The organism is Leptothrix sp. (in: b-proteobacteria), from assembly GCF_965250675.1.
Lineage (GTDB): Bacteria > Pseudomonadota > Gammaproteobacteria > Burkholderiales > Burkholderiaceae_C > Sphaerotilus.
Window position 1 is genome coordinate 495,554 of record NZ_CBDFPH010000008.1, and the last position, 56,930, is coordinate 552,483.

Genomic DNA, 56,930 nt, shown 5'->3' on the forward strand with positions numbered 1-56,930 from the left:
CCGGGCGAATAACGCGCGCTGGCGATGCTGCGCACCACGCGGTCGCTGTCGGGGTTGAACTGCAGCGCGCCTTCGAGCGTCCATTTCGGCAGCGCCGAGGTCGAGGCCAGCAGCAGCACGTCCGAGAAGCGCTGCGTCAGCGGCTCACCATCGGGTGTGATGCGCTGGTCGCGCAGCAGGTAGCGCTGCGCGATGCCCAGGCGCGCCAGCTCGCGGCCGTCGCCCGCGTCGACGAAGCGGCTGCTCAGGCCGGCGGTGACCTGGTGCGTGTCGGACACGCGGTCGATGCCTGAGAACGCGTTCTCGGCAAACACCGTCGTGGCGTTGAAGTCCAGTGCGGCGCTGTCGAACTGCGGCAGTGCGCTCTGATCTCGCCATGGCGTGTGTACGTAGAGCAGGCGCGGCTCCAGCGTCTGCGTCAGCGCGTGGCCGAAGGCCTCGACCGGCCGCTCGAAGATCCAGGCGTTGTCGACGCTCAGCGTGGGGATCAGCCGCGTGGCGCTGCGCCGGCCGTCGGCCAGCGGCTGGTCGAGCTGATAGGTGGCGGCGTTGAAGCCCAGCCGCGGCGTGAGCTGCCAGCCGCCTTGGCCCAGCGGCCATGCCACGCTGCCGAGCGCATGCGCCCGCGTGCCGGTGATCTGCGTGCTGTCCTGGTGGTCGTAGCGGTTGAACTCGGTCTGCAGCGACCAGTTCAGCGCGCCATGCTGGCCGTTCCACAACGCGCCCACCTGCGGCGCCTGGCGATAAGGCGCATCGATGCGGTCGGTCAGTGCATCGCCCTGCAGCGTCTGCCAGGTCCGGGCGCGGGCGTAAATCAGCTGGTCGACGTCACCCCACTCGCCCAGCGACAGGTTGCGGCGTTGGCGCAGCTGCGCTTGCGACCCCAGCAGGCGCGGCGTCACCGAATCGGCGCCGCGCAGGCCGTCGATCCAGTAGTCGTCGTCCGAGACGCGCAGCAGCTTCCAGTCGTAATCGAGCATCAAGCCCGCCTGGCCGGACTGCTGCACCTTCAACGCCCAGCGCGAGATGCCGCGCGTGTTGTCGTGCGGCAGCCAGGCCAGCTGCACCTCGCCCTTGGACTGGTCGAGCAGGTAGCGGTACTCGCCCTCGAAGCCTGCGCCGCGCTTGGTCGACACCGTGGGCGTCAGGGTCGCGTCCTGGTCGGGCGCGATGTTCCAGTAATAGGGCACGGCCAGGTCGAGGCCGCTGGTGCTGGCGATCTCGATGCGCGGCGGCAGCCAGCCGGACTTGCGCGCCTCGGTGACCGGAAAGCTCAGCAGCGGCGCGGCCAGGATCGGCACGCCGTAGAAGCGCACCACGGCGTTCTCGGCCAGGCCCTCGTTGGCATCGAAGTCCAGCCGCACGCGGCGGGTGGTCAGCACCCACGGCGGCGTGGTGTCGTCGCTCAGCTCGCAGCTGCTGTAGCTGGCGCCCAGCACCGACAGCCGGTTCTGGCCCAGGAAATCGACCCGCTGCGCCCGTCCGCCCGCCTGGGTGCGGGCGAATCGGAAGCGCGGCTCGGTGACATAGCCTTCGGCGCTCTGGGTGTTCAGGTCGAGTTCATCGCCGCGGTAGCTGTCGCTGCCGCGCTGCAGTTCGATGTGGCCGGCCGCGCGCACGCGGTCGTCGCCAAAGCGGTATTCGACCCGGTCGGCGTTCAAGGTCAGCAGCCCGCGCTGCAGCCGTACCCGGCCTTGCGCCAGCAACGACACGCCGGCCTCGCCGCTCAGGCTGTCGGCTTCGAGCTGGAGTTGCGAGGCCTCGGTGGCGCTGAAAACCGGCAGCGGCGGCACGGCTTCCCAGCGGATGTGGCAGGCGCGCGGCGCGGCGGTCTGGGCTTGCAGCGGCGCCGACAGGACCAGCCCCAGTGTCGACATCAGGGTGGCCAGGGCGAGGCGGATCAGGCGGAATTCAGCAGGGACGACAGGCACAGAGGAGGGCAGGCACAGCCCGGCTCGCTAAAATCAAAGGATTATTTCACGCACCCACTGTCTGCCTTGGCTGAGCTCACCTCCATTACCTGGGCCGACGATGTCCGTCGTGTCGCATTCCACACCTGGCTCGCGCCGCTGACGGCCGCGCACGGCCTGCGGCCCGAGACGCTGCGACCGGCCAGCGCCGACGCCAGCTTCCGGCGCTATTTCCGCGTCGACAGTGCTATCGACGGCCGTCATGGCACGCTGATCGTCATGGACGCCCCGCCCGCGCAGGAAGACAGTCGGCCCTTCGTCCACATGGCCGGCGTGCTCAAGGCCGCGGGCTTGAACGCCCCCGAGGTGCTGGCCTGGGATGAGGCGCACGGCTTCATGCTGCTGGGCGATCTGGGCGAGACCACCTACCTGGCCGCGCTGCAATCGCTCGACCTGAGCCGCAGCGCCGACCAGCAGCGCGCCAACACGCTCTACCTGGACGCGCTCAACGCGCTGGTGCGGCTGCAGCAGATCGACGCGCCCACGGCGGCGGTGCCCACCTACGACCTGCCGTTCGTGCAGCGCGAGCTGGACATCTTCACCGACTGGTACGTGGTGCGCCACCGCCAGCACACGCTGACCGACAAGCAGCAGGTGGGCCTGAAGCGCGCCTTCGAGCTGATCGCCCAGGTCTGGGCCGCGCAGCCGCAGGTGCTGGTGCACCGCGACTTCCACAGCCGCAACCTGATGGTCGGTGAGGCCGGTGCCAACCCCGGCGTGCTCGATTTCCAGGGCGCGATGTGGGGCCCGGTCAGCTACGACGCCGCCTCGCTGCTGCGCGACGCCTACATCGAGTGGGACGAAACCCAGCAGCTCGACTGGGCGGTGCGCTACTGGCAGGCCGCGCGCAAGGCCGGCGTGCCGGTGGGCGACGACTTCGGCAATTTCTGGCGTGATCTGGAATGGACCGGCCTGCAGCGCCACCTCAAGGTGCTGGGCATCTTCGCGCGCCTGAACCACCGCGACGGCAAGCCCGCCTACATGGCCGACCTGCCGCGCGTCTGGCGCCACGCCCACCACGTGGCGATGCGCTATTCGGTGCTGACGCCGCTGGCGCGCCTGCTCGAACAGCTGGGCGACATTCAGGCGCAAGAGGGCTACACCTTCTGAGGTGCGCACTTTGATGCGCAGCTTCTGGCGCGACCTGTCCCTGCCGGCCGTCGTTGCCGGCTTCGTCGCGGTGCTGGTGGGCTACACCAGTTCGGTCGTGATCGTGTTCCAGGCCGCACAGGCGCTGGGCGCCACGCCGGCGCAGCTGACGTCGTGGATGGTGGTGCTCGGCCTGGGCATGGCGGTGACCAGCGCGGGCCTGAGCCTGCGCTACCGCCGCCCGGTGCTGACCGCCTGGTCGACGCCCGGCGCGGCGCTGCTGGTCACCGCCGGGGCTGGTGTGTCCTACGCCGAGGGCCTCGGCGCCTTCGTCGTCTGCGGCGTCCTCATCGCGCTGGCGGGCGCCACGGGCGCCTTCGAGCGCGTCATGAACCGCATTCCCCAGGCCCTGGCTGCCGCGCTGCTGGCCGGCGTGCTGGCGCGCTTCGGCATGGACGCCTTCGGCGCGCTGCGCACCGACTTCACGCTGGTCGCGCCGATGTTGCTGATCTACCTGCTCGGCCGGCGCCTCTGGCCGCGCTACGCCGTGCCGGGCGTGCTGCTGTGCGGGCTGGCGATCGCCGCTGCGCAGGGCCAGCTGCAGTGGGCGCAGGTCGAATGGCGCTGGGCTGTGCCGGTCTGGACGATGCCCGAGTTCAGTCTGCGCGCCTTCATCGGCGTCGCGCTGCCGCTGTTCGTCGTCACCATGGCCTCGCAGAACCTGCCCGGCGTGGCGGCGCAGCGCGCAGCGGGTTACGACACCCCCGTGTCGCCGGTCATCACCGTCACCGGCCTGGCCACGCTGCTGCTGGCGCCGTTCGGCGGCTACAGCTTCAACCTGGCTGCCATCACCGCGGCCATCTGCATGAGCCGCGAGGCGCACGAAGACCCGGCGCGCCGCTACACCGCGCCGGTCATGGCCGGCGTGTTCTATCTGTTGATGGGGCTGGCCGGCGGCGCGGTGGTCGGGCTGATCGCCGCTTTCCCCAATGCGCTGGTGCTGGCCGTGGCCGGGCTGGCGCTGCTGGGCACCATCGGCGCGGGGCTGGCGGCGGCGCTGGCCGAGCCCCGGTGGCGCGAGCCGGCGCTGATCACTTTCCTGGTCACCTTGAGCGGCCTCAGCCTCGCCGGCATCGGCGCGGCCTTCTGGGGCGTGGTGGCCGGCACCCTGGCGGTGGCCGTGCAACACTGGCGCGCCCGCTGAAATCACTTCTGGACTGCGCCCATGGACCTGCTGTTTGTTGCCGACCCGATCGAAACCTTCAACATCAAGAAGGACTCCACCTTCGCGATGATGCGCGAGGCCGCCCGGCGCGGTCACCACCTGCACGTCTGCGAGCCACGTGACCTGGTCTGGAAGCGTGGCAGCCGCGTCGTGGCGCGCAACGCCCGCACGCTGGTGCTGACGGGCGACGCCGAGCGCTGGTACGACGTCGTCACCACCCATGAGCTGGCGCTGGCCGACGCCGGCGCGGTGCTGATGCGCAAGGACCCGCCCTTCGACGCCGAATACCTCTACTGCACCCACCTGCTGCAGCAGGCCGAGCGCGAAGGCGCGCGCGTCTTCAACCGCCCGCAGGCGCTGCGCGAGCATCCGGAAAAGCTCGCCATCCTCGAATTCCCGCAATTCATCACCCCGACGCTGGTGACGCGCGAGGCCAGCGCCATCAAGGCCTTCCATGCCGAGCAGCAGGATATCATCCTCAAGCCTTTGGATGGCATGGGCGGCATGGGCATCTTCCGCGTCGGGCCGGACGGGCTGAACCTGGGCTCGATCACCGAGACCCTCAACCAGGGCGGCGCCCAGACCGTGATGGTGCAGCGCTACCTGCCCGAGATCACGGCGGGCGACAAGCGCATTCTGGTGATCGACGGCGTGCCGGTGCCCTACGCGCTGGCGCGCATTCCGCAGGGCAGCGAGATCCGCGGCAACCTGGCGGCTGGCGGCAAGGGCGTGGCCCAGCCGCTGAGCGCGCGTGACCGCGAGATTGCCGAGGCGCTCGGCCCGATCCTGGCCGCACGTGGCCTGCTGCTGGTCGGGCTGGACGTGATCGGCGACTGCCTGACCGAAATCAACGTCACCAGCCCGACCTGCTTCCAGGAAATCACCGACCAGACCGGCTTCGACGTGGCCGCGCGCTACCTCGATGCGCTGGAAGCCGCGCTGGACTGAAGCCGGGTCGACTCCCGCCACTGCCGCATCGCCGCCGCCCAGCGTGGCCGCAACTCGGCCAGGTGCCGCGCCTTGATGCGGCCGTAGCCGCGCAGGTGCTCGGGCAGGGTGGCGATCTCGACCGCCTGCGCCAGCCGCGTGGCGTCCAGGTCGCGCAGCAGTTCTTCGATGTCGGCGCGGTACTCCGCGATCAGCGCGCGCTCGGTGCGGCGTTCCTCGGTGTGGCCGAAGGGGTCGAAGGCGGTGCCGCGCAGGCGCTTGCCGCGTGCCAGCAGCGGCATCAGCCGGTGCATCCACGGCCCGAAGGCCTGCTTGACGGCTTCGCCACGCTCGTTCTTACGGCCCAGCAGCGGCGGGGCGAGGTGGTGGACGATGCGGTAGTCGCCCTCGAACATCGCGCTGATCTGCGCGTCGAAGCCCGCCGCACTGTGCAGCCGCGCCACCTCGTACTCGTCCTTGTAGGCCATCAGCTTATAAAGATAGCGCGCCACCGCCTCGCTCAGCCGCGTGCTGTGCAGCGGCGCCTCGGCGGTGCGCACGCGCTCGACGAAGGCGCGGTAGGTCTCGGCGTAGGCGGCGTTCTGGTAAGCCGCCAGGTCTTCGACGCGGCGGCGCAGCAACTCGTCGAGCGAGGGGCGCTTGACGATCTGGATCACCTGCGCCGCTGCATACAGCGCCCGCACCGGCGCCAGGTCGTGCGCGCAGTGCCGGCCCCACTCGAAGGCGGCGCGGTTGTTGTCGACCTGCACGCCGTTGAGCTCGATCGCCCGGTGCAGCGCCGCGCGGCTCAGCGGCACGTGGCCGCGCTGCCAGGCATAGCCCAGCAGCAGCGGGTTGGTGTAGATCGAGTCGCCCAGCAGCTTGACCGCCACCTCATCGGCATCGAACGCACCCAGCATCGCCGCGCCCACGCTGTGGCGCAGTGCGCTTTCGCAGGCCGAGGCTGGAAACGCCCAGTCCGGGTTGTGCACCAGCGCGGCGGTCGGGGCGGGGTGGGTGTTGAGCGCGACAAAGCTGCGGCCTTCGGCCATCAGGCTCATCGTCTCGGTTTGCGCCGCGACGATGCCGTCGCAGGCAATCACCAAGTCGGCCTTGGCGGTGTCGACCTTGGTGGTGAAGATGGCGGCGGGCGTATCGGCGATCTGGATGTGGCTCCAGGTCGCGCCGCCCTTTTGCGCCAGCCCGGCGCTGTCCTGCGTCACCACGCCCTTGCCTTCCAGGTGCGCGGCCATGCCCAGCAGCTGGCCGATGGTGATGACGCCGGTGCCGCCCACGCCGGCCACCACGATGCCGAAAGCCGCCGTGCAGTCCGGCAGGTGCGGCTCGGGCAGTTCGCCCAGCGACTCGGGGGCGATGCGCGTGTCGGCCTTGGGCTTCTTCAGCTGCCCGCCTTCGACGGTGACGAAGCTCGGGCAGAAGCCGTTGACACAGGAATAGTCCTTGTTGCAGCTGCTCTGGTTGATGCGGCGCTTGCGGCCGAATTCGGTCTCGACCGGCTCGACCGACAGGCAGTTGCTCTGCGTGCTGCAGTCGCCGCAGCCTTCGCAGACGCGTTCGTTGATCACCACGCGCTTGGCCGGGTCGACCAGCGTGCCGCGCTTGCGGCGGCGGCGCTTCTCGGTGGCGCAGGTCTGGTCGTAGATCAGCACGGTGCAGCCGGGCGCCTCGCGCAGCGCGCGCTGTACGGCGTCCAGGTCGTCGCGGTGGCGCACGGTCACGCCCGGGGCGAGGCGGCTGCGCACGGCGGCGTCCTGGTACTTGTCCGGCTCGTCGGTGACGATGACGATCTGGCGCGCGCCTTCGGCTTCCAGCTCGCGCGTCATCTCGGGCACCTTGAGCACGCCGTCGACCGGCTGGCCGCCGGTCATGGCCACGGCGTCGTTGTAAAGGATCTTGTAGGTGATGTTGACGCCGGCCGCGATGGACTGTCGCACCGCCAGCAGGCCCGAGTGGTAGTAGGTGCCGTCGCCCAGGTTGGCGAACACGTGCGGCTCGCGCGTGAACGGCGCCTGTCCGACCCACGGCACGCCTTCGCCGCCCATCTGGGTGTAGGTGCTGGTGCTGCGGTCCATCCAGATCGTCATGAAATGGCAGCCGATGCCGGCCACCGCGCGCGAACCTTCCGGCACCCGCGTGCTGGTGTTGTGCGGGCAGCCGGAGCAGAACCAGGGCGTGCGCTCGCCGGTCCTGGCGTCGGCGACGGCAGTCTTCAGCGCCAGCATCTGGCGCTCCTTGGCGTCCAGCACCGCCAGGTGCCGGTCCATGCGCACCTGCACGTCTTCGGGCACGCCGAGCTTTTTCAGGCGCTTGGCGATGGCACGCGCGATCAGCGCGGGCGTCAGGTCGAGCTTGGCGCGCAGCAGCCAGTTCTCGCTCGGGTTGGGGCGGCTCCATTCGCCGCCGCTGTGGTCGCCCTCCGGCTCGTCGAACTTGCCGACCACGTCGGGCCGCACGTCGGCGCGCCAGTTGTAGAGCTCTTCCTTCAACTGGTACTCGATCACCTGGCGCTTTTCCTCGACCACCAGGATTTCCTGCAGGCCGCGGGCGAATTCGCGTGTGATGGTGGCTTCGAGCGGCCAGACCACGCCGACCTTGTGCAGCCGGATGCCCACGCGCCGGCAGGTGGCGTCGTCCAGCCCCAGGTCGGCCAGCGCCTGGCGCGTGTCGTTGTAGCTCTTGCCGCTGGCCATCAGGCCGAAGCGGGCGTCGGCGCTGTCGATCACGGTGTGGTTGAGCCGGTTGGCGCGCACATAGGCCAGCGCGGCGTACCACTTGTAGTCCATCAGCCGCGCTTCCTGCTCGACGCGGTCGTCGGGCCAGCGGATGTGCAGGCCGCCGGGCGGCATGGTGAAGTCCTCAGGCAGGACGATGCGGGCGCGGTCGGGGTCGATCTCGACCGACGCGGCGCTTTCCACCACTTCCTGGATGGTCTTCATCGCCGTCCAGACGCCCGCATAGCGGCTCATGGCGAGCGCGTGCAGGCCGAGGTCGAGGATCTCCTGCGCGCTGGCCGGAAAGAACACCGGCATGCCGCAGGCCTTGAAGATGTGGTCGCTCTGGTGCGGCGCGGTGCTGCTCTTGGCGACATGGTCGTCACCGGCAATCGCCAGCACGCCACCGTGGCGCGCAGTGCCGGCGATGTTGGCGTGCTTGAACACGTCGGCACAGCGGTCCACGCCCGGCCCCTTGCCGTACCAGAGGCCGAAGACGCCGTCGTGCTTGTTGTGCTGCGGGTAGAGGTCGAGCTGCTGCGTGCCCCACACGGCGGTGGCGGCCAGCTCTTCGTTCACGCCGGGCTGGAAGACGATGTTTTGCTGGGCCAGGTGCTTCTTGGCCTGCCACAGCGCCAGGTCGTAGCCGCCCAGCGGGCTGCCGCGGTAGCCGCTGATGAAGCCGGCGGTGTTGAGGCCCGAGCGCGCATCGCGCAGTTGCTGCAACATCGGCAGCCGCACCAGCGCCTGCACGCCGCTCATGAAGGCGCGGCCGTGGCCCAGGGTGTACTTGTCGTCCAGCGTGGCGGCCTGCAGCGCGCGGCGCACGGTATCGGTGAGAGGGGCGTTCATCGTGGCGGCTCCGGCGGGGACAATGACAAAAAGTGTAGGCAGCCGGCGCCTGCAAGTGTTTTCTTTCTTTGCCCAAAATCAGCCGTGCTCAGCAACGAATGAATTGATTTGCCGTGGTCAAAGAAACAGGATTGCCCAACAAGCCGAATTCAGGGAAAACCCGCGATTCGGACGCAAGCGAGGCGCCGGGCATCGGGCTCGACCGCTACGACATCGCCATCCTCGACGAGTTGCAGCGCGATGCGCGCCTGTCCAACGCCGAGCTGGCCGCGCGCATCGGCCTGTCGGCGGCACCCACCTGGCGGCGCGTCAAGCGGCTGGAAGAGCAGCGCTACATCACCGGCTACCGGGCCGAGATCGACCGCCACCGCATCGGCCTGGGCGTGCTCGCCTTCGTGCGCGTGGACGCCGAGCGCAACAACGCTGCCGAGGTGCAGGCACTCGAAGCCGCCATCCGCGCGCTGCCCGAGGTGGTGGCCTGCCACTACATCAGCGGCGCCGGCACCTTCGAGCTGCAGGTGGTGACCACCGACCTGGACGCCTACTCGCGCTGGACCCGCGACGTGCTGTTCGCGCTGCCCAACCTCAAGGACCTGCACACCAGCTTCTCGCTCGGCGAGGTCAAGGCCGGCTCGGCCTGGCCGCTGGGGCACCTGGGGACGCGCACGTGAGGAGCCGCTGGCTCACCCGTCAGGTCGAGCGCTGGACCGGCCTGCTGATCGGCCGCGAGCTGCCGCAGCGCATGCGCGCCTCGCAGAGCCTGTTCGCGCTGATGACCTATGTGCTGTTTGCGCTCGGCCAGCAGGTCGAGGTCCGCCTCGGGCTGGTCGACGCGGACCGCGCCCACCTGCTGGCCGCCGTGCTGCTGGGCGGCGCGGCGCTGTTCTACGGGCTGGTGCGCAGCGGCTGGAACCAGCGCTTGCGCGATCCTTCCATGACGTTCGTGCAGATTTTCTTCGCGCTCACCCTCAACACCTGGGCCTATGCCATCACCGGCCCGGCCCGGGGTGCGCTGTTGAGCGTGTCGGCGCTGATCCTGCTGTTTGCCACCTTCAAGCTCACGTCGCGCCAGTCGATCGGCCTGGCGCTCTACAGCTTCTTCAGTCTGGCGGCCGTGATGGCCTGGCGCAGCCAAACCGACCCGGCTGCGTACGACCCGCGTGTCGAAGCCGTGCACCTGATCTTTGCCGCCATCATCCTGAGCGGCACCGGTGCGCTGCTGACCCGCCTGGTGCGGTTGCGCCAGCGCCTGCTCCAGCAACGCCGGGAGCTGAGCGAGGCGCTGGAGCGCATCCGCCTGCTCGCCACCCGCGATGAACTCACCGGCCTGCCCAACCGACGCGCGCTGCTCGACGCGCTGGCGCTGGAAACCGCCCGCCAGGCACGCGCCGCGCCGCTGTCCGCCCCGCTGGCGCTGGTGCTGATCGATCTGGACCACTTCAAGCGCGTCAACGATCAGTTCGGCCACGCCGTGGGCGACGCCGTGCTGCGCGGCTTTGCCGAACGCGCCAGCGCCGGGCTGCGCGCCACCGACATGCTGGCCCGCTGGGGCGGCGAAGAGTTTCTGCTCATGCTGCCCGCCACCAGCGCCGAGCAGGCGCTGCTGTGCGTGGAGCGTCTGCGCGAACGCCTGCGCGCCGAGCCGCTGCTGCAGGCGCCGCTGATTCCGCAGCCGGCGCTGTACGTGACCTTCTCTGCCGGCGTCAGCGTGTGCGAGGGCACCGCCGACCTGCACCCGGCCATTGACCGTGCCGACCAGGCCATGTACCGCGCCAAGAGCGGCGGGCGGGACCGGGCGGAGCGAGGCTAGGCCGCGCCCTGCGGCGCCTTCATCGCCGTGTCACGCAGTTCAGCCAGCCTGCCGGGGTTGCAACACTTTCACCCCGCGTCCCATGAAGCCTGAACTGCCGCCCGAAGAACACCAGGAGCTGATCCGCCGCATCGAGCGCGATCTGATCGACGGCTACGACGAGGAGCTGGAGCTCGAACTCGAGGACCGCCATCTCGACGCCCTGGCGCCCGGTGCCGACGAGGCGGCCGACCGCAGCGCCCGCCAGCGCTACTTCCGCGAGCTGTTCCGCCTGCAGGGCGAACTCGTCAAGCTGCAGGACTGGGTGGCGCACAGCCGCCACAAGGTCGTCATCATCTTCGAGGGGCGCGATGCGGCCGGCAAGGGTGGCGTCATCAAGCGCATCACCCAGCGGCTGAACCCGCGCGTCTGCCGCACCGTGGCGCTGCCCGCGCCCAACGACCGCGAGCGCACGCAGTGGTATTTCCAGCGCTACGTCAGCCACCTGCCGGCCGCCGGCGAGATGGTGCTGTTCGACCGCAGCTGGTACAACCGCGCCGGCGTCGAGCGGGTGATGGGCTTCTGCAATGACGACGAGGTGGAGGAGTTCTTCCGCTCGGTGCCGGAGTTCGAGCGCATGCTGGTGCGCTCGGGCGTGCAGGTCATCAAGTACTGGTTCTCGATCACCGACGATGAGCAGCACCTGCGCTTCCTGGGCCGCATCCACGACCCGCTCAAGCAGTGGAAGCTCAGCCCGATGGACCTGGAGTCGCGCCGCCGCTGGGAGGACTACACCAAGGCCAAGGAAGCCATGATCGAGCGCACCCACATTCCCGAGGCGCCGTGGTGGGTGGTGCAGGCGGTCGACAAGAAGAGCGCGCGGCTCAACTGCATCCACCACCTGCTGTCACAGATGCCGTACGCGGAGGTGCCGCGCTCGGGCATCGAGCTGCCCGAGCGGGTGCGCCATGACGACTACTTCCGCCAGCCGGTGCCGGCCGAGATGGTTGTGCCCGAGGTGTATTGAGGCGCTGAGTACGGTCTCAGCGCGGCCTCAACGTGGCCACAGCGCCCACAGCCGCAGCGGCTGCTTGGTGCGGCCGGCGCGTTCCTCGATGCCGTCGCCCCAGCCCCAGAAGAAGTCGGCGCGCACCGCGCCGGTGATGGCGCTGCCGGTGTCCTGCGCCACCACCAGCCGTTGCAGTGGGCGGGCGGGTGGCGGGTTGAGGCTCCAGGGCTGCGGCTCGGTGCTGGCCAGCCAGACGGGGGTGCCGTAGGGAATGCTGTCGCGGTCGACGGCAATCGAGCGGCCGGGCGTGAGCGGCACGCCCTGCGCGCCGACGGCGCCGATGTTCGGGTCGGGCAGGGCTTCTTCGCGGAAGAAGACGTAGCGCGGGTTGACGTTGAGCATCTCGCGCACGCGGGCCGGGTTGGCGCGCGCCCAGCTGCGGATCGCCGGCCAGTTGGCCTGCTCCAGCGTGAACGCGCCCTGGTCGACCAGCCAGCGACCGACCGACTGGTACGGCTGGTCGTTGTGGCCGGCGTAGGCCAGCCGCACGGTGCGGCGCGCGCCGTTGGGGTCGGTGAACTGCAGCCGGCCAGAGCCCTGGATCTGCACCAGCAGCGCGTCGAGCGGGTCGGCCACCCAGGCGATCTCGCGGCCCTTGAGGGCGGCCTGTGCGGCGGGCAGCGTGTCGATCTGGGCGCGGCTGTACCAGGGCTTGCGCCCGCCGAGTTCGGGCGGGACCGCGTGCAGCGGCACGCTGAAGCGCTCGGTGCGCTGGCGGCTGGCTTCGATCAGCGGCTCGAAGTAGCCGGTGAGCAGGCCGTCGGCCCGGCCATCGGGTGATTCGACACGCCATGGTTGCAGGCGGGTGTGCAGAAAATTGCGCAGCTGCACCTCGTCGGCATGGCGGGCCAGGCCGCGTGCGGCGGCGCAGGTGGGCGCCCAGGTGGCGGCCATCTGCTGCGGTGTCAGGCTCAGTGCGGCGGACGGTGGGGTGGCGGGTGTGGCAAGCGAGGCTGGCGCGGCACCGTTGAGCAGCGCGCTGGCGGCCACCGTGCTGTGCCGGTCGCAGCTGCGCAGCAGGGCCGGCCAGGCCTGCTGCACGCTGTCTTCACCCCAGCCCGGCAGGTCTTCCCAGGCGGCACGCGCCCAGCGGCCGCGGTTGGTGAGGCGCAAGGCGTCGGCCGAGGGTGCGGGCGCGCTGACGGTGGGCGGTGGCTCGGCCGGCAGCGGCGCCATGCTGCTGCAGGCGACCAGGCTGCCTAGAATCGCCGCCGCTGCCGTGACCATCAAGGGCCGCAGCCCACGTGCGTCGCGCCCGACGAAATTTGAGGACTTGAACATGACGCTGATTTTGCTGGAAGCCCTGGGCGCTGGCGTGCTGCTGGTGGGCATCATCTGGTGGACGATGTTCTCGGGCCGCAAGAATGGCGAGCGCCGCAGCGACGACGAGTGACGCCGCCGCCCGCGTGGATCAGGCCGCCGGCGGTCGCAGAAAGCTCATCGGCGCTTCGCGCAGACGCTGGCGCAGCGCGGCGTAGAGCTGGTCGCGCTCCTTCACGCGCAGGCCCCGCGAGCGCAGCGCCACCTTGAACGCCAGGGCAAAGCTCACCAGCAGGTTGAGCGCGCCGGTGAACGGAATGGCCGCCACGCACCACCAGAAGGCCGGCTCGCGCAGCAGGCCGGTGCCGAGCGTGCCGAGCGCGGCGGCAATCTGGCCGGTGGACAAGGTGACGTGGCGCACCTCGATGGGCAGGCCGAAGAAGCCCGCCAGCGCCGGCACCAGCCCCAGCAGCAGGCCGAGCGAGATGTTGGCCGCCAGCCCCGAAATGTTGGCGCGGCACCAGCGCGACCAGCGCTGCGCCCGCCCGGCGCCCAGCAGGCGCACGATGCGCGGGTTCCAGGCGATGGCGCTGTCGAGCCGGTGGAACACGAACCAGTTCTCCCACCAGCCGGCGATCAGGCTCGACGCGAACAGCAGCACGCCGGTAAAGGCGGCAAAGGCCAGCGTCGGGCCGAGCAGGGTCAGGCTCTTGAGCACGTACAGCGCGTCGTGTTCGCTCACCACCGGTGCACCGGCCAGCCACCACGCCAGGCCCTGCATCGCCAGCACGCCGGGGATCACCACCGCCAGGTTGCCGACGATGCCGGCGATCTGCGAGCGGATCAGGTGCGCCACCTCATCGACAAAGCTCTGCAGCGCCGCATCGCTGACGGTCACGCCTTCGAGCTTGGCGGCCATGGCGGGCGCCGTCATGGCCGGCTGCTTGGTGGCCACGGTCCAGTGCAGCAGGTGGATCAGCACGAAGCTGCCGGCATAGTTGATGCCCGCCCAGAAGCCGCCCCAGAACGCCGACAGCCCCAGCCCCATGAGCAGGAATTTCATGAGCGTGGTGCCGACGATCACCAGCCCGCCGCCGCCGGCGCGCAGCAGCATGTCGCGGTACTCGGCGGCGGTGCGGGTGATGTAGTGCTCGCCGGTTTCGGCGCTGCGCTCGGCGACCTTGCGCGCCAGCATGGAGTAGTGGTGCGAGAACAGCGCCCCCAGGCCGCGGCGCTCCTGCGCGGCTTGCGCCAGTTGCGCCAGCAGCCAGGGCCAGGTGCGCGCCGGTTCGGGGCTGACCAGGCAGGTCAGCAGGGCGTCGATGCGCTCTGTGCGCTGGCGCAGCTGGTCGACCTGGAACACCACGTCGACCGAGATGCCGTACACGTCCAGATGCTCGCGCACGCTGGCCGCAGCCTGCCGGCAGGCATCCGCCAGCGCGCGCAGGTACTGCACCTGCTGCAGCAGCGCGGTCGGATCGGGCTGGGCGGCCAGCTCGGGCAGCGCGATGCTGGCGTTGACCAGCTGGTGGTAGGGCCGGCTTACCTGCGTGGCTGGGTCCATGCGCAGGCGCAGGCTCGGGCCCATGGCGGCGGCACGCACCTGGCTGGCCAGCAGCTGGATGGCGTCGAGCAGCGCCTCGCGCCAGCGCGCGGCCAGGTCGTCGTCGATCAGCAGCTGCGCCAGGCGCTGCCAGGTGCCGGTGTCGATGCGGTTGAGCCAGTCGGCGTCACCGGCGTCGCGCAGCACCATCTGGAAGAGCTGGCCGAGGTCTTCGGTGTCCGGCGTGCCGGGCAGGCAGGCCAGGCGCAGGCGTTCGCTTAGCTCGCTGGCAAAGCCGGCGCGCGGTGCGAAGCCGAAGTCGGCCAGCAGCGCGCTGGCGTCGCTCTCGCTCAGCACGCTGTGCAGCAGGCTGCGCACGCGGGCGGCGTGTTCGGGGTGGCGCTCCAGCACGTTGAGCATGTGGCGCAGCCGGCGCACCGGCCAGGGCGTGGCGCCGTTTTCCTCGTGCACCGGCGTGGCGCCGGCGCTGCCGCCGCGTTCCTGGCTGGCGCTGGTTTCGCTCACCGGGCTGCGCAGCCATTCGGCCAGGCGGATCAGCCACAGGTGGCGTTCGGGGCGGCCTGCCTGGGCCGAGGCGGCGTTGAGCAGGGCGGTCAGGTCCCAGCGGCTGTGGGACCACCAGCGGCGCAGCGCCGTGATCAATGCAGTGCTCTGGCTTGCGCCAGATCGAAGACGGGCACCGGGGCCTCGAACCAGCGGGCGTCATCGGTCATGCAGAAGTAGGTGCCCTGCATGCGGCCGTGCGGCGTGGCCAGGCGCGTCCAGCTGGTGTATTCGAACTTCTCGCCCGGCTGCAGCAACGGCTGGTGGCCGATGACGCCCAGGCCGCGCACCTCGTCGACGTGGCCGGCGGCGTCGGTGATGACCCAGTGCCGCCCCACCACCTGCGCGGGCGTACTGCCTGTGTTGCTGATGATGACGGTGTACGAGAAGGCGTAAAGCCCTTGGGCCTGGTCCGACTGTTCCGGCAGGTACTGGGTGCTGACCGAGCAGCTGAGGGTGGGGGCTGACATGGCGAAGATCATAGACCGTGCTGCCGCTGCAGTCAGGCGGCGGTCAGGCGGGGGCGGACGGTCTTTCTAGAATCCATGGCCATGAGCAGCCCTACCTACCGCATCGCCCCGTCCATCCTCTCGGCCGACTTCGCCCGCCTCGGCGACGAAGTGCGCAACGTGCTTGCCGCCGGCGCCGACTGGATCCACTTCGACGTGATGGACAACCACTACGTCCCCAACCTGACCTTCGGCCCGATGGTCTGCCAGGCGCTGAAGAAGCACAGCGTCAAGCCTGATGGCACCGCCTGTCCCATCGACGTGCACCTGATGGTCAGCCCGGTCGACGAGCTGGCGCTGTCGTTCGCCAAGGCCGGCGCCGACCTGATCAGCTTCCACCCCGAGGCCAGCGGCCACGTCGACCGCACGCTGCAGCTCATCAAGGGCGCGGGCTGCCAGGCCGGCCTGGTGTTCAACCCGGCCTCGTCGCTGGACGCGCTGGAGTACGTGATCGACCGGGTCGACCTGATCCTGATCATGAGCGTCAACCCGGGCTTCGGCGGCCAGAGCTTCATCGACAGCGCGCTGCGCAAGGTCGAGCGCGCCCGCAAGCTGATCGAGCAGACCGGCCGCGACATCCGCCTGGAGGTTGACGGCGGCGTCAAGATCGACAACATCCGCCGCGTGGCCGACGCGGGCGCCGACACCTTCGTGGCCGGCAGCGCGATCTTCAATACGCCCGACTACAAGTCGGTGATCGACGCCATGCGCGTCGAGCTGGCGCGCTGAAGCGGGTCTGACCTGTCACCCAGGCGCTCGCCGCGCCGGGCGTCCTCTGGCATAAGCGGGTTCTTCACCCGCTGCAGAGGACGCCATGGACTTCGAACCCTCCCCGCGCTGCCAGGACTTGCGCGCCCGGCTGCTGGCCTTCATGGCCGAGCACATCGAGCCCAACGAGGCACGCTACCTGGCCGAGAGCGCCGCGCACCGCGCCGCCGGCAACGCCTGGCAGCCCAGCGCGCTGATCGCTGAACTGAAACCGCTGGCGCAGGCGCGCGGGCTGTGGAACCTGTTCCTGCCGCAGTCGGCGCGGGCGCCGCAGGGCCTGTCCAACCTCGACTACGCCAGCCTGTGCGAAATCATGGGCCGCGTGGCCTGGGCACCCGAGGTCTTCAACTGCTCGGCGCCCGACACCGGCAACATGGAAGTGCTGGAGCGCTACGCCAGCGAGGCCCTCAAGCGCCGCTGGCTCGACCCGCTGCTGGCCGGCGAGATCCGCTCGGCGTTTGCGATGACCGAGCCGGACGTGGCCTCGTCCGACGCCACCAACATCGAGTCGAGCATCCGCCGCGACGGCGACCACTACGTGCTCAACGGTCGCAAGTGGTGGACCTCCGGCGCGCCCGACCCGCGCTGCGCGGTCTACATCTTCATGGGCAAGACCGACCCGGCGGCCGAGCGCCACGCCCAGCAGTCGATGATCGTGGTGCCCGCCGACACGCCCGGCATCACCGTGCTGCGCCACCTGTCGGTGTTTGGCTACGACGACGCGCCGCACGGCCACGGCGAGTTGCTGTTCGACAACGTGCGCGTACCGGCCGACCACCTGCTGCTGGGCGAGGGCCGCGGCTTCGAGATCGCGCAGGGCCGCCTCGGCCCGGGGCGCATCCACCACTGCATGCGCAGCATCGGCGCGGCCGAGCGGGCGCTGGAGTTGATGTGCCGGCGCCTGCTGGGCCGCGTCGCCTTCGGCAAGCCGCTGGCGGCGCAGGGCGTGTGGCACGAGCGCCTGGCCGAGTCGCGCCTCCTGATCGACCAGGCCCGGCTGCTCACGCTCAAGGCCGCGTGGATGATGGACACGGTCGGCAACAAGGGCGCCCGCGCCGAGATCGCGATGATCAAGGTCGTGGCCCCCAATGTGGCCTGCCAGGTGATCGACTGGGCGATCCAGGCGCATGGTGGCGCGGGTGTCAGCGAGGACTTTCCGCTGGCCGCCATGTACGCGATGCAGCGCACCCTGCGGCTGGCCGACGGCCCTGACGAGGTGCACCGCAGCGCCATCGCCAAGATCGAGCTGGCCAAGCACCGGCCCCGGTGAAGGCGGGTGGTTCAGGCTGCTTTCATCCGCATCGGGTCCAATCGGCGGCTCCGACCCTCTTTGCGCCCTGCCCATGCCCTCTGCCATGCTGTTTGCCGTGCCCACCGCTGCGTTTCTTTCAGACCCGCGCCGCCACGCCCTGGCGGCGGTCCTGTGCGTGGCGGCGCTGGCGGCGGGCTGCAATGTCGCGCCCGGGGGCGAGGAGCAGTTCGCCTGCAGCGGCCAGGAGCAGGTGAGCTCGCTGTTCGTGGGCGATGACGCCGCCACGGCGATCCAGAAAGCCCATCCGGCCCGGCTCGACATCAATCTGCGCTCGCAGAAGGTCTTCGCCAAAGGCTACGCGGCGCAATACAGCGAGGACGGTCCGGTGCTGAGCTTTGCCATCAAGGGCGAGGCGGCGTGGCTCAACGGCCAGCTCGACCGCCGAACCGGCGCGCTGACGCTGATCGAGGAGCGCACGCTCGGCATCGCCGGCCGCACGCAGCAGGTGCGCACCTCGGGCCAGTACGTCTGCAAGTAAGCCGGCCTTCATCGCCCTGACACATCGGCCCGACAGAGTGCGCGGCTGTTGTTCAGTTGCCGTGGAGTGAAGGTCATGAAGATGTCGAATGTGTTGAGCCGTGTGGCGTTGGCGGTGGGCGTGGTGGTGGCGATGGCGGGCTGCGCCTCGCAGCCGGTGTCGTCGTCGGGTGAGGGCCGGTTCACCTTCGGCCTGTGGGGCGACATGCCCTACCAGCGCAACAGCGACGGCCCCAGGATCCCGGCGCTGCTGGCCAGTCTCAACGCGTCGGACATCGCGTTCTCGATCTACGACGGCGACATCAAGGACGGCAGCTCGCGCTGCGACGACAAGGTGTTCAACGATGCCAAGGTGATGTTCAACACCCTGGAGCGCCCGACGGTCTACGTCCCCGGCGACAACGAGTGGACCGACTGCCACCGCACCAACAACGGCGGCTTCAACAACCTGGAGCGCCTGGCCTTTCTGCGCAAGTCCATGTTTGGCGTGCCGGGCACCTTCGGCAAGACGAGCATGGCCACCGAACAGCAGGGCAAGCCCGGCGAGGCTTACGCCGAGAACCAGCGCTTCCTGCATCAGGGCGTGCTGTTCGTGACGCTCAACATCCCCGGCAGCAACAACAACCTCGTGCTGTCCACGGCCGACTGCAGCAGCAAGAGCGCCCGCACGCCGGCCGATTGCGACGCCGACAACGCCGAATTCCTGGCCCGCGATGAAGCCAATGTGCGCTGGCTGAAGGAGAGCTTCGCGCAGGCTCGCGCCAAGAAGGCGCTGGGCGTGGTGGTGGTGTTCCAGGCCGATCCGGGCTTTGACCTGCCCGAGACCGAGCAGGTCGACGAAAGCCAGGCCCGTGGCGTCAGCGGCTACCGCAACTTCATGACCCAGCTGACCGCCGAGACCGAGCAGTTCGCCGGCCAGGTGCTGATGGTCCACGGCGACACGCACTACTTCAAGCTGGACATGCCGCTGCACAGCCCCGCCAGGCTGCTGCCCAACTTCACGCGTCTGCAGACCTTCGGCAGCCCGTCGGTGCATTGGGTGCGCGTGAGCGTGGACCCGACCAACCCGCGCGTGTTCTCGATCCAGCCGGTGATCGTGCGCTGAGGCGAGCCAGGCGCCCGTGGCGGGTGTGGTCGAATCTGCACCATGTTTCCTCCTGATCTGAACTTCGCCGATTTCCAGGCCGCCATCGTCGATCTGGACGGCACGATGGTCGACACCCAGGGCGACTTCGTCGTCGCGCTGGGCCTCACGCTGGCCGAACTGGGCCTGCCCACGGTGGACGCCGCCTTCGTGGCGCACACGGTGGGCAAGGGCAGCGAGCACCTGATCCGCACGACGCTGGCGCATGTCGGCGGCGACGCTGCGCTGTACGACGCCGCGTGGGACGCCTACCAGCGCCACTACCTGGCCATCAACGGCCGGCATTCGGCGGTGTACGAGGGCGTGGTCGAAGGCCTGCAGGGCTTGCGCTCGGCGGGGTTGCGGCTGGTCTGCCTGACCAACAAGCCCGGCGCCTTCGCCCGCCCGCTGCTGGCGGCCAAGGGGCTCGACGGCTACTTCGAGCACGTCTTCGGCGGTGACGCCTTTGCGCGCAAGAAGCCCGATCCGCTGCCGCTGCTCGAAGCCTGCCGTGCGCTGGGCAGCGTGCCTGCGCGCACGTTGATGATCGGCGACTCCAGCAACGACGCCCAGGCCGCACGCGCCGCCGGCTGCCCGGTGGTGCTGGTGAGCTACGGCTACAACCACGGCGAGCCGGTGCACGGCGTCGACGCGGACGGCGTGTTCGACCGGCTCGATCTGCTGCCGGCGGCCTTGGCGCCGCAGGGCCGCTGATACACTGGTTTGGCCATGTCCATCTCGCGCGAAAGCGAACATTCCAGCGGCTCTGCCCGCGCCCTCAGCCCCACCAGCCTCGTCAGGTCGCATGACCGGGGAGCCTGGCCCTGGCGTCGCTCCTGACGATGCCTGGACGCGGCCCCCGCCGCGTTTGATCTGCTGATGATGGCCACTGCGCCCACCTTCGGGGCGGCGGCCAAGACGGAATACCGGCCACTCCGGTGGCTTTTCCGGAATCGATCAACCAGGCCCGCGGCCCTCGCGTGCACCTGAGACAGCGCGAGTCGAGCCGGTGGGCCTCTGGAGCGCTCAACGTGATCACTGAACTCGAATTCCAAAGCCTGGCCCGCGAAGGCTACAACCGCATCCCGCTGGTCAGCGAGGCCTTCGCCGACCTGGAAACCCCGCTGTCGCTCTACCTGAAGCTCGCCGGCGGCAAGCCCTACAGCTTCCTGCTGGAGTCGGTGGTGGGGGGCGAGCGTTTCGGGCGCTATTCCTTCATCGGCCTGCCGGCGAAGACGCTGCTGCGCACCACGCTCGGCGTGACCGAGGTCGTGACCGACGGCCAGGTGGTCGAGCGCCATGAAGGCAACCCGCTCGATTTCATCGAGGCCTACCAGAAGCGCTTCAAGGTCGCGCTGCGTCCCGGCCTGCCGCGTTTCTGCGGCGGGCTGGCGGGTTACTTCGGCTACGACACGGTGCGCTACATCGAGAAAAAGCTCGCCGACACGCGCCTGCCCAATGGCATTGGCACGCCCGAGATCCAGCTGCTGCAGACCGAGGAGCTGGCGGTGATCGACAACCTGTCGGGCCGGCTCTACCTGATCGTCTACGCCGACCCCGGCCAGAGCGAGGCCTACTTCAAGGCCAAGAAGCGGCTGGCCGACCTGGCCGATCAGCTGCGCTACAGCGTCACGGCGCCGCAGGTCAAGCGCGGCGCCTCGTACGCAGTGGAGCGTGAGTACGCCAAGGCCGACTTCGAGGCCGCGGTGCTCAAGGCCAAGGAATACATCGCCGCCGGCGACTGCATGCAGATCGTCATCGGCCAGCGCCTGAAGAAGCGCTATACCGAGAACCCGCTGTCGCTCTACCGCGCGCTGCGCTCGCTCAACCCGAGCCCGTACATGTATTACTACGACATGGGCGGCTTCCAGATCGTCGGCGCCTCGCCGGAAATCCTGGTGCGGCAGGAGGCGCGCACGGTCGACGGCAAGTCCGAGAAGATCGTCACCATCCGCCCGATCGCCGGCACGCGCCCGCGTGGCGCCACGCCCGAGCTGGACGCGAGCCTGGAGGCCGAGCTGCTCGCCGACCCGAAGGAGCGCGCCGAGCACCTGATGCTGATCGACCTGGCGCGCAACGACATCGGCCGCATTGCCAAGACCGGCACGGTGAAGGTCACCGAGGCCTTCGGCATCGAGCGTTATTCGCACGTGATGCACATCGTCAGCAACGTCGAGGGCGTGCTGAAGGACGGCATGAGCAGCCTCGACGTGCTGCGCGCCAGCTTTCCCGCCGGCACGCTCAGCGGCGCTCCCAAGATCCACGCGATGGAGATCATCGACCAGCTCGAGATCAGCGAGCGCGGCATCTACGGCGGTGCGGTCGGCTACCTGAGCTTTGCCGGTGACATGGACGTGGCCATCGCCATCCGCACCGGCATCGTCAAGGACCAGACGCTCTACGTGCAGGCCGGCGCCGGCGTGGTGGCCGACTCGGTGCCCGAGATGGAATGGAAGGAGACCGAAGTGAAGATGCGCGCGGTGATCCGCGCGGCCGAGCTGGTCGAAGAAGGCTTCTGAGGAGAACGACATGCTGCTGATGATCGACAACTACGACTCCTTCACCTTCAACCTGGTGCAGTACTTTGCCGAACTGGGCGAGGACGTGCGCGTGCACCGCAACGACGAGATCACGCTGGCCGAGATCGAGGCCTTGAAGCCCGACCGCCTGGTGCTGTCGCCCGGGCCGTGCTCGCCGGCCGAGGCGGGCATCTGCATCGAGAGCATCCGCCACTTCGCCGGCCGGCTGCCGATCCTGGGCGTGTGCCTGGGGCACCAGAGCATCGGCGCCGCCCTGGGCGGCAACATCGTGCGGGCGCAAGTGCAGATGCACGGCAAGGCCGACACGATCACGACCGATCAACAAGGCGTCTTCGCCGGCCTGCCCGAGCAGTTCAGCGTGGTGCGCTACCACTCGCTGGCAATTGAGCGCGCCACGCTGCCGGCCGAGCTGGTCGTCACCGCCACCAGCGGCGACGGCGAAATCATGGGTGTGCGTCACCGGACGCTGGCGATCGAGGGTGTGCAGTTCCACCCCGAATCGATCCTGAGCGAGCACGGCCATGCCATGCTGAAGAACTTTCTGGAGATGCGCTGAACGCGCGCGGAGCAAGCCATGACCATCACCAACACTGAAGCGCTGACCCGGCTGGTCGACCACCGCGAGATCTTCCACGACGAGATGCTGGCGCTGATGCGCCGCATCATGAGCGGCGAGATGTCGCCGGTGATGATCGCGGCCTTCGCGGTCGGCCTGCGCGTCAAGAAGGAAACCATCGGCGAGATCACCGCCGCCGCGCAGGTGATGCGCGAGTTCGCCACGCCGGTGGCCATCGCCGACAAGTCGCATCTGGTCGACATCGTCGGCACCGGGGGCGACAACTCGCACACCTTCAACATCTCGACCACGTCGATGTTCGTGGCGGCTGCCGCCGGCGCGCGCGTGGCCAAGCACGGCGGGCGCAGCGTCTCCAGCACCTCGGGCAGCGCCGATGTGATGGAGGCGCTGGGCGCCCGCATCGACCTGTCGCCCGAGCAGGTGGCCGCCTGTCTGGCCGAGACCGGCATCGGCTTCATGTTCGCGCCCAACCACCACGCGTCGATGCGGCACGCCGCGCCGGTGCGCAAGGAACTGGGCGTGCGCACGATCTTCAACATCCTGGGGCCGCTGACCAATCCGGCTGGCGCGCCGAATCAGGTGCTGGGCGTGTTTCACCCCGATCTGGTCGGCATCATGGTGCGGGTGCTGCAGCGGCTGGGCTCGGAGCATGTGCTGGTGGTCCACGGCATGAACGGCATGGACGAGATCTCGCTGTCGGGCGAAACCATGATCGGCGAGCTGAAGAACGGTCAGGTGCATGAGTACATCGTCCACCCGGCCGATTTCGGCCTGCCGGTCTACGACTCGCGCGTGCTGCGCGTGGCCAACAAGGAAGAGTCGGTGGCCTGTATTCGCCGCGCGCTGGCCAACGAGGACGGCCCGGTGCGCGACATCGTGCTGCTGAACGCGGCCTCCGCGCTGTACGCAGCCGGTGTGGCCGGCTCGATTGCCGACGGCGTGGCAGCGGCGCGCGAGGCGGTGGCCTCGGGCCGCGCGCTGACCAAGCTGCAGCAGTTCGTGGCGACGACGCAGGCGCTCAAGAGCGCCACCTGAACCCGCAAGACGGAAACCGACATGAGTGACATCCTGAACAAGATCGTGGCCACCAAGCGCGAGGAAATCTCGGCGGCCAAGCTGCGGCGCTCGCTGGCATCGCTACGTGCCGACGCCGAAGCCCGCACCGACGTGCGCGGCTTCGAGGTCGCGCTGCGCGCCAAGGTGGCCGCAGGCCAGGCCGCGGTGATCGCCGAAATCAAGAAAGCCAGCCCGAGCAAGGGCGTGATCCGCGCCGACTTCCGCCCGGCCGAGATCGCGCAGAGCTACGAGCGCCACGGCGCCGCTGCCTTAAGCGTGCTGACCGATGCGCCTTACTTCCAGGGCGCGACCGAGTACCTGCTGCAAGCCCGCGCCGCCTGCGCGCTGCCGGTGCTGCGCAAGGATTTCATGGTCGACGAATACCAGGTGCACGAGGCCGGTGCGATGGGCGCCGACTGCATCCTGCTGATCGCTGCCTGCCTGAGCGACGCGCAGATGGCCGATCTGGAAGCGGTGGCGCTGGCGCACCGCATGGATGTGCTGGTCGAGGTGCACGACCGCGCCGAGTTGCACCGCGCGCTGCGCCTGAAGACGCCGCTGCTGGGCATCAACAACCGCAATCTGCGCACCTTCGAGGTCACGCTCGACACCACGCTGGGCCTGCTGGCCGAGGTGCCGGCCGATCGCCTGCTGGTGACCGAGTCGGGCATCCTGACTGCGGCCGACGTCCAGCGCATGCGCGCGGCGAACGTGCATGCTTTCCTGGTTGGCGAGACCTTCATGCGTGCGTCCGATCCAGGCGTGGCGCTGGCGGCGCTGTTTGGCGCCTGAGGTGGGTGACCTGTTTGGCGCGGCGGCGCTGCCCGCCAATGCCTTGCGCGGGTCGATGGTCGACCAGTGGGCGAGCGTGCCGCCGGACTGGCAGGCGGTGACAGAGCCGTTCCGGCACAGCGCGGCGGGCAGGGCGCTGGACCGTTTCATCGAGGCCCGGCTGGCGGCGGGCGCCATGGTCTATCCGGCGACGGTGTTCGAGGCACTGCGCCTGACACCGCTGTCGCAGGTGCGCGTGGTCATCCTCGGTCAGGACCCGTATCACGGCCCGGGGCAGGCGCACGGGCTGGCGTTTTCGGTGCTGCCGGGCCAGAAGATTCCGCCCAGCCTGCGAAATATCCATAAAGAATTGCAGCGCGATCTGCGCGGCGCCCCAGCGCGTGACGGCGATCTGCGCGGCTGGGCGCGCCAGGGCGTGTTGCTGCTCAACACCACCTTGACGGTCGAGGAGGGTCGCCCTGCCAGCCACGCCCGCCAAGGCTGGGAGGTGTTGACCGATGCGCTGATCGCCGCCGCGTCTGCCTTGCCACGGCGCGTGGTGTTTCTGCTGTGGGGCGCCCACGCGCAGACCAAGATGATGCTGATCGATGCCAACCGGCACGTGGTTCTGTGCGCCAACCACCCGTCGCCGCTGTCAGCCAATCGTCCGCCGGCGCCATTCATGGGATGCGGGCACTTTTCGGCAGCGAGCAAAGCACTGGCAGGGGTGCCATTGAACTGGTCTGGCACAGATCAATAAAAAGATTGGTTGGGGGCTTGCCAGGAGCAAATAAAGCCCCCTATAATTTGGGGCTGCACTGTGGAGGGGTGCCCGAGTGGCTAAAGGGGGCAGACTGTAAATCTGTTGGCTTACGCCTACGCTGGTTCGAATCCAGCCTCCTCCACCAGCAGTGTCCCGATGCAAGTCTTGCGTTGTGGTTGTGGATCAAGTCGGGCGCATTCCGGTGATGTGCTCGACTTGTCGGCTTGACAGGGCGGGAGTAGTTCAATGGTAGAACTTCAGCCTTCCAAGCTGATAGCACGGGTTCGATTCCCGTCTCCCGCTCCATGCGTTGATTTGGTGAGGTGAATTTGGTTGGTGCTGGTCGGCACCGGTTTGTGCGTCATGCGCTCAGACCTGTGTCGATGCCCATGTGGCTCAGTGGTAGAGCACTCCCTTGGTAAGGGAGAGGTCGCGCGTTCGATCCGCGCCATGGGCACCAACCTTTTATCTTCTAGCACGACCGTCCAATTGATCGCACGCAGGAGCGCTGAAAATGGCAAAAGAGAAATTTGAGCGGACCAAGCCGCACGTGAACGTCGGCACCATCGGTCACGTCGACCACGGCAAGACCACGCTGACGGCGGCCATCACCACCGTGCTGGCAGCCAAGTTCGGCGGCGCAGCCAAGGCGTATGACCAGATCGATGCGGCACCGGAAGAGAAGGCCCGCGGCATCACCATCAACACCGCGCACGTCGAGTACGAAACGGCCAACCGCCACTACGCACACGTCGACTGCCCCGGCCACGCCGACTACGTCAAGAACATGATCACCGGCGCCGCCCAGATGGACGGCGCGATCCTGGTGTGCTCGGCCGCTGACGGCCCGATGCCCCAGACGCGTGAACACATCCTGCTGGCTCGCCAGGTGGGCGTGCCTTACATCATCGTGTTCCTGAACAAGTGCGACATGGTGGACGACGCCGAGTTGCTGGAACTGGTCGAGATGGAAGTGCGCGAGCTGCTCTCCAAGTACGACTTCCCCGGCGACGACACCCCGATCGTTCAGGGTTCGGCCAAGCTGGCACTCGAAGGCGACAAGGGTCCGCTGGGCGAAGAAGCCATCATGAAGCTGGCTGACGCACTCGACACCTACATCCCGACGCCTGAGCGCGCCGTGGACGGCGCCTTCCTGATGCCTGTCGAAGACGTGTTCTCGATCTCGGGTCGTGGCACCGTCGTGACCGGTCGTATCGAGCGCGGCATCGTCAAGGTCGGCGAAGAAATCGAAATCGTCGGCATCACCACCACGCAGAAGACCACCTGCACGGGCGTCGAAATGTTCCGCAAGCTGCTCGACCAAGGTCAGGCAGGCGACAACGTCGGCATCCTGCTGCGCGGCACCAAGCGCGAAGACGTGCAGCGCGGCCAAGTGCTGTGCAAGCCGGGTTCGATCAAGCCGCACACGCACTTCACGGGCGAGATCTACGTGCTGTCGAAGGAAGAAGGCGGCCGTCACACGCCGTTCTTCAACAACTACCGCCCGCAGTTCTACTTCCGCACGACCGACGTGACCGGTGCCATCGAGCTGCCCGAAGGCAAGGAAATGGTCATGCCGGGTGACAACGTGTCGATCACCGTCAAGCTGATCGCCCCGATCGCCATGGAAGAAGGCCTGCGCTTCGCCATCCGTGAAGGTGGCCGTACCGTCGGCGCCGGTGTTGTTGCCAAGATCCTCGACTAAGTTTTCAAGGCCACAGGGGTATAGCTCAATTGGCAGAGCGTCGGTCTCCAAAACCGAAGGTTGTAGGTTCGATTCCTACTGCCCCTGCCAGGCACTCTTGCTGAAGCAGTGGTGTCGTTGGCTAGATAGGCAGCCCGCAGGACGCAGTTGTGCCCTGGCGGGCTTTGCTGCTGTTAGGCGGCTCGCATTTGCGCTTCCGCAATACAGGCCGGGTTCATCCGATGTCCACACAAGAAATCGAAACCATCTCCACCAGCGCCGACAAGGCCAAGCTGGGTGTTGCCATTGCCTTGCTGCTGGGTTCACTGGTGGCGTTCTACGCCTTGTCGTCTCAGGGTGTGTACGCACAGTGGGGTGTCCTGCTGGTGATGCTGGCCGGTGCGGCTGCCATGTTCTTCATGGCGGAAGCGGGGCGGTCGCTGATCGCCTACGGTCGCGAGTCGATTCGTGAGTTGCGCAAGGTGGTCTGGCCTGAGCGCAAGGAAGCCATGCAGATGACGGCTTACGTCTTTGCCTTCGTGGTGGTGATGGCGCTGTTTTTGTGGACGACCGACAAGACGCTGGAGTGGGTTTTCTATGACCTGGTCCTCGGCTGGAAGCGTTGAAATAATCAACAGGGGCTGACGATGAGCGAAGTTCAGGCCAATACGCCGGCGGCAGTTCCGCTGCGCTGGTACGTTGTCCATGCCTACTCGGGCATGGAAAAAGCGGTTGAGCGCAACTTGCGCGAGCGCGTCGAGCGCTCCGGCATGCAGGCCAAATTCGGCCGTGTTCTGGTTCCGACCGAAGAAGTGGTCGAAATGAAGAACGGCAAGAAGGCCGTGACCGAGCGTCGCTTCTTCCCCGGCTACGTGCTGGTCGAGATGCAGATGGACGACGAGTCCTGGCACCTGGTCAAGAACACCAGCAAGGTCACTGGCTTTGTGGGCGGCGCCAAGAACCGACCGACGCCCATCTCGGAAGACGAGGTCATGAAGATCGTCAACCAGATGCAGGAAGGCACTGAGAAGCCGCGTCCCAAGGTCGAGTGGGAAGTGGGCGAGGTCATCCGCGTCAAGGACGGTCCGTTCTCGGACTTCAACGGCTCGATCGAAGAAGTCAACTACGACAAGAACAAGGTGCGTGTGTCGGTGACTATTTTTGGTCGCGCCACGCCGGTCGAGCTGGATTTCCATCAGGTCGAGAAGGTCTGACGCTGCTTCACTGATTTTTGCTGCTGCGCATCGGCCCGACGCAGCGGTCTCGCAAGGAGGTTCAACACCTCCCAGGGTCCACCAACGAGGAGCCCGTGTTCCGGGCGTTTGAACTCGAGGAGCCATCATGGCAAAGAAAATCGTCGGCTACATCAAGCTGCAAGTTCCGGCAGGCAAGGCCAATCCCTCGCCCCCGATCGGTCCCGCTCTCGGTCAGCGCGGCCTCAACATCATGGAGTTCTGCAAGGCGTTCAACGCCCAGACCCAAGGTATTGAGCCGGGCCTGAAGCTGCCGGTGGTCATCACCGCCTATGCGGACAAGTCGTTCACCTTCATCCTCAAGAGCCCGCCGGCATCGGTGCTGCTCAAGAAGGCAGCCAAGATCGAGAAGGGCTCTGCACGCCCCCACGTCGAGAAGGTTGCCAAGCTGACGCGCGCGCAGCTGGAAGAGATCGCCAAGATCAAGATCAAGGACCTGACGGCGGCCAACATGGACGCAGCAGTCAAGACCATCGCGGGTTCGGCCCGTTCGATGGGCATCAACGTCGAAGGGGTGTGACATGGCCAAGCTCACGAAACGCCAGAAGGCTCTCGAAGGCAAGGTCGACAGCACCAAGCTGTACGGCATTGAAGACGCCATCGCGATCATCAAGGACTGCGCCAATGCGAAGTTCGACGAATCGATCGACGTGGCCGTGCAACTCGGCATCGATGCCAAGAAGTCGGACCAAGTCGTTCGTGGTGCTGTCGTGATGCCCAACGGCACCGGCAAGACCAAGCGCGTGGCCGTGTTCGCCCAAGGCGCCAAGGCTGATGAGGCGCGTGCTGCTGGCGCGGACGTGGTCGGTTTCGAAGACCTGGCTGCTGAAGTCAAGGCCGGCAACATGAACTTCGACGTGGTGATCGCCTCGCCGGACGCCATGCGCATCGTTGGTACCCTGGGTCAGATCCTGGGCCCGCGCGGCCTGATGCCTAACCCCAAGGTGGGCACCGTGACCCCTGACGTCGCTACGGCCGTGAAGAACGCCAAGGCAGGCCAGGTGCAGTTCCGCGTCGACAAGGCCGGCATCATCCACGGCACCATCGGTCGTCAGTCGTTCGACACCGACAAGCTCAAGGGCAACCTGCAAGCGCTGCTGGACACGCTCAACAAGGCCAAGCCGGCTTCGAGCAAGGGTGTCTACCTGCGCAAGGTCGCCGTGTCGTCGACCATGGGCGTCGGTGTCCGCGTTGAAATCGCCAGCATCACTGCCGGCATTTCGTCGCAGGCCTGATCGAAAGATCCCTGGAGGCGGCGCGAGTCTGGCGCGGCCTCTGAACAAGATTGGTGGGCTGACCGGGACGGGTTTTCGAACCCGTTCATGTCAGGTCATCCAAGACCGCTGGTGTGCTGCCGTTCTTGATGGTGGTGCGTAATCGTCGTGCAACGCAAGTTGCATGCAGCCAGCGCAGATGGCGTACCCGCCGCAAAGGTGTTTCTGTGGTGACACAGGGTTCCTGAACGGTAAGGTCGCTGCAACCCGGTGTGTCCCGGGGCAGTTACTGTCCTTGGACACGTATTGAAGGAGTGGACCTTGAGTCTCAATCGCAACGATAAAGCAGCGGTGGTGGCAGAGGTGGCGGCCCAAGTGGCGCGCTCCCAGACGCTCGCCCTGGCCGAGTATCGTGGGCTCACCGTCGCCAACCTCGACAAGCTGCGCCGTACCGCGCGCGAGCAAGGTGTGTATCTTCACGTGCTGAAGAACACCCTGGCCCGCCGTGCTGTGGCAGGTAGCCCGTTCGAAGTGGCGGCCGAGCACATGTCCGGTCCGCTGATCTATGGCTTCTCGGAAGATGCCATTGCCGCCGCCAAGGTGATCGTCGACTTCGCCAAGACCAACGACAAGTTGGTCCTGAAGGGCGGAGCCTACGGCGGCAAGCTGCTGGACGCCAATGGCGTCAAGTCGCTGGCCTCGATCCCGAGCAAGGAAGTCCTGCTTGCCCAACTGCTGGGTCTCATGCAGTCGCCGATCTCGCGCACCGCGCGTGTCCTGGCGGCGCTGGCCGAGCAACGTGGTGGCGCTTCCTCAGAAGCCCAAGCCGAGGCCGAAGCGCCTGCGGCAGCCTGAACTGAAACATTCAACCGTATCTAGGAATCCAAAATGGCATTCGACAAAGACGCTTTCCTGACCGCCCTGGACAGCATGACCGTCCTGGAACTCAATGACCTGGTCAAGGCCATTGAAGAGAAGTTCGGCGTGTCCGCCGCTGCAATGGCTGCTCCTGGCGCTGGCGCCGGCGCTGCTGCTGCCGTGGTCGAAGAGAAGACCGAATTCAACGTCGTGCTGCTCGAGGCCGGCGCTCAGAAGGTCTCGGTCATCAAGGCCGTGCGTGAACTGACGGGCCTGGGCCTGAAGGAAGCCAAGGACCTGGTCGACGGCGCTCCGAAGAACGTCAAGGAAGCCGTTGCCAAGGCTGACGCCGAAGCCGCTGTCAAGAAGCTGGTCGAGGCTGGCGCCAAGGCTGAAATCAAGTAATTCAAGCGTGCGCCTTGCGCGCACTTTGAAATGCTTGCAAGGCTGGTCCTCCGGGACCGGCCTTTTCCCGCTTCAGGGTTTATTCCCCTGAGGGCACTTGAAAACGTCCATGAGCTATCCTCGTGGGCTTTTCCAAGTGTTCTCTGAACCGACTGCAGAGAACCGGTTTGGTCGGGCCGAGGTGCAATGCCTCGGTTGTCCGCCAGCGGCTGGTAGTGGCCAGCCACCAAGCATCGGGTCGTCCTGATCGGGACGTAAACCCGTGAATGCCAGTCGCCGAACGAACTGCCGTCAGGGCCCGATGGCAGTGTTCGACACGGAGTGATTGATGGCGCAAGCAACCCCCTATAGCTACACCGAGCGCAAGCGTATTCGCAAGAGCTTCGGCAAGCGCGCGAGCGTGCTGAACGTTCCCTATCTGCTGACCATGCAGAAGGACAGCTACGTCGCATTCCTGCAAAAGGACGTTCCACCGAAGCAACGCAAGCCCGAAGGCTTGCAAGCGGCTTTCCTCTCAGCGTTTCCGATTGTTTCGCACAACGGCTTCGTGGAGATGAAGTTCACCGAATTCAACATCGCCAAACCCCCGTTTGACGTGCGCGAGTGCCAGCAACGCGGGTTGACCTTCGCCGCTGCGGTCCGTGCCAAGCTGCAGATGATCGTCTATGACCGCGAAGCCTCGACCTCGCAGTCGAAGGTGGTCAAGGAGATCAAGGAGCAGGAGGTCTACATGGGCGAAGTGCCCCTGATGACCGACTACGGCTCCTTCATCGTCAACGGGACCGAGCGCGTGATCGTCTCGCAGCTGCACCGCTCGCCGGGCGTGTTCTTCGAGCACGACAAGGGCAAGACGCACAGCTCGGGCAAGTTGCTGTTCTCGGCACGGATCATTCCGTACCGCGGCTCCTGGCTCGACTTCGAGTTCGACCCGAAGGACATCCTGTTCTTCCGCGTCGACCGTCGCCGCAAGATGCCCGTCACGATCCTGCTCAAGGCGATCGGCCTGAATCCCGAGAAGATCCTGGCGCACTTCTTCAAGTTCGACAACTTCCGCCTGATGGACTCCGGTGCCCAGATGGAGCTGGTGGCCGAGCGCCTGAAGGGCGAAGTCGCCCGCTTCGACGTCACCGACAAGAACGGTGTGGTCCTGGTCGAGAAGGACAAGCGCATCACCGCCAAGCACGTCCGTCAACTTGAAGCCACCGAGACGCAGTTCATCAGCGTGCCGGAAGACTTCCTGCTGGCGCGCGTCGTGGCGCGCAACATGGTCGACCCGGACACCGGCGAGATCGTGGCCAAGGCCAACGAGGAACTGACCGAAGCGCTGCTCAAGAAGCTGCGCTCGGCCGGCATCCGTGACCTGCCCTGCCTGTACACCAACGAACTGAACCAGGGCGCCTACATCAGCCAGACCCTGGCGTCGGACGAGACCGCCGACCAGCTGGCCGCGCGCGTGGCCATCTATCGCATGATGCGCCCCGGCGAGCCGCCGACCGAAGATGCGGTCGAGGCCCTGTTCCATCGCCTGTTCTACAGCGCCGACACGTACGACCTGTCGCGCGTGGGCCGCATGAAGTTCAACGCCCGCGTGGGCCGCGATTCTTCCGAAGGCGCGATGACGCTCAGCAATGAGGACGTCCTCAACGTCGTCAAGATCCTGGTGGACCTGCGCAACGGCAACGGCGAAGTCGATGACATCGACCACCTGGGCAACCGTCGCGTGCGTTGCGTGGGCGAGTTGGCCGAGAACCAGTACCGCTCGGGCCTGGCCCGGATCGAGAAGGCCGTGAAGGAACGTCTCGGCCAGGCCGAGACCGAGTCGCTGATGCCGCACGACCTGATCAACTCCAAGCCGATTTCCGCGGCGCTGAAGGAGTTCTTCGGTGCGTCGCAGCTGTCGCAGTTCATGGACCAGACCAACCCGCTGTCGGAGATCACGCACAAGCGTCGCGTCTCGGCCCTGGGCCCGGGCGGTCTGACCCGCGAACGCGCCGGCTTCGAAGTCCGTGACGTGCACCCGACTCACTACGGTCGTGTCTGCCCGATCGAGACGCCGGAAGGCCCGAACATCGGCCTGATCAACTCGCTGGCCCTGTACGCCCGCCTGAACGACTACGGCTTCCTCGAGACGCCGTACCGCCGCGTGGCCAACGGCCAGGCGACGACGCAGATCGACTACCTGTCGGCGATCGAAGAAGGCAAGTACGTCATTGCGCAGGCCAACGCCTCGCTCGACGCCGACAGCCGCCTCACCGACGAGCTGGTCTCGGCGCGTGAGAAGGGCGACTCGGTGCTGACCCAGCCCGAGCGCATCCAGTACATGGACGTGGCGCCGACCCAGATCGTGTCGGTGGCGGCGTCACTGGTGCCGTTCCTGGAGCACGACGATGCGAACCGCGCGCTGATGGGCGCCAACATGCAGCGTCAGGCCGTGCCGGTGCTGCGCCCCGAGAAGGCGCTGGTCGGTACCGGTGTCGAGCGCGTTGCCGCGGTCGACTCGGGCACGGTGGTGACCGCACGTCGCGGCGGTATCGTCGATTACGTCGACACCAACCGCATCGTGATCCGTGTGAACGACGCCGAGACGGTGGCCGGTGAAGTGGGTGTGGACATCTACAACCTCATCAAGTACCACCGCTCGAACCAGAACACCAACATCCACCAGCGTCCGATCGTCAGCCGTGGCCACCATGTGGGCTCGGGCGACGTGATCGCCGACGGCGCATCGACCGACCTGGGTGAACTGGCGCTGGGCCAGAACATGCTGGTCGCGTTCATGCCGTGGAACGGCTACAACTTCGAAGACTCGATCCTGATCTCCGAACGCGTGGTCGCCGAAGACCGCTACACCTCGATCCACATTGAGGAACTGGTGGTCATGGCGCGTGACACCAAGCTGGGCCCTGAGGACATCACCCGCGACATCCCCAACCTGTCCGAGGCGCAACTGTCGCGTCTGGACGAGTCGGGCATCGTCTACGTCGGTGCCGAAGTGACGCCGGGCGACGTGCTGGTCGGCAAGGTCACGCCCAAGGGCGAGACCACGCTGACGCCTGAGGAGAAGCTGCTGCGCGCCATCTTTGGCGAAAAGGCGTCCGATGTGAAGGACACCTCGCTGCGCGTCGACCAGGGCACCAACGGCACCGTCATCGATGTGCAGGTCTTCACCCGTGAAGGCATCGTGCGCGACAAGCGCGCCCAGCAGATCATCGACGACGAGCTCAAGCGCTTCCGCCTCGACCTGAACGACCAGCTGCGCATCGTCGAAGCCGACGCGTTCGACCGGATCGAGAAGCTGCTGACCGGCAAGGTCGCCAACGGTGGCCCGCGCAAGATCAGCAAGGGCACGGTCATCGACAAGGCCTATCTGGTCGAGGTCGAGAAGTACCACTGGTTCGACATCCGCCCGGCGGAAGACGAAGTCGCCAACCAGTTGGAGTCGATCAAGAACTCGCTGGAGCAGACGCGCCACAGCTTCGACCTCGCGTTCGAAGAAAAGCGCAAGAAGCTCACGCAGGGCGACGAGCTGCCCGCGGGCGTGCTGAAGATGGTCAAGGTGTACCTGGCCGTCAAGCGCCGCCTGCAGCCTGGCGACAAGATGGCCGGCCGTCACGGCAACAAGGGTGTGGTGTCCAAGATCCTGCCGATCGAGGACATGCCCTACATGGCCGACGGCACGCCCGCCGACATCGTGCTGAACCCGCTGGGCGTGCCTTCGCGCATGAACGTCGGCCAGGTGCTGGAAGTTCACCTGGGCTGGGCCGGCAAGGGCATTGGCCAGCGCATCGGCAACATGCTGCAGCAAGAGGCCCGCGTGGCCGAGCTGCGCAAGTTCTTCGACGAGCTGTACAACCAGTCCGGCGGCAAGACCGAGAACTTCGACCTGCTCAGCGACGACGACATCGTCGACATGGCCGCCAACCTGTCGCAAGGCGTGCCGTTCGCGACGCCGGTGTTCGACGGTGCCAAGGAATCCGAGATCCGCGCCATGCTCAAGCTGGCCTACCCGGACGACATCGCCGCCGCCAAGGGCCTGACGCCCACCCGCACCCAGGCTTACCTGTGTGACGGCCGCACCGGCGAGGCCTTCGACCGCCCGACCACGATCGGCTACATGCACTTCCTGAAGCTCCACCACTTGGTGGACGACAAGATGCACGCCCGCTCGACCGGTCCGTACTCGCTCGTCACCCAGCAGCCGCTGGGCGGCAAGGCGCAGTTCGGCGGTCAGCGTTTTGGTGAGATGGAGGTCTGGGCGCTGGAAGCCTACGGCGCCGCTTACGTGCTGCAGGAAATGCTGACGGTGAAGTCCGATGACGTGAATGGCCGTACCAAGGTGTACGAGAACATCGTCAAGGGCGAGCACTCGATCGACGCGGGCATGCCCGAATCGTTCAACGTGCTGGTGAAGGAAATCCGTTCGCTCGGCATCGACATCGAACTCGAGCGTAACTAAAGGAGAAGATGCATGAAGGGTTTACTCGATCTATTCAAGCAATTCACCCCTGATGAGCATTTCGATGCCATCAGGATTGGTCTGGCCTCGCCGGAGAAGATCCGCAGCTGGTCGTTCGGCGAAGTCAAGAAGCCCGAGACGATCAACTACCGCACGTTCAAGCCCGAGCGTGACGGCCTGTTCTGCGCCAAGATCTTCGGCCCCATCAAGGACTACGAGTGCCTGTGCGGCAAGTACAAGCGCCTGAAGCACCGCGGTGTGATCTGCGAGAAGTGCGGCGTTGAAGTCACGCAGACCAAGGTTCGCCGTGACCGCATGGGTCACATCGACCTGGCCGCACCCTGCGCGCACATCTGGTTCCTGAAGTCGTTGCCGTCGCGTCTGGGCATGGTCCTGGACATGACGCTGCGCGACATCGAGCGCGTGCTGTACTTCGAAGCGTACGTGGTGACCGACCCCGGCATGACCCCGCTGAAGAAGTTCAGCATCATGACGGAAGACGACTACGACACCAAACGGCGCGAATTCGGTGATGAATTCACCGCGCTGATGGGTGCCGAAGGCATTCAGCAGTTGCTGGCCGAGATGGATCTCGACGTCGAGATCGACCGTCTGCGCAACGACATGACGGGCAGCGAGCTCAAGATCAAGAAGAATTCCAAGCGCCTCAAGGTGATGGAAGCCTTCAAGAAGTCGGGCATCAAGCCCAACTGGATGGTCATGAACGTGCTGCCGGTGCTGCCGCCGGACCTGCGCCCGCTCGTTCCCCTGGACGGTGGCCGCTTCGCGACCTCCGACCTGAACGACCTCTATCGCCGCGTCATCAACCGCAACAACCGCCTGGCGCGGCTGCTGGAGCTGAAGGCGCCCGAGATCATCGTGCGCAACGAAAAGCGCATGCTGCAGGAAGCGGTCGACTCGCTGCTCGACAACGGCCGCCGCGGCAAGGCGATGACCGGTGCCAACAAGCGCGCGCTCAAGTCGCTGGCCGACATGATCAAGGGCAAGTCGGGTCGTTTCCGCCAGAACTTGCTGGGCAAGCGGGTGGACTACTCGGGTCGCTCGGTGATTACCGTGGGCCCGACCCTCAAGCTGCACCAGTGCGGCCTGCCCAAGCTGATGGCGCTGGAGCTGTTCAAGCCCTTCATCTTCAGCCGCCTTGAGGCGATGGGCATTGCGTCCACCATCAAGCAGGCCAAGAAGGAAGTCGAATCCGGCACGCCGGTGGTGTGGGACATCCTTGAGGAAGTGATCAAGGAACACCCGGTGATGCTCAACCGCGCACCGACCCTGCACCGCCTCGGCATCCAGGCTTTCGAGCCGGTGCTGATCGAAGGCAAGGCGATCCAGCTGCACCCGCTCGTCTGCTCGGCCTTCAACGCCGACTTCGACGGCGACCAGATGGCTGTGCACATCCCGCTGTCGATCGAAGCGCAGATGGAAGCCCGCGCGCTGATGCTGGCGTCGAACAACGTGCTGTTCCCGGCCTCGGGCGAGCCGTCGATCGTGCCGTCGCAAGACGTGGTGCTGGGTCTGTACTACGCGACCCGCGAGCGCACCAACGGCCTCGGCGAAGGCATGATCTTCTCCGATGTGGTCGAAGTGCAGCGCGCGCTCGACAACAAGGTGGTCGAGCTGACCGCCAAGATCAGCGTGCGCCTGACCGAGTGGACCCGCAACGAAGACGGCGAGACCTTCACGCCCGAGACCAAGCTGATCTACACGACCGTCGGCCGTGCCCTGCTGTCGGAGATCCTGCCCAAGGGGCTGCCGTTCTCCAACATCAACAAGGCGCTGAAGAAGAAGGAAATCTCGCGCCTGATCAACACCAGCTTCCGCAAGTGCGGTCTGAAAGAGACCGTGGTGCTGGCCGACAAGCTGCTGCAGAGCGGCTTCCGTCTGGCCACGCGCGCCGGCATCTCGATCGCGATCGACGACATGCTGGTGCCGCTGCAGAAGCCCGTGCTGATCGAGCGCGCCGAGAATGAGGTCAAGGAAATCGAGCAGCAGTACGTCTCGGGCCTGGTGACCGCCGGTGAGCGCTACAACAAGGTGGTCGACATCTGGGGCAAGACCGGTGACGAGGTCGGCAAGGTCATGATGACCCAGCTGTCCAAGGAAAAGGTCACCGACCGCCACGGCAAGCAGGTGGATCAGGAGTCGTTCAACTCCATCTACATGATGGCCGACTCCGGTGCCCGCGGTTCCGCCGCCCAGATCCGTCAGCTGGCAGGTATGCGCGGCCTGATGGCCAAGCCGGACGGCTCGATCATCGAGACGCCGATCACGGCCAACTTCCGCGAAGGCCTGAACGTTCTGCAGTACTTCATCTCCACCCACGGTGCCCGCAAGGGCCTGGCGGACACGGCGCTGAAGACCGCGAACTCGGGTTACCTGACGCGTCGCCTGGTCGACGTGACGCAGGATCTGGTGGTGATCGAAGACGATTGCGGCACCGACAACGGCATCGCCATGCGCGCGCTGGTCGAAGGCGGCGAAGTGATCGAGTCGCTGCGCGACCGCATCCTGGGTCGCGTGACGGCCATCGACGTGGTCAACCCCGAGACGCAGGAAGTGCTGCTGGTCGCGGGCAAGATGCTCGACGAAGATGCGATGGACGTGCTCGAAGCCGCTGGCGTCGACGAAGTCAAGGTTCGCACCCCGCTGACCTGCTCGACGCGCTTCGGCCTCTGCGCCAAGTGCTACGGCCGTGACCTGGGCCGTGGCGGCCTGGTCAACAACGGTGAAGCGGTGGGCGTGATCGCGGCACAGTCGATCGGCGAGCCGGGTACGCAGCTGACGATGCGGACCTTCCACATCGGTGGTGCCGCGTCGCGTGCGGCAGTGGCCTCCAGCGTGGACGCCAAGAGCGAGGGCATCATCGGCTTCAACAGCACGATGCGCTACGTCACCAACGCCAAGGGCGAACTGGTGGTCATCTCGCGTTCGGGCGAAATCATCATCACCGACCCGCATGGCCGTGAGCGCGAGCGTCACAAGGTGCCGTACGGCGCGATCCTCAACATCAAGCCCGATCAGACGATCAAGGCCGGCACCATCCTGGGTAACTGGGATCCGCTGACCCGTCCGATCATCACCGAGTTCGCCGGCAAGATCCGCTTCGAGAACGTCGAAGAGGGCGTGACGGTGGCCAAGCAGGTGGACGAAGTCACCGGCCTGTCGACGCTGGTGGTGATCGATCCGAAGCGCCGTGGCTCGACCAAGGTGATCCGTCCGCAGGTCAAGCTGCTGGACTTCGCGGGCCAGGAAGTCAAGATTCCGGGCACCGACCACTCGGTGAACATCGGTTTCCCGATCGGCTCGCTGGTGCAGATCCGCGACGGCCAGGACGTGGCGCCCGGCGAAGTGCTGGCCCGTATCCCGGTCGAAGGCCAGAAGACGCGCGACATCACCGGCGGTCTGCCGCGGGTGGCCGAGCTGTTCGAAGCCCGCACGCCCAAGGACAAGGGCACGCTGGCCGAGATCACCGGCACGGTGTCGTTCGGCAAGGAGACCAAGGGCAAGGTTCGCCTGCAGATCACCGATCCGGAAGGTGGCGTCTACGAGGAACTCGTGCCCAAGGAGAAGAACATCCTGGTGCACGAAGGCCAGGTGGTCAACAAGGGCGAGTCGATCGTCGACGGTCCGGCTGATCCGCAGGACATCCTGCGCCTGCTGGGCATCGAGGAACTGGCGCGCTACATCGTTGACGAAGTGCAGGACGTCTATCGTCTGCAGGGCGTGAAGATCAACGACAAGCACATCGAGGTGATCGTTCGCCAGATGCTGCGCCGCGTGCAGATCTCCAGCTCCGGCGACTCGACCTACATCGTGGGCGAGCAGGTCGAGCGCTCCGAGCTGTTCGACACCAACGACCGCCTGCGCGGCGAGGACAAGATCCCCGCCACGTACGTGGACGTGCTGATGGGCATCACCAAGGCGTCGCTGTCGACCGACTCGTTCATCTCGGCGGCTTCCTTCCAGGAAACCACCCGGGTGCTGACCGAGGCGGCCATCATGGGCAAGCGCGACGAACTGCGTGGCCTGAAGGAAAACGTCATCGTCGGTCGTCTGATTCCTGCTGGTACGGGCTTGGCTTACCACCAGGCACGCAAGGCCAAGGAAGACATGGATGACAACGAGCGTCGCCTGATTGCCATGCAAGAAGCGCAAGACGCCTTTGCTGCGGTTGACGCAGATGTGGCCGAAGCGGCTGCTGCGGCCGGCACACAGGAAGGCTAAGAAAAGAATTGCCGATAGTGCTTGCAGCCATCGGCAATTCCTCTTATACTAGTATTCTTCAGTCGCGGAGTGGAGCAGTCTGGTAGCTCGTTGGGCTCATAACCCAAAGGTCGCAGGTTCAAATCCTGCCTCCGCAACCAAAAATACAAGAAACGCCAACCTTTCGAGGTTGGCGTTTTGCTTTGTGGCTTCACACGTTCCATCAACACCAACGGTGTGTTGAAACAGGACAGGGTGCGCTGCCACAAGTTGAAACGGCCACCTCACGCGAAGTGAAGTGGCCGTTTTGCGTAGCGCCTGCGCCGACTCAAGCACGCAGGTCAGAACATGGGACTGATCTCAGGATCAGAGCGTGTCCTTGAAGCCCGGGGTCGGCTTGAAGCGCACCGACTTCGAGGCCTTGACCTTCACCGACTCGCCGGTGCGCGGGTTGCGCGCGGTGCGAGCGGCGCGCTTGGCCACCTTGAATGTGCCCAGGCCGGAGACCGACAGGCCGCCGTTCTTCTTGATCTGGCGCTTGATCGTCTCGATCACGAAGTCCAGCACCTCGGCCGAGCGGGCCTTGGGCAGTTCGAACTGGGTGGTGATCAACTCGACGAATGCGGCCTTGGTCAACGGGCCTTTGACGGCCACGACCTTTTTGGCAGGCGCTTTCTTGGCTACGACTTTTGCAACCACCACTGGCTTGGCCGCAGCGGCCTTGACGGGTGCAGCCTTCACCGGTGCCGTCTTGATGGGCGCAGCCTTGGCCGGAGCCGTCTTCACGGGAGCGGCGGCCTTCACAGGAGCCGCCTTGGTCGCGACTGGCTTGGCGGCGGCCTTGACGGGCGCTGCCTTGACGACCGGTGCTGCCACCTTGACCGGAGCCGCCTTCACGGGCGCAGCCTTGGCAGTGGCCTTGATGGGAGCGGCGGCAGCGGGCGCGGCGGTCTTGGCCGGTGCCTTGGCCGCAGCTTTCACCGGAGCCGGCTTGGCCGCTGCGATGGGCTTGACGTCCGGCGCCTTGGCCGCAACCGGCTTCACGGCGGCCTTCTTGGCGACGACAGGCGCGGGTACTGCCGGAGCGGTGGTGGTCGGTGCAGCTTTGGCGGCAGCGGTCTTCTTGGTGGCCATATCTATTGAATCCTTGTGATGAAAAAGCCCCCGTCGCCGCTCGAAACGAACGGTGAAGGGGGCTTGAGAGCTGCGATCAGGTCGCAGCCGAGCCGTTTATTGCAGCTTGATTTCGACGTCCACGCCAGCCGGCAGGTCGAGCTTCATCAGCGCGTCAACCGTCTTGTCGGTCGGGTCGATGATGTCCATCAGACGCTGGTGGGTGCGCATTTCGAACTGGTCACGGCTCGTCTTGTTGACGTGCGGCGAACGCAGGATGTCGAAACGCTGCATGCGGGTCGGCAGGGGCACGGGGCCCTTGACGATCGCACCGGTGCGCTTGGCGGTGTCGACGATTTCCAGAGCCGATTGGTCGATCAGCTTGTAATCGAAGGCTTTCAGGCGGATGCGGATTTTTTGCTTGGTGGACATGGTGCGTCCTCCTTAGTCGAGGATCTTGGCAACAACACCAGCGCCGACGGTACGGCCACCTTCACGGATGGCGAAGCGCAGGCCTTCTTCCATGGCGATCGGGGCGATCAGCTTGACGGTGATCGACACGTTGTCACCCGGCATGACCATTTCCTTGCCTTCGGGCAGCTCGATGGCACCGGTCACGTCGGTCGTGCGGAAGTAGAACTGCGGGCGGTAGTTGTTGAAGAACGGCGTGTGACGGCCGCCTTCTTCCTTCGACAGCACGTAGATCTCGCCCGTGAAGTGCGTGTGCGGCTTGATCGAACCCGGCTTGCACAGCACTTGGCCGCGCTGCACGTCTTCGCGCTTGGTGCCGCGCAGCAGGATGCCGACGTTGTCGCCTGCCTGACCTTGGTCGAGCAGCTTGCGGAACATTTCGACGCCCGTGCAGGTGGTCTTCTGCGTGGTGGTGATGCCGACGATTTCGATTTCTTCGCCGACCTTGACGATGCCGCGCTCGATACGACCGGTCACGACGGTGCCACGACCCGAGATCGAGAACACGTCTTCGACAGGCATCAGGAAGGCGCCGTCCACGGCGCGCTCAGGCGTCGGGATGTAGGTGTCGAGTGCGTCAGCCAGCTTCATGATGGCTTCTTCGCCCAGCGGACCCTTGTCGCCTTCGAGTGCCAGCTTGGCCGAACCCTGAACGATCGGGGTGTCGTCGCCGGGGAAGTCGTACTTGGAGAGCAGCTCGCGCACTTCCATCTCGACCAGTTCCAGCAACTCGGCGTCGTCCACCATGTCGCACTTGTTCAGGAACACGATGATGTAAGGCACGCCCACCTGGCGAGCCAGCAGGATGTGTTCACGCGTCTGGGGCATCGGGCCGTCAGCGGCCGAGCACACCAGGATCGCGCCGTCCATCTGGGCGGCGCCGGTGATCATGTTCTTGACGTAGTCGGCGTGGCCGGGGCAGTCGACGTGTGCGTAGTGGCGGTTGGCCGTTTCGTACTCGACGTGCGCGGTGTTGATGGTGATGCCGCGGGCCTTCTCTTCCGGTGCCGCATCGATCTGGTCATACGCCTTGGCTGCGCCGCCGAACTTGGCTGCCAGCACGGTGGTGATGGCCGCCGTCAGCGTGGTCTTGCCGTGGTCGACGTGACCGATGGTGCCGACGTTCACGTGCGGCTTGGTCCGCTCAAATTTCTCTTTTGCCATTTCAATCTCCTGATCAAAGAACAGTGCCAGTGCGCGGTTTTACGTCTCTCGGACCGCCGTGATTCCCCCGGTCACTGGCAAGCGGGGGCGGAAGTCGCGAAAGACAAATCAGAGGCCGCCACCCTGGTGGGGCGACGGCCCGGCGATGTCTTACTTGGCGCGCGCGGTGATGATCGCGTCAGCCACGTTCTTCGGAGCTTCGCTGTAGTGCTTGAACTCCATCGTGTACGTGGCGCGGCCTTGCGTGGCCGAGCGCAGCGTGGTCGAGTAGCCGAACATTTCCGACAGCGGCACTTCGGCCTTGATGACCTTGCCACCGCCGACCATGTCGTCCATGCCCTGGACCATGCCGCGGCGGCTGGACAGATCGCCCATCACCGTGCCGGCGTAGTCTTCAGGCGTCTCGACTTCCACGGCCATCATCGGCTCAAGGATGACCGGGCTGGCCTGGCGGCAACCGTCCTTGAAACCGATGGACGCGGCCATCTTGAAGGCGTTTTCGTTCGAGTCCACTTCGTGGTACGAACCGAAGGTCAGGCTGACCTTGATGTCGACCATCGGGAAGCCGGCCATCACGCCGTTCGGCAGCGTGTCGATCAGGCCCTTTTCCACCGCGGGGATGAATTCACGGGGAACCACACCGCCCTTGATGGCGTCGACGAACTCGAAGCCCTTGCCGGCTTCTTGCGGCTCGATCTTCAGCACGACGTGGCCGTACTGGCCCTTGCCGCCGGACTGGCGCACGAACTTGCCTTCGATGTTCTCGACGGCCTTGCGGATGGTTTCGCGGTAGGCCACTTGCGGCTTGCCGACGTTGGCTTCCACGCCGAATTCGCGCTTCATGCGATCGACGATGATTTCCAGGTGCAGCTCGCCCATGCCCGAGATGATGGTCTGGCCCGATTCTTCATCGGTGCGCACGCGGAACGACGGATCTTCTGCAGCCAGACGGCCCAGCGCGATACCCATCTTTTCCTGGTCGGCCTTGGTCTTGGGCTCGACAGCCTGCGAGATCACCGGCTCCGGGAAGACCATCTTCTCAAGCGTGATGATCGATTCCGGATCGCACAGGGTTTCGCCCGTGGTCACGTCCTTCAAGCCCACGCAGGCGGCGATGTCGCCGGCCAGAATTTCCTTGATTTCTTCACGCTGGTTGGCGTGCATCTGCAGGATGCGGCCGATGCGTTCCTTCTTGCCCTTGATCGGGTTGTAGACGGTCGAGCCGGAAGCCAGCACGCCCGAGTACACGCGAACGAAGGTCAGCTGGCCGACGAACGGGTCGGTCATCAGCTTGAAGGCCAGCGCAGCGAACTTCTCGTCGTCGGCGGCGCGACGCGTGGTCGGCTGCTCGTCGTCGTCGGTGCCCGGCACCGGCGGGATGTCGATCGGCGACGGCATGAAGTCGATGATGCCGTCGAGCATGCGCTGCACGCCCTTGTTCTTGAAGGCGGTGCCGCAGAACATCGGCTGGATTTCAGCGGCGATGGTGCGGGTGCGGATGGCCAGGTTGATCTCTTCTTCGGTGAGTTCACCGGTTTCGAGGTACTTGTTCATCAGGTCTTCGTTGGCTTCAGCCGCCGACTCGACCAGCTTTTCGCGCCATTCCTGTGCCTGCGCGAGCAGGTCGGCCGGAATTTCTTCGTAGGTGAACTTCATGCCCTGGGACGCTTCGTCCCAGAAGATCGCCTTCATCTTGATGAGGTCGATCACGCCCTTGAAGTTTTCTTCAGCGCCGATGGGGATGACGATCGGCACCGGGTTGGCCTTCAGGCGCAGCTTCATCTGGTCGTAGACCTTGAAGAAGTTGGCGCCCGTGCGGTCCATCTTGTTGACGAAGGCCAGACGCGGCACGCGGTACTTGTTGGCCTGGCGCCAGACGGTTTCCGACTGCGGCTGCACGCCACCCACGGCGCAATAGACCATGCAGGCACCGTCGAGCACGCGCATCGAACGCTCGACTTCAATCGTGAAGTCGACGTGTCCGGGGGTGTCGATGATGTTGATGCGGTGTTCGGGCAGCGAACGGTCCATGCCCTTCCAGAAGCAGGTCGTGGCAGCCGACGTGATCGTGATGCCGCGCTCTTGTTCCTGCTCCATCCAGTCCATGGTGGCCGCGCCATCATGGACTTCACCGATCTTGTGGTTCACGCCCGTGTAGAACAGGATCCGTTCGGTCGTGGTGGTTTTGCCGGCATCGATGTGAGCCGAGATACCGATGTTGCGGTATCGCTCGATGGGGGTCTGACGGGCCATGGTGTCACTCCAAATACAAAGAATGCCCCATGCGGTCGATCGGACCGGATAGGGCAGCCAAGAGGTTCGAGGTCGGGTAGACCTGGATTAGAAACGGAAGTGCGAGAACGCCTTGTTGGCTTCAGCCATGCGGTGCACTTCGTCGCGCTTCTTCATCGCGCCGCCGCGACCTTCGAAGGCCTCCAGCAGTTCGTTGGCCAGGCGCTGGGCCATGGACTTCTCGCTGCGCTTGCGGGCCGATTCCTTCAGCCAACGCATGGCCAGGGCCACGCGACGGATGGGGCGAACTTCCACGGGAACTTGGTAGTTCGCACCACCGACGCGGCGTGACTTCACTTCGACCATGGGCTTGACGTTGTTCAGCGCGGTCAGGAAGATTTCCATCGGGTCTTTGCCCGACTTCTTCTCGACCTGTTCCAGGGCACCGTAAATGATGCGCTCTGCAACGGCCTTCTTGCCCGATTCCATGACGACGTTCATGAACTTGGACAGATCGACTGAACCGAACTTGGGATCAGGCAGGATGTCCCGCTTGGGGACTTCGCGACGACGTGGCATTTCAATTCCTTTCGGGGCTTCAGTTGGCTACCGGCACTTGAAGTGCGCTGGCGGCCTCGGATGTCACTCACAGCCTGGACATCCACTTACTCGACAGCGGCGGTGATTCGCTTTGCGACTCGGCTGCTGTCACTGGATTCGTCAACCTTCAGCCTGAGGGCGGGTGGTGACGAGGCAATGACCTGATCAGTGGATCAGATCACTTCTTCGGGCGCTTGGCACCGTACTTGGAGCGCGATTGCTTGCGATCCTTGACGCCTTGCAGGTCGAGCGAACCGCGCACGATGTGATAACGCACACCCGGCAAGTCCTTGACACGGCCGCCGCGCACGAGCACGACACTGTGTTCCTGCAGGTTGTGGCCTTCACCGCCGATGTACGAGATGACCTCGAAACCGTTGGTCAGGCGCACCTTGGCGACCTTGCGCAGAGCCGAGTTCGGCTTCTTGGGCGTGGTGGTGTAGACGCGAGTGCAAACGCCGCGGCGCTGCGGGCAGTTCTGCATCGCAGGCGACTTGGACTTCGTGACTTCGACTTCACGGCCGTGGCGCACGAGCTGATTGATGGTGGGCATGGGTAACTTGTTCCCGTTTGAAGTTACGTTGATTCTTCACCGCTTGGCGGCTGCCAGATTCGCACTGAAAGCAACAAAGCCTGCGCGATGTCACGAAGACATCCGCAGGCACTGCCCGACTCAGACCAGACTCATGGCGCCACAGGCGGAAAAGCCCAAGAGTATAACCGCATCGCGTTAGCATCACAGGCTGCGAAAAATGAGGAGACAAGCCATGCCCGTCATCACGAACATCGAAGACCTGCGCGCCCTGGCCGAGCGGCGCGTGCCGCGCATGTTCTACGACTACGCCGACTCCGGCTCGTGGACCGAGGGCACCTACCGCGCCAACGAGAGCGAGTTCCAGAAAATCAAGCTGCGCCAGCGCGTGGCGGTCAACATGGAGAACCGCAGCACCGCCGTCAAGATGATCGGCATCGACGCCAGGATGCCGGTGGCGATCGCCCCGGTCGGCCTGACCGGCATGCAGCACGCCGACGGCGAGATCCACGCCGCCCGCGCGGCCGAGAAGTTCGGCATCCCGTTCACGCTGTCGACCATGAGCATCTGCTCGATCGAGGACATCGCGCAGCACACTACCGCGCCGTTCTGGTTCCAGCTCTACATGATGCGCGACCGCCAGGCCATGGCCAACATGATCGAGCGCGTGCGCGCCGCCAAGTGCAGCGCGCTGGTGCTGACGCTCGACCTGCAGGTCATCGGCCAGCGCCACAAGGACCTGAAGAACGGCCTGACCGCGCCGCCGTCGCCCACGCTGAAGAACATCGTCAACCTGATGACCAAGCCGCGCTGGTGCCTCGGCATGGCCGGCACCAAGCGCCACACCTTCCGCAACCTGGTCGGCCATGTGAAGGGCGTGAGCAACATGCGCTCGCTGTCGGCCTGGACCAACGAGCAGTTCGACCCCAGCCTGTCGTGGGCCGACATCGCCTGGGTGAAAGAGCGCTGGGGTGGCAAGCTGATCCTCAAGGGCATCATGGAAGTCGAGGACGCCAAGCTCGCGGTGGCCAGCGGCGCTGACGCCATCGTCGTCAGCAACCACGGTGGCCGCCAACTGGACGGCGCGCTGTCCAGCATCGAAGCGCTGCCGGCGATCGTCGAGGCGGTCGGCGACCAGATCGAGGTCTGGATGGACGGCGGCATCCGCAGCGGCCAGGACGTACTGAAGGCCTGGGCCCTGGGCGCCCGCGGCACGATGATCGGCCGCGCCATGGTCTACGGCCTGGGCGCGATGGGCGAGGCCGGCGTCACCAAGGCGCTGCAGATCATCCACAAGGAACTGGATGTGACCATGGCGTTCTGCGGCCACACCCGGTTGACCGGCGTCGACAAATCCATCCTCGTGCCCGGCAGCTACCCGCTGCCGCGCTGAACAGCTCTCACCCTGACGCGCCGGCCATGACTTCCACCCTGAACTTCTCGCCCATCGTCGCCGGCTGCATGCGCCTGGGCGAGGGCGGCTCGACCCCGCAGCAGCGCCTGCGCTGGATCGAGCAGTGCCTGGATCGCGGCGTCACCACCTTCGACCATGCCGACATCTACGGCGGCTACACCGTGGAAGCCTTGTTCGGCGAAGCCCTCGCCCTGGCGCCCGGCCTGCGCCAGCGCATGCAACTGGTCAGCAAGTGCGGCATTCAGCTGCTGCACCCCAACCGCCCGCAGCACCGGCTCAAGGCCTACGACACCTCGGCCGCGCACCTCACCGCCAGCGTCGACCACAGCCTGCACCAGCTCGGCGTCGATCACCTCGACCTGCTGCTGATCCACCGGCCCGACCCGTTGCTCGATCCGGCCGAGGTCGCCGACGCCTTCCAGCGCCTGCAGGCTGCGGGCAAGGTGCGCGCCTTTGGCGTCAGCAACTTCACGCCGTCGCAGTTCGAGCTGCTGGACGCAACGATTCCGCTGGCGACCAACCAGATCGAGCTGCACCCGCTGCATCGCGCGCCGTTGCACGACGGCACGCTCGACCAGCTGCTGGGCCGCCAGCTGCGCCCGATGATCTGGTCGCCGCTAGCCGGCGGGCGTCTGCTGAACGGTGATGCGCCCGACGCGCTGCGCGTGCGCACCGTGTTGCAGCGCGTGGCAGTCGAGCACGGCGTTGCGCCCGCCACCGTGGCCTACGCCTGGCTGTTGCGCCACCCGAGCCGGCCCCAACCCATCGTTGGCAGCCAGCGCATGGCGGCGCTGGACGAGGCGCTGGCCGCATTGACGCTGCGGCTCGACGCGCCCACCTGGCACGAGATCTGGTCGGCGGGCGAGGGCGCCGAGGTCGCCTGATTCAGCGCGTCAGAGCGACGGCGCCGCGTTGAACACCCGGCCCGAGTGCTCGCGCATCGAGTGGAACTGGATGTCGGGCACGCGCTCCTGCGTCACGCGCAGGTCTGAGCTGTACTGCACCATGAAGGCCGGCGCGCCGACCACGTCGTAGGCGATGCGCATCGGCTCGGAGTCGATGAACTTCTTCAGCTTGTTCTCGTCGCTGCTGGTGATCCAGCGTGCGATCGAGAAGCGGCACGGGTCCAGCCGCGCCTCGACACCGTATTCGCCCTTCAGGCGGTGCAGCACCACCTCGAACTGCAGCTGGCCGATCGCGCCCAGCATCAGCGAGCCGCCGGCCACCGGGTTGAAGACCTGGATCGCGCCTTCCTCGCCCAGCTGCTGCAGGCCCTGGCGCAACTGCTTGCTGCGCAGCGGGTCGCGCAGCTCGACGGTGCGGAAGCTCTCGGGCGCGAAGAAGGGCAGCCCGGTGTAGTGCAGCAGCTCGCCCTCGGTCAGCGTGTCGCCGAGCTGCAGCACGCCGTGGTTCGGGATGCCGATGATGTCGCCCGCCACCGCATCGTCGACCAGCTCGCGCCGCTGCGACAGGAAGCTCACCACCGTCTGCGGCCGCATTTCCTTGCCGGTGCGCACCACCTTGAGCCGCATGCCGCGGGTGAAGCGGCCTGAGCTGACGCGCACGAAGGCGATGCGGTCGCGGTGCGCCGGGTCCATGTTGGCCTGCACCTTGAACACCACGCCGGTGAACTTGGGCTCGGTCGGCTGCACCACGCGCTCCTGCGCCTGACGCGCGCCGGGCTGCGGTGCCAGCACCACCAGCGCGTCCAGGATTTCCTGCACGCCGAAGTTGTTGACCGCCGAGCCGAAGAACAGCGGCGACTGCTGGCCGGCCAGGAAGGCATCGCGGTCCAGCGCGGGCGTGGCCTCGCGCAGCAGTTCCAGCTCGCCGGAGGCGTTCTCGAAGTCCAGCCCGTAGCGCTCGGCCAGCACCGGGTTGTCGAGGCCCTCGACCACCTCGTCGCCGGCGTTTTCCATCTTGTCGGCGCCGGCCTTGAAGACACGCATGCGGTCGTGCGTCAGGTCCATCACGCCGCGGAAACTCTTGCCCATGCCCACGGGCCAGGTCATCGGCACCAGGCTCATGCCCAGCGTCTGCTCGATCTCATCCAGCAGCGCCAGCGGCTCCTTCACCTCGCGGTCCATCTTGTTGACGAAGGTGATGATCGGCGTGTTGCGCGCCCGGCAGACCTTCAGCAGGCGCAGCGTCTGTTCCTCGACGCCGTTGGCGGCGTCCACCACCATCAGCGCCGCATCCACCGCCGTCAGCACGCGGTAGGTGTCTTCGCTGAAATCCTGGTGGCCGGGGGTGTCGAGCAGGTTGATGACGCAGTCGCCGTATTCCATCTGCATCACCGACGAGGCCACCGAGATGCCGCGCTGCTTCTCGATCTCCATCCAGTCGGACGTGGCGTGGCGGCTCGCCTTGCGCGCCTTGACCGAGCCGGCGATCTGGATCGCGCCCGAGAACAGCAGCAGTTTCTCGGTCAGCGTGGTCTTGCCGGCGTCGGGGTGGGAAATGATCGCGAAGGTGCGGCGGCGCTGGATGTCGCGCGCCAGCGGCGACAGGGAGGTGTCTTGGATATCGGTGCTCATGGGGTGCTCAGGCGGCCTGAAGGCGGCGTGTGGCCGCAGGCGCGGGGCGAGCCGGCGGCAAAGAGCGCGATTGTCGCCGCTGTCGTCCAGGCCGTGTCATTCCCGCCCGCGCGGCAACGACAGCTCAATACCCCGGCTGCGGCACCTGCCAGCGCACCGGCACGATGGTCACGGTGCCTTTGGCGCCGCCGACCAGAATCTCGCCGTCCTGGATCGTGAAGCTCAGGCGCATCGAGCGCTCGGCCAGGGCGGCCAGCGCGATGCACTGCTCTTCGGGCAGAAAGCTCACGCTCAGGTTGCGGTGGCGGACCAGCGTGTTCTTGTTGTCGGCCCACCAGGCTTCGGCCTTGCGGGCACCGTAGGCCAGCAGCACGACGTCATCGGCGCGGCCACAGGCCTTGCGCAGCACGCGTTCGTCGGGCAGGCCGACTTCGATCCATTGCTTGATGACGCCGGTGTCGTCGAGCCGCCAGAGCGCGGGCTCGTCGTCGGTGGAGATGTCGCCGGCGAGCGTCAGGCGCTCGTGGGCGTTCAGCGCGAAGGCGAGGATGCGCACCATCAGGCGTTCCTCGGTCTCCGAGGGGTGGCGCGCGAGCGTCAGGTTGTGATCGGCGTAGTAGCTGCGGTCGATGTCAGCGACCGACAGCTCGGCTTTGTAGATGGTGGAGCGGATGGCCATCGACGCATTTTAGGTGGCAGCCCCCTGACGCTCATGGCAGGCCCGGCGCCGCTACGATGCCACGTCTGTTTCCAACGCTCTCTTCTCTTTGTCCACAGGAACTTGTCGATGATTCTCGAAATCGCTGAAATCCGCATCCAGCCCGGTCGCCAGGCTGAATTCGACGCCGCCATCCAGCGTGGCCTGGAAACCGTGATTGCCAAAGACGCCGGCTACATCGCCCACAAGGTGCACAAGGGCGTCGAGTCGCCCGAGCGCTATGTGCTGCAGATCTGGTGGACGTCGATCGAAGCGCACAACGACGGCTTCCGCCAGTCGCCCGCGTTTGCCGACTGGCGCGCCATCGTCGGGCCGTTCTTCGCGGCGCCGCCGCTGGTCGAGCACTTCAACCTGCTGACCGAATCCGCCGCCTGAGCGACGAACCCGGCACGCGCTCAGGCGCGTGGCTCAGTCTCTGTCGTCCGAGTGGTAACGGTCGAGTGCGAACTGGCTCGCATCCACGATGTGCGTGGACTTGACCATGCCGCCGGCATCGAAGATGACCTGCACCGCGCGTTCTTCGCCCGGCGTGCTGCCTTCGACGTAATAGAGCCAGGCATTGCCGCCGGAGAACAGCGGCGTCATTTGCTTCAGTGGCTCGCCCAATTGGCTGCGGACATCGGTCTGGCTGCTGCCGATGCTGATCCGGTGTGCAGCCTGCTCCGTGACATCGCCGGCTGTTGCCATACCGGCCCCGCCCAGCAAGAGGGCAGCAACCAGTCCGAGTCGGGCAGCGCGTAAGTGGTGACGGGTGTTCATGATCTTGACCTTTCCGGAGCGCTGAGGCCCCATCGCCCGATGCGTTGACTTGACGGCCGTCATGGCACGTGCTGCATCGGTGCAAGATCTAATTTCCGGCCGGCGTATTACCTTGAGGTTTCAGCGCGGCGGGTCTTGATTACAAATGTCATCAACGCCTTGAGTGCATGATCAGGCGTTTTTCCGGCGCGCACCCATGACCCCTGTCACATCGAACCTCCCTGTGTTGATCCTGCAGCCGCAGGCCAACGACGGTCCGGCCTATCTGGCCACCTGGCTGCGCGAGCGCGGCGTGGCCTTCGAGGTCTGCAGCGTCGAGGCGGGTTGCCTGGTGCCACTGGAGGCACGCCGCTGGCGCGCCATCGCCATGCTGGGCGGCGCCATGAGCGTCAATGACGATCTGCATTTCCTACGGCGTGCCGAGCAGTTGCTGCGCGATGCCGTGGCGCACGGCGTGCCCGTGCTGGGCCACTGCCTGGGCGGCCAGATGCTGGCCCGGGCGCTGGACGCCGTCACCACCGACAACCCGGTGCCCGAGATCGGCTGGAGCCGCGTCACGCCCGTCGACCACCCGCTGGCGCGGGCCTGGCTGGGCGAGGTGGCCGCCGAGTCAGACGACCGGGCCCATGCCACATTCCCCGCCTTCCAGTGGCACTACCAGACCTTTGCGCTGCCGGCCGGCGCGACGCGCATCGCCGGCAACGCCTCCTGTGCGAACCAGGCCTTTGCGATCGGGCCGCACCTGGGCATGCAGTTCCACATCGAGGTGGATGACGAGAAGCTCGACCGCTGGGCGGGCGATGCCGCCGCCGAGGCGCAGGACGAGGCCGCCATCCGCGCCGACACCGCCCGTTTTCTGCGCACCAGCCAGCAGGTGGCCGACCACATCTACACGCGCTGGCTGGCGCAGGCCGGCTGAGATGGGCCCGCTCCGCGACAATCGAACGCTTCTCTGACCGGCCTTGCGCCACTGGAACCTCATGTCTTTTGCTCCGCTCGGCCTGACGCCGGCCCTGGTCCACGCCGTCAACGCTCAAGGGTTTTCGACGCCCACGCCCATCCAGGCCCAGGCCATTCCCGCCATCCTGCGTGGCGACGACGTGCTCGGCACGGCGCAGACCGGCTCGGGCAAGACGGTGGCCTTCGTGCTGCCGCTGCTGCAGCGCCTGCAGCCGTGCTTCGGCCCGTGGCGCCGCCGCACGCAGGCGTTGGTGCTGGTGCCTACGCGCGAGCTGGCGCTGCAGGTCGGCAAGGTCATCAACGACCTGGCGCGTTTCCTGAGCGAGCCGCCGCGCGTGTCGGTGGTGTTCGGCGGCGTCTCCATCAACCCGCAGATGATGGATCTGCGCGGCGGCGCCGAGGTGGTGGTGGCCACGCCCGGCCGCCTGCTCGACCTGATCGACCACAACGCACTGCAGCTCAACGCCATCACCACGCTGGTGCTGGACGAGGCCGACCGCCTGCTCGACCTGGGTTTCTCGGACGAGCTGACGCGCATCCGTGCGCTGCTGCCGGCGCGTCACCAGAACCTGTTCTTCTCGGCCACTTTTCCCGCTGCGGTGCAGGCGCTCGCCGACGAGCTGCTGCACGAACCCGTGCGGATCGAGCTGCAGGCCGAAGCCGTTGGCACGCCCGACATCAGCCAGCGCGCCATCGAGGTCGACACGCCGCGCCGCACCGCGCTGCTGCGCCAGCTGCTGGCGCAGCCGGGCTGGGAGCAGGCGCTGGTGTTCGTGGCCACGCGCTACGCCACCGAGCTGCTGACGCACAAGCTCGGCCGTGCCGGCGTGCGCGCGGCGGCGCTGCATGGCGAGCTGAGCCAGGGCACGCGCAATGATGTGCTGGAAGCCTTCCGCACCCGTCGCCTGCAGGTGCTGGTGGCCACCGACGTGGCCGCGCGCGGCATCGACATTCCGCGCCTGCCGGTGGTGGTCAATTACGACCTGCCGCGCTCGGCCGACGACTACACCCACCGCATCGGCCGCACCGGCCGCGCCGGCGCGCCGGGCCAGGCGGTGAGCTTCATCAGCGCCGACACCGAAGCCCACTTCCGCCTGATCGAGAAGCGCCAGGACCAGCGCGTGCCGCGCGAGCGCATCGCCGGCTTCGAGCCGGTGGAAGTCGCCTCGGCCGATCAGGCTGCCGGCGGCATCAAGGGCAAGCGCACCAGCAAGAAAGACAAGCTGCGCGCTGCGGCGGCGGCCTTACAGGCGCAGACCAAGCGGTGACCAGCGGCGGATCACCGCGCCGCTGACCCCGCGTCAGCGCGACAGCCGGCAGGCGTCGCCGCTGGCGTCGCGGCGGATCTCGACGGCGGCGAGCGTGTCGCCGTAGTTCGCCTCGAACGCGCGCCACAGCCAGGCGCACAGGTTCTCGAGCGTGGCCGGGCCGATGCCTTCGACCTCATCGAGCAGGCGGTGGTCGAGCTGGTCGCGCACCACCTCGATGGTGCGGCGCACGTGGCCCAGGTCGACCACCATGCCGCTGTCCGGATCGGGCGCGGCCGACAGCGTCAGCTCGGCCAGATAAGTGTGGCCGTGGATGCGGCGGCTCGGTTCGGCGTCCACCGCGCGTTGCAGCGTGTGGGCGGCTTCGAAATAGAAGCGTTGGCGCAGTTCGTACTTCATGGGTGTCGGGTTCGGTCGGCGTGCGGCATGTGTGCGGGGTCAGCGGATGCCCATGACCTTGTGGGTCTGCACGCTCAGGCGCCAGCGCGGGTCGCGCAGGCAGTGGTCGATGGCGAGGCGGGCGTGGTCGCGCGCCAGCACGCCGTCCATCGCCTGCACGAAGCGGTGCTCGAAGGGCAGCAGCGCCAGCGCGTCCAGGTCCAGCCCGGGCTGTGGCACCACCACCTTCAACTCGTGGCCTTGCGTCACCACCAGTGTGCTGCCAGCCTTGGGGCTGACGCAGATCCAGTCCAGCCCCGGCGGCGGCGCGATCGTGCCGTTGGTCTCGACCGCCAGCGTGAAGCCGCGCGCGTGCAGCGCGTCGATCAGCGCCGCGTCCACCTGCAGCAGTGGCTCGCCACCGGTCATCACCACCAGGCCCGGCGTGGTGCCGGCCGGCCACTGGCGGGCGACGATGTCGGCCAGCGCATCGGCGCTGGCGTACTTGCCGCCGAGCGTGCCGTCGGTGCCGACAAAATCGGTGTCGCAGAACTGGCAGACCGCCGTGGCGCGGTCCTGTTCACGCCCGCTCCACAGGTTGCAGCCGGCAAAGCGGCAGAACACCGCCGGCCGGCCGGCATTGGCGCCTTCGCCTTGCAGGGTGTAGAAGATTTCCTTGACGGAGTAAGCCACGCTGCGGCCCGAAAAAAGAGAGGGAGAAGTTGAAAATGCACCGGGACCCGAGCGGTCGCGGTGCATTGAAGTGCTCGTATTTTAATCAGCTCGGCCGGCCCGGCGACGTCAAACCCAGCCTTGCTGCCACAGCGCGGTGTCCTGCAGTTCGCGCCAGCCGATGCGCCGTGCGGCCCGGGACATCACCGCCTCGATCTCGACCTGCTCGATCCTGCCCTCGGGCAGTTCCGGCGCGATCACCTTGGTGACCAGAAAGTGCTTGTCCTTGCCCACCGGTTTCACGGCGGTCCATTTGCTCAACAACAGTTTTTTGGGATGCAAGGGATTCATGGCGCGAGGGTAGCCGCAGCGCCGAAAATCAGCCCATTCCAGCGCCACCGTCACCATGCCGTCCACACCTGTCCGCGTCCTCTCCGTCATCGCCCCGATGACGCAGCTCAACACCCCGTACCCGTCCACCGCCTACCTGACCGGCTTCCTGCGCTCGCGCGGCATCGCGGCGGTGCAGGAAGACCTGGCGCTGGCGCTGGCGCTCAAGCTGCTGTCGCGCGACGGCCTGCAGGCCGTGCGCGAGCGCATCCAGGCCCAGCCCGTGGCCGAGCGCACCGCGCGCACCCATGCGTTCGACGAGGCCTTCGACGCCTACGCCGCCACCATCGCGCCGACGATGGCCTTTCTGCAGGGCCGCGACTCGACGGTGGCGCACCGCATCCGCAGCCGCGCCTTCCTGCCCGAAGGTCCGCGCTTCGAGTCGCTCGACGTCTACGAAGACCCGGACGGCGGCGACCCGCTCGCCTGGGCCTTCGGCGCGCTCGGCACGCAAGACCACGCCCGTCACCTGGCGACGCTCTACCTCAACGACCTGGCCGACGTGATCCGCGAGGCGGTCGATCCGCGCTTCGAGTTCGTGCGCTACGCCGAAAGCCTGGCGCTGAGCCAGCCCACCTTCGACCCGCTGGCCGACGCGCTGGCCGCGCCGCCCACCCTCGTCGATGACCTGCTGCGCGAGCTGACGCTGGCGGCGATCGAGCGCCACCAGCCCACCGTCGTGCTGGTGTCGGTGCCGTTTCCGGGCGCGGTCTACGCGGCCTTCCGCATCGCGCAGGCGATCAAGGCGCAGCACCCGCACATCGTCACCGCGCTCGGCGGCGGCTACGTCAACACCGAGTTGCGCGAGCTGACCGAGGTGCGCGTCTTCGACCACTTCGACTACCTGACGCTCGACGCCGGCGAGCGCCCGCTGCTGGCGCTGCTGGAGCACCTGCAAGGCCAGCGCTCGGCCACGCGGCTGGTGCGCACCTTCCACCGCGTGGAGGTGGACGGCGTGGGTGTCGTCAAGTACACCAACTTCGTCGAGCCCGATGTGCCGTTCGAGGACGTCGGCACCCCCACCTGGGACGGCCTGCCGCTGGACCGCTACCTGAGCCTGCTCGACATGCTCAACCCCATGCACCGGCTGTGGAGCGACGGCCGCTGGAACAAGCTCACCGTGGCGCACGGCTGCTACTGGAAGAAGTGCAGCTTCTGTGATGTGAGCCTGGACTACATCAGCCGCTTCGACGCCGCCAGCGCCGAGACGCTGGTCGACCGGATCGAGGCCATCGTCGCCGAGACCGGCCAGACCGGCTTCCACTTTGTTGACGAAGCCGCGCCGCCCAAGTCGCTCAAAGCCCTGGCCGCCGAGCTGCAGCGCCGCCAGACCGCCATCAGCTGGTGGGGCAACATCCGCTTCGAGAAAACCTTCACCCCCGAGCTGTGCCAGCAGCTGGCCGACAGCGGCTGCATCGCGATTTCCGGCGGGCTGGAGGTCGCCAGCGACCGGCTGCTGACGCTGATGAAGAAGGGCGTCTCGATCGACCAGGTCGCGCGCGTCACCAAGGGCTTCACCGACGCCGGCATCCTGGTGCACGCCTACCTGATGTACGGCTTCCCGACCCAGACGGTGCAGGACACGGTCGACGCGCTCGAATACGTGCGCCAGCTGTTCGAGCAAGGCTGCATCCAGAGCGGCTTCTTCCACCGCTTTGCCTGCACCGTGCATTCACCCGTGGGCCAGGCGCCGCAGGACTACGGCGTGCAGCTGATCCCGCTACCGCCGGTGAGCTTCGCCAAGAACGACATCGGCTTCATCGACCCCACCGGCGTCGACCACGACGCGCTCGGCGTCGGCCTCAAGAAAGCGATCTACAACTACATGCACGGCATCGGCCTCGACGAAGACGTGCGCCAGTGGTTTGACTTCCACGTGCCCAAGACGCGCGTGCCGCGCCACAAGATTGCCAAGGCGCTGGCGGGGTGAGGGGCGCTGAACGCAGCGTTCCGCCCCGCATCCTGTCGCCTTGACTCCACGGTTTTTCCATCGATCCGCCATGAAACCTGCCTCCCACCCCAACGCCCTGCGCATCCAGCAACTGCTTGCCGACGCCGGCCTCGGCCATCGGCAGGTGGTCGAGTTTGACCAGCCGACCCGTACCAGTGCCGAGGCGGCGGCGGCGATCGGGTGCAGCGTGGCGGAGATCGCCAAGTCGGTGGTGTTCCGGCGCAAGGTCGACGGGCAGGCCGTGGTGGTGGTGGCCAGCGGCGATAACCGGGTCTGCGAGAAGAAGGTCAAGGCGCTGGTGGGCAGCGCGATTGCGCGGGCCGATGCCGATTTCGTGCGCGAAGCCACCGGCTACGTCATCGGCGGCGTCTCGCCGCTGGGCCACGCGCAGCCGGTGCAGCTGCTGCTGGACGCAGATCTGCAGAGCTTCGCCACCGTGTGGGCGGCGGCGGGCACGCCGTTTTCGGTCTTTCCGCTCTCGCCGGTCGAGCTGGCCGAGCTGACCGGGCGCAGTTGGTCCGACGTGCGGCTGGCGCCCCGTCCGGACGGCGATCTCTGAGCGTCTGACGCTGCACCCACAATCGCGCTCACTTCTTTCAAGAGACCCCTCCATGAGCATGAAAAAAACCGACCTCGTCAAAGGTCTCGCCAAAAAACTCGACGGCCGCATGAAATCGGCGGGCGTGCCGCCGCGGTTCGGCCAAGGCGCGGCGGCGGTCGACGCGGTGGACGAGGCCGCCAAGCGTGAGCAGCGCGCCCGTGAT

Annotated in this window: 50 protein-coding genes and 5 tRNA genes (2 of these 55 running past the window's edge); 38 read left to right on the forward strand and 17 right to left on the reverse strand. The window is 66.6% G+C overall.

Translation table 11 applies throughout. From position 1 onward, the window contains the following. On the reverse strand, positions 1-1,931 hold the 5' portion of the coding sequence (locus AC5IG3_RS11610; protein ID WP_491906458.1) for an LPS-assembly protein LptD. The gene continues 499 nt to the left of window position 1, outside the view; only the first 1,931 of its 2,430 coding nucleotides appear in the window; its start codon is at positions 1,929-1,931; its stop codon lies off the left edge, out of view. Between the two features lie 66 nt (positions 1,932-1,997). Here AC5IG3_RS11610 and AC5IG3_RS11615 point away from each other — a divergent pair, with 66 nt between their 5' ends. From AC5IG3_RS11615 to gshB, 3 genes are read left to right on the forward strand one after another with little or no spacing between them, the layout of a single operon-like run. Then, positions 1,998-3,080 (forward strand): aminoglycoside phosphotransferase family protein, encoded by a 1,083-nt coding sequence (locus AC5IG3_RS11615; protein WP_491906459.1) that lies wholly within the window; start codon positions 1,998-2,000, stop codon positions 3,078-3,080. A 13-nt stretch (positions 3,081-3,093) separates the two neighbouring features. Continuing rightward, the gene (locus AC5IG3_RS11620; RefSeq protein ID WP_491906782.1) at positions 3,094-4,263 is read left to right on the forward strand and encodes a benzoate/H(+) symporter BenE family transporter; all 1,170 of its coding nucleotides are present in this window, start codon (positions 3,094-3,096) and stop codon (positions 4,261-4,263) included. 21 nt (positions 4,264-4,284) lie between these two features. After that, a complete protein-coding gene (gene gshB, locus AC5IG3_RS11625; protein WP_491906460.1) occupies positions 4,285-5,232 on the forward strand; it encodes a glutathione synthase in 948 nt (315 codons plus the stop codon). Here the strand turns inward: gshB and AC5IG3_RS11630 are convergent. After that, positions 5,199-8,795, reverse strand: coding sequence for an indolepyruvate ferredoxin oxidoreductase family protein (locus AC5IG3_RS11630; protein ID WP_491906461.1), 3,597 nt, complete (start codon positions 8,793-8,795; stop codon positions 5,199-5,201). The genes gshB and AC5IG3_RS11630 overlap by 34 nt on opposite strands. Before the next feature lie 131 nt (positions 8,796-8,926). Here AC5IG3_RS11630 and AC5IG3_RS11635 point away from each other — a divergent pair, with 131 nt between their 5' ends. From AC5IG3_RS11635 to ppk2, 3 genes are all read left to right on the forward strand, one after another. Beyond that, positions 8,927-9,466, forward strand: a complete 540-nt coding sequence (locus AC5IG3_RS11635; protein WP_491906462.1) for an Lrp/AsnC family transcriptional regulator — start codon at positions 8,927-8,929, stop codon at positions 9,464-9,466. Further along, positions 9,463-10,605, forward strand: a complete 1,143-nt coding sequence (locus tag AC5IG3_RS11640; RefSeq protein ID WP_491906463.1) for a GGDEF domain-containing protein — start codon at positions 9,463-9,465, stop codon at positions 10,603-10,605. The genes AC5IG3_RS11635 and AC5IG3_RS11640 overlap by 4 nt, the downstream gene beginning before the upstream one ends. A gap of 82 nt (positions 10,606-10,687) precedes the next feature. Next, the gene (ppk2, locus tag AC5IG3_RS11645; RefSeq protein ID WP_491906464.1) at positions 10,688-11,611 is read left to right on the forward strand and encodes a polyphosphate kinase 2; all 924 of its coding nucleotides are present in this window, start codon (positions 10,688-10,690) and stop codon (positions 11,609-11,611) included. Between the two features lie 27 nt (positions 11,612-11,638). On the opposite strand, the gene mltA is transcribed toward ppk2, so the two are convergent. The 3 genes from mltA to apaG all read right to left on the reverse strand — a co-directional run bounded on the left by mltA (position 11,639) and on the right by apaG (position 15,490). Further along, entirely contained in the window at positions 11,639-12,934 is a 1,296-nt protein-coding gene (mltA, locus tag AC5IG3_RS11650) for a murein transglycosylase A (RefSeq protein ID WP_491906465.1), read from the reverse strand. A 130-nt stretch (positions 12,935-13,064) separates the two neighbouring features. Next, on the reverse strand, positions 13,065-15,119 hold the full coding sequence (locus AC5IG3_RS11655; protein ID WP_491906466.1) for a site-specific recombinase: 2,055 nt from the start codon (positions 15,117-15,119) through the stop codon (positions 13,065-13,067). Beyond that, the gene (apaG, locus tag AC5IG3_RS11660; RefSeq protein WP_491906467.1) at positions 15,116-15,490 is read right to left on the reverse strand and encodes a Co2+/Mg2+ efflux protein ApaG; all 375 of its coding nucleotides are present in this window, start codon (positions 15,488-15,490) and stop codon (positions 15,116-15,118) included. The genes AC5IG3_RS11655 and apaG overlap by 4 nt, the downstream gene beginning before the upstream one ends. 81 nt (positions 15,491-15,571) lie before the next feature. Between apaG and rpe the strand changes: the two genes are divergently transcribed. The 24 genes from rpe to AC5IG3_RS11780 all read left to right on the forward strand — a co-directional run bounded on the left by rpe (position 15,572) and on the right by AC5IG3_RS11780 (position 39,168). Next, complete coding sequence (gene rpe, locus AC5IG3_RS11665) at positions 15,572-16,258, forward strand: ribulose-phosphate 3-epimerase (protein ID WP_491906468.1); 687 nt, start codon at positions 15,572-15,574, stop codon at positions 16,256-16,258. An 85-nt stretch (positions 16,259-16,343) separates the two neighbouring features. Then, positions 16,344-17,567: an acyl-CoA dehydrogenase family protein gene (locus tag AC5IG3_RS11670; protein WP_491906469.1), complete on the forward strand. Its 1,224-nt coding sequence runs from the start codon at positions 16,344-16,346 to the stop codon at positions 17,565-17,567. A gap of 73 nt (positions 17,568-17,640) precedes the next feature. Then, a complete protein-coding gene (locus AC5IG3_RS11675; RefSeq protein WP_491906470.1) occupies positions 17,641-18,087 on the forward strand; it encodes a hypothetical protein in 447 nt (148 codons plus the stop codon). Positions 18,088-18,162: 75 nt separating this feature from the next. After that, positions 18,163-19,191, forward strand: a complete 1,029-nt coding sequence (locus AC5IG3_RS11680) for a hypothetical protein (protein WP_491906471.1) — start codon at positions 18,163-18,165, stop codon at positions 19,189-19,191. Positions 19,192-19,233: 42 nt separating this feature from the next. Continuing rightward, a complete protein-coding gene (gene gph, locus AC5IG3_RS11685; protein WP_491906472.1) occupies positions 19,234-19,923 on the forward strand; it encodes a phosphoglycolate phosphatase in 690 nt (229 codons plus the stop codon). Between the two features lie 317 nt (positions 19,924-20,240). Next, positions 20,241-21,728 carry an anthranilate synthase component I gene (trpE, locus tag AC5IG3_RS11690; protein WP_491906473.1) on the forward strand — a complete coding sequence of 496 codons (1,488 nt, stop codon included), beginning with the start codon at positions 20,241-20,243 and terminating at the stop codon, positions 21,726-21,728. A gap of 10 nt (positions 21,729-21,738) precedes the next feature. Then, the gene (locus AC5IG3_RS11695) at positions 21,739-22,305 is read left to right on the forward strand and encodes an anthranilate synthase component II (RefSeq protein WP_491906474.1); all 567 of its coding nucleotides are present in this window, start codon (positions 21,739-21,741) and stop codon (positions 22,303-22,305) included. An 18-nt stretch (positions 22,306-22,323) separates the two neighbouring features. Next, entirely contained in the window at positions 22,324-23,361 is a 1,038-nt protein-coding gene (trpD, locus tag AC5IG3_RS11700) for an anthranilate phosphoribosyltransferase (protein WP_491906475.1), read from the forward strand. Between the two features lie 21 nt (positions 23,362-23,382). Continuing rightward, complete coding sequence (gene trpC, locus AC5IG3_RS11705) at positions 23,383-24,174, forward strand: indole-3-glycerol phosphate synthase TrpC (RefSeq protein ID WP_491906476.1); 792 nt, start codon at positions 23,383-23,385, stop codon at positions 24,172-24,174. Positions 24,175-24,229: 55 nt separating this feature from the next. After that, the gene (locus AC5IG3_RS11710; RefSeq protein ID WP_491906783.1) at positions 24,230-24,913 is read left to right on the forward strand and encodes a uracil-DNA glycosylase; all 684 of its coding nucleotides are present in this window, start codon (positions 24,230-24,232) and stop codon (positions 24,911-24,913) included. A gap of 62 nt (positions 24,914-24,975) precedes the next feature. Beyond that, positions 24,976-25,061 (forward strand) — tRNA-Tyr (locus tag AC5IG3_RS11715). 87 nt (positions 25,062-25,148) lie between these two features. Next, positions 25,149-25,222 (forward strand) — tRNA-Gly (locus tag AC5IG3_RS11720). Between the two features lie 79 nt (positions 25,223-25,301). Continuing rightward, positions 25,302-25,376: transfer RNA gene (locus AC5IG3_RS11725), tRNA-Thr, on the forward strand. A gap of 54 nt (positions 25,377-25,430) precedes the next feature. Further along, complete coding sequence (tuf, locus tag AC5IG3_RS11730; RefSeq protein ID WP_491906477.1) at positions 25,431-26,621, forward strand: elongation factor Tu; 1,191 nt, start codon at positions 25,431-25,433, stop codon at positions 26,619-26,621. A 14-nt stretch (positions 26,622-26,635) separates the two neighbouring features. After that, positions 26,636-26,711: transfer RNA gene (locus AC5IG3_RS11735), tRNA-Trp, on the forward strand. A gap of 131 nt (positions 26,712-26,842) precedes the next feature. Then, the gene (secE, locus tag AC5IG3_RS11740) at positions 26,843-27,226 is read left to right on the forward strand and encodes a preprotein translocase subunit SecE (RefSeq protein ID WP_491906478.1); all 384 of its coding nucleotides are present in this window, start codon (positions 26,843-26,845) and stop codon (positions 27,224-27,226) included. 21 nt (positions 27,227-27,247) lie between these two features. Further along, positions 27,248-27,814: a transcription termination/antitermination protein NusG gene (gene nusG / locus AC5IG3_RS11745; RefSeq protein ID WP_491906479.1), complete on the forward strand. Its 567-nt coding sequence runs from the start codon at positions 27,248-27,250 to the stop codon at positions 27,812-27,814. A 127-nt stretch (positions 27,815-27,941) separates the two neighbouring features. Continuing rightward, complete coding sequence (gene rplK / locus AC5IG3_RS11750; RefSeq protein WP_491906480.1) at positions 27,942-28,373, forward strand: 50S ribosomal protein L11; 432 nt, start codon at positions 27,942-27,944, stop codon at positions 28,371-28,373. 1 nt (position 28,374) lies between these two features. Next, positions 28,375-29,088 (forward strand): 50S ribosomal protein L1, encoded by a 714-nt coding sequence (gene rplA / locus AC5IG3_RS11755; RefSeq protein ID WP_491906481.1) that lies wholly within the window; start codon positions 28,375-28,377, stop codon positions 29,086-29,088. 300 nt (positions 29,089-29,388) lie between these two features. Continuing rightward, positions 29,389-29,922 carry a 50S ribosomal protein L10 gene (gene rplJ / locus AC5IG3_RS11760; RefSeq protein ID WP_491906482.1) on the forward strand — a complete coding sequence of 178 codons (534 nt, stop codon included), beginning with the start codon at positions 29,389-29,391 and terminating at the stop codon, positions 29,920-29,922. Positions 29,923-29,955: 33 nt separating this feature from the next. Further along, a complete protein-coding gene (gene rplL, locus AC5IG3_RS11765) occupies positions 29,956-30,330 on the forward strand; it encodes a 50S ribosomal protein L7/L12 (RefSeq protein WP_491906483.1) in 375 nt (124 codons plus the stop codon). 328 nt (positions 30,331-30,658) lie between these two features. Beyond that, positions 30,659-34,786, forward strand: a complete 4,128-nt coding sequence (gene rpoB / locus AC5IG3_RS11770) for a DNA-directed RNA polymerase subunit beta (protein WP_491906484.1) — start codon at positions 30,659-30,661, stop codon at positions 34,784-34,786. A gap of 12 nt (positions 34,787-34,798) precedes the next feature. Further along, a complete protein-coding gene (gene rpoC, locus AC5IG3_RS11775) occupies positions 34,799-39,028 on the forward strand; it encodes a DNA-directed RNA polymerase subunit beta' (RefSeq protein WP_491906485.1) in 4,230 nt (1,409 codons plus the stop codon). Between the two features lie 63 nt (positions 39,029-39,091). Next, a tRNA-Met gene (locus AC5IG3_RS11780) sits at positions 39,092-39,168 on the forward strand. A 205-nt stretch (positions 39,169-39,373) separates the two neighbouring features. Here the strand turns inward: AC5IG3_RS11780 and AC5IG3_RS11785 are convergent. The 6 genes from AC5IG3_RS11785 to rpsL all read right to left on the reverse strand — a co-directional run bounded on the left by AC5IG3_RS11785 (position 39,374) and on the right by rpsL (position 45,140). Further along, positions 39,374-40,141 carry an HU family DNA-binding protein gene (locus AC5IG3_RS11785; protein WP_491906486.1) on the reverse strand — a complete coding sequence of 256 codons (768 nt, stop codon included), beginning with the start codon at positions 40,139-40,141 and terminating at the stop codon, positions 39,374-39,376. Positions 40,142-40,237: 96 nt separating this feature from the next. Then, positions 40,238-40,552, reverse strand: coding sequence for a 30S ribosomal protein S10 (gene rpsJ, locus AC5IG3_RS11790; RefSeq protein WP_491906487.1), 315 nt, complete (start codon positions 40,550-40,552; stop codon positions 40,238-40,240). Positions 40,553-40,564: 12 nt separating this feature from the next. Next, a complete protein-coding gene (tuf, locus tag AC5IG3_RS11795; protein WP_491906477.1) occupies positions 40,565-41,755 on the reverse strand; it encodes an elongation factor Tu in 1,191 nt (396 codons plus the stop codon). A 150-nt stretch (positions 41,756-41,905) separates the two neighbouring features. After that, entirely contained in the window at positions 41,906-44,008 is a 2,103-nt protein-coding gene (gene fusA / locus AC5IG3_RS11800; RefSeq protein WP_491906488.1) for an elongation factor G, read from the reverse strand. 87 nt (positions 44,009-44,095) lie between these two features. Continuing rightward, the gene (gene rpsG, locus AC5IG3_RS11805) at positions 44,096-44,566 is read right to left on the reverse strand and encodes a 30S ribosomal protein S7 (RefSeq protein WP_491906489.1); all 471 of its coding nucleotides are present in this window, start codon (positions 44,564-44,566) and stop codon (positions 44,096-44,098) included. Positions 44,567-44,765: 199 nt separating this feature from the next. Next, entirely contained in the window at positions 44,766-45,140 is a 375-nt protein-coding gene (gene rpsL / locus AC5IG3_RS11810) for a 30S ribosomal protein S12 (protein WP_089416226.1), read from the reverse strand. Between the two features lie 214 nt (positions 45,141-45,354). Here rpsL and AC5IG3_RS11815 point away from each other — a divergent pair, with 214 nt between their 5' ends. Then, a complete protein-coding gene (locus AC5IG3_RS11815) occupies positions 45,355-46,512 on the forward strand; it encodes an alpha-hydroxy acid oxidase (protein ID WP_491906490.1) in 1,158 nt (385 codons plus the stop codon). Positions 46,513-46,538: 26 nt separating this feature from the next. Next, positions 46,539-47,417, forward strand: a complete 879-nt coding sequence (locus AC5IG3_RS11820; protein ID WP_491906491.1) for an aldo/keto reductase — start codon at positions 46,539-46,541, stop codon at positions 47,415-47,417. A gap of 9 nt (positions 47,418-47,426) precedes the next feature. On the opposite strand, the gene AC5IG3_RS11825 is transcribed toward AC5IG3_RS11820, so the two are convergent. Then, positions 47,427-49,070: a peptide chain release factor 3 gene (locus tag AC5IG3_RS11825; protein WP_491906492.1), complete on the reverse strand. Its 1,644-nt coding sequence runs from the start codon at positions 49,068-49,070 to the stop codon at positions 47,427-47,429. A gap of 124 nt (positions 49,071-49,194) precedes the next feature. Then, positions 49,195-49,749, reverse strand: coding sequence for a YaeQ family protein (locus AC5IG3_RS11830; RefSeq protein ID WP_491906493.1), 555 nt, complete (start codon positions 49,747-49,749; stop codon positions 49,195-49,197). A 108-nt stretch (positions 49,750-49,857) separates the two neighbouring features. On the opposite strand from AC5IG3_RS11830, the gene AC5IG3_RS11835 reads away from it, so the two are divergent. Further along, positions 49,858-50,163 carry an antibiotic biosynthesis monooxygenase family protein gene (locus tag AC5IG3_RS11835; RefSeq protein WP_491906494.1) on the forward strand — a complete coding sequence of 102 codons (306 nt, stop codon included), beginning with the start codon at positions 49,858-49,860 and terminating at the stop codon, positions 50,161-50,163. A gap of 33 nt (positions 50,164-50,196) precedes the next feature. On the opposite strand, the gene bamE is transcribed toward AC5IG3_RS11835, so the two are convergent. Then, positions 50,197-50,610 carry an outer membrane protein assembly factor BamE domain-containing protein gene (gene bamE / locus AC5IG3_RS11840; protein ID WP_491906495.1) on the reverse strand — a complete coding sequence of 138 codons (414 nt, stop codon included), beginning with the start codon at positions 50,608-50,610 and terminating at the stop codon, positions 50,197-50,199. A 133-nt stretch (positions 50,611-50,743) separates the two neighbouring features. Here bamE and AC5IG3_RS11845 point away from each other — a divergent pair, with 133 nt between their 5' ends. Continuing rightward, complete coding sequence (locus AC5IG3_RS11845) at positions 50,744-51,466, forward strand: type 1 glutamine amidotransferase (protein WP_491906496.1); 723 nt, start codon at positions 50,744-50,746, stop codon at positions 51,464-51,466. A 61-nt stretch (positions 51,467-51,527) separates the two neighbouring features. After that, complete coding sequence (locus AC5IG3_RS11850; RefSeq protein WP_491906497.1) at positions 51,528-52,775, forward strand: DEAD/DEAH box helicase; 1,248 nt, start codon at positions 51,528-51,530, stop codon at positions 52,773-52,775. Positions 52,776-52,808: 33 nt separating this feature from the next. On the opposite strand, the gene AC5IG3_RS11855 is transcribed toward AC5IG3_RS11850, so the two are convergent. The 3 genes from AC5IG3_RS11855 to AC5IG3_RS11865 form a co-directional block, all read right to left on the reverse strand. Continuing rightward, complete coding sequence (locus AC5IG3_RS11855) at positions 52,809-53,174, reverse strand: 6-pyruvoyl trahydropterin synthase family protein (protein WP_491906498.1); 366 nt, start codon at positions 53,172-53,174, stop codon at positions 52,809-52,811. 39 nt (positions 53,175-53,213) lie between these two features. Beyond that, on the reverse strand, positions 53,214-53,846 hold the full coding sequence (gene queE / locus AC5IG3_RS11860) for a 7-carboxy-7-deazaguanine synthase (protein WP_491906499.1): 633 nt from the start codon (positions 53,844-53,846) through the stop codon (positions 53,214-53,216). Between the two features lie 108 nt (positions 53,847-53,954). After that, positions 53,955-54,233, reverse strand: a complete 279-nt coding sequence (locus AC5IG3_RS11865) for a TIGR02450 family Trp-rich protein (RefSeq protein ID WP_491906784.1) — start codon at positions 54,231-54,233, stop codon at positions 53,955-53,957. Between AC5IG3_RS11865 and AC5IG3_RS11870 the strand changes: the two genes are divergently transcribed. The 3 genes from AC5IG3_RS11870 to AC5IG3_RS11880 all read left to right on the forward strand — a co-directional run. Further along, a complete protein-coding gene (locus AC5IG3_RS11870) occupies positions 54,232-56,145 on the forward strand; it encodes a B12-binding domain-containing radical SAM protein (protein ID WP_491906500.1) in 1,914 nt (637 codons plus the stop codon). The genes AC5IG3_RS11865 and AC5IG3_RS11870 overlap by 2 nt on opposite strands. Before the next feature lie 70 nt (positions 56,146-56,215). Next, on the forward strand, positions 56,216-56,725 hold the full coding sequence (locus AC5IG3_RS11875; protein WP_491906501.1) for a YbaK/EbsC family protein: 510 nt from the start codon (positions 56,216-56,218) through the stop codon (positions 56,723-56,725). 52 nt (positions 56,726-56,777) lie between these two features. After that, positions 56,778-56,930, forward strand: the 5' portion of a protein-coding gene (locus AC5IG3_RS11880) for a hypothetical protein (RefSeq protein WP_491906502.1). The gene runs 147 nt beyond the window's last position; only the first 153 of its 300 coding nucleotides appear in the window; the start codon lies at positions 56,778-56,780; its stop codon lies off the right edge, out of view.

Coding starts and splice junctions, on each gene's coding strand:
- AC5IG3_RS11845 (WP_491906496.1), top strand. CDS start 50,744: ATGACCCCTGTCACATCGAACCTCCCTGTGTTGATCCTGCAGCCGCAG.
- AC5IG3_RS11670 (WP_491906469.1), top strand. CDS start 16,344: ATGGACTTCGAACCCTCCCCGCGCTGCCAGGACTTGCGCGCCCGGCTG.
- gph (WP_491906472.1), top strand. CDS start 19,234: ATGTTTCCTCCTGATCTGAACTTCGCCGATTTCCAGGCCGCCATCGTC.
- AC5IG3_RS11850 (WP_491906497.1), top strand. CDS start 51,528: ATGTCTTTTGCTCCGCTCGGCCTGACGCCGGCCCTGGTCCACGCCGTC.
- mltA (WP_491906465.1), bottom strand. CDS start 12,934: ATGTTCAAGTCCTCAAATTTCGTCGGGCGCGACGCACGTGGGCTGCGG.
- AC5IG3_RS11675 (WP_491906470.1), top strand. CDS start 17,641: ATGCCCTCTGCCATGCTGTTTGCCGTGCCCACCGCTGCGTTTCTTTCA.
- trpD (WP_491906475.1), top strand. CDS start 22,324: ATGACCATCACCAACACTGAAGCGCTGACCCGGCTGGTCGACCACCGC.
- AC5IG3_RS11680 (WP_491906471.1), top strand. CDS start 18,163: ATGAAGATGTCGAATGTGTTGAGCCGTGTGGCGTTGGCGGTGGGCGTG.
- fusA (WP_491906488.1), bottom strand. CDS start 44,008: ATGGCCCGTCAGACCCCCATCGAGCGATACCGCAACATCGGTATCTCG.
- rpe (WP_491906468.1), top strand. CDS start 15,572: ATGAGCAGCCCTACCTACCGCATCGCCCCGTCCATCCTCTCGGCCGAC.
- AC5IG3_RS11830 (WP_491906493.1), bottom strand. CDS start 49,749: ATGGCCATCCGCTCCACCATCTACAAAGCCGAGCTGTCGGTCGCTGAC.
- rpsG (WP_491906489.1), bottom strand. CDS start 44,566: ATGCCACGTCGTCGCGAAGTCCCCAAGCGGGACATCCTGCCTGATCCC.
- AC5IG3_RS11695 (WP_491906474.1), top strand. CDS start 21,739: ATGCTGCTGATGATCGACAACTACGACTCCTTCACCTTCAACCTGGTG.
- rpoB (WP_491906484.1), top strand. CDS start 30,659: ATGGCGCAAGCAACCCCCTATAGCTACACCGAGCGCAAGCGTATTCGC.
- AC5IG3_RS11865 (WP_491906784.1), bottom strand. CDS start 54,233: ATGGTGACGGTGGCGCTGGAATGGGCTGATTTTCGGCGCTGCGGCTAC.
- trpC (WP_491906476.1), top strand. CDS start 23,383: ATGAGTGACATCCTGAACAAGATCGTGGCCACCAAGCGCGAGGAAATC.
- secE (WP_491906478.1), top strand. CDS start 26,843: ATGTCCACACAAGAAATCGAAACCATCTCCACCAGCGCCGACAAGGCC.
- AC5IG3_RS11835 (WP_491906494.1), top strand. CDS start 49,858: ATGATTCTCGAAATCGCTGAAATCCGCATCCAGCCCGGTCGCCAGGCT.
- AC5IG3_RS11875 (WP_491906501.1), top strand. CDS start 56,216: ATGAAACCTGCCTCCCACCCCAACGCCCTGCGCATCCAGCAACTGCTT.
- AC5IG3_RS11785 (WP_491906486.1), bottom strand. CDS start 40,141: ATGGCCACCAAGAAGACCGCTGCCGCCAAAGCTGCACCGACCACCACC.
- AC5IG3_RS11630 (WP_491906461.1), bottom strand. CDS start 8,795: ATGAACGCCCCTCTCACCGATACCGTGCGCCGCGCGCTGCAGGCCGCC.
- rplK (WP_491906480.1), top strand. CDS start 27,942: ATGGCAAAGAAAATCGTCGGCTACATCAAGCTGCAAGTTCCGGCAGGC.
- AC5IG3_RS11855 (WP_491906498.1), bottom strand. CDS start 53,174: ATGAAGTACGAACTGCGCCAACGCTTCTATTTCGAAGCCGCCCACACG.
- rplL (WP_491906483.1), top strand. CDS start 29,956: ATGGCATTCGACAAAGACGCTTTCCTGACCGCCCTGGACAGCATGACC.
- AC5IG3_RS11620 (WP_491906782.1), top strand. CDS start 3,094: ATGCGCAGCTTCTGGCGCGACCTGTCCCTGCCGGCCGTCGTTGCCGGC.
- rpoC (WP_491906485.1), top strand. CDS start 34,799: ATGAAGGGTTTACTCGATCTATTCAAGCAATTCACCCCTGATGAGCAT.
- AC5IG3_RS11815 (WP_491906490.1), top strand. CDS start 45,355: ATGCCCGTCATCACGAACATCGAAGACCTGCGCGCCCTGGCCGAGCGG.
- rpsJ (WP_491906487.1), bottom strand. CDS start 40,552: ATGTCCACCAAGCAAAAAATCCGCATCCGCCTGAAAGCCTTCGATTAC.
- tuf (WP_491906477.1), top strand. CDS start 25,431: ATGGCAAAAGAGAAATTTGAGCGGACCAAGCCGCACGTGAACGTCGGC.
- AC5IG3_RS11870 (WP_491906500.1), top strand. CDS start 54,232: ATGCCGTCCACACCTGTCCGCGTCCTCTCCGTCATCGCCCCGATGACG.
- ppk2 (WP_491906464.1), top strand. CDS start 10,688: ATGAAGCCTGAACTGCCGCCCGAAGAACACCAGGAGCTGATCCGCCGC.
- AC5IG3_RS11825 (WP_491906492.1), bottom strand. CDS start 49,070: ATGAGCACCGATATCCAAGACACCTCCCTGTCGCCGCTGGCGCGCGAC.
- nusG (WP_491906479.1), top strand. CDS start 27,248: ATGAGCGAAGTTCAGGCCAATACGCCGGCGGCAGTTCCGCTGCGCTGG.
- rpsL (WP_089416226.1), bottom strand. CDS start 45,140: ATGCCCACCATCAATCAGCTCGTGCGCCACGGCCGTGAAGTCGAAGTC.
- gshB (WP_491906460.1), top strand. CDS start 4,285: ATGGACCTGCTGTTTGTTGCCGACCCGATCGAAACCTTCAACATCAAG.
- apaG (WP_491906467.1), bottom strand. CDS start 15,490: ATGTCAGCCCCCACCCTCAGCTGCTCGGTCAGCACCCAGTACCTGCCG.
- bamE (WP_491906495.1), bottom strand. CDS start 50,610: ATGACGGCCGTCAAGTCAACGCATCGGGCGATGGGGCCTCAGCGCTCC.
- rplA (WP_491906481.1), top strand. CDS start 28,375: ATGGCCAAGCTCACGAAACGCCAGAAGGCTCTCGAAGGCAAGGTCGAC.
- AC5IG3_RS11820 (WP_491906491.1), top strand. CDS start 46,539: ATGACTTCCACCCTGAACTTCTCGCCCATCGTCGCCGGCTGCATGCGC.
- tuf (WP_491906477.1), bottom strand. CDS start 41,755: ATGGCAAAAGAGAAATTTGAGCGGACCAAGCCGCACGTGAACGTCGGC.
- AC5IG3_RS11710 (WP_491906783.1), top strand. CDS start 24,230: ATGGTCGACCAGTGGGCGAGCGTGCCGCCGGACTGGCAGGCGGTGACA.